The 57671-nt window shown below is 30.8% G+C and carries 64 protein-coding genes (2 of these 64 running past the window's edge); 51 read left to right on the top strand and 13 right to left on the bottom strand.

Going from position 1 to position 57671, the window contains the following annotated elements; translation table 11 throughout:
- The 5 genes from P8F83_RS20125 to P8F83_RS20145 form a co-directional block, all read left to right on the top strand.
- A protein-coding gene (locus P8F83_RS20125; RefSeq protein WP_326512412.1) for an ABC transporter ATP-binding protein crosses the window boundary here: on the top strand, window positions 1-801 show its 3' portion. Its footprint begins 108 nt before the window's first position; only the last 801 of its 909 coding nucleotides appear in the window; its start codon lies beyond the left edge, outside the window; it ends in the stop codon at window positions 799-801.
- Window positions 798-1652 (top strand): ABC transporter permease, encoded by an 855-nt coding sequence (locus tag P8F83_RS20130; protein WP_326512413.1) that lies wholly within the window; start codon window positions 798-800, stop codon window positions 1650-1652. The genes P8F83_RS20125 and P8F83_RS20130 overlap by 4 nt, the downstream gene beginning before the upstream one ends.
- A gap of 43 nt (window positions 1653-1695) precedes the next feature.
- Window positions 1696-3042, top strand: coding sequence for a B12-binding domain-containing radical SAM protein (locus P8F83_RS20135; protein WP_326512414.1), 1347 nt, complete (start codon window positions 1696-1698; stop codon window positions 3040-3042).
- 148 nt (window positions 3043-3190) lie between these two features.
- Window positions 3191-3607 (top strand): hypothetical protein, encoded by a 417-nt coding sequence (locus tag P8F83_RS20140; protein WP_286910936.1) that lies wholly within the window; start codon window positions 3191-3193, stop codon window positions 3605-3607.
- A gap of 2 nt (window positions 3608-3609) precedes the next feature.
- Window positions 3610-4689 (top strand): 3'-5' exonuclease, encoded by a 1080-nt coding sequence (locus tag P8F83_RS20145; protein ID WP_326512415.1) that lies wholly within the window; start codon window positions 3610-3612, stop codon window positions 4687-4689.
- A 235-nt stretch (window positions 4690-4924) separates the two neighbouring features.
- Here the strand turns inward: P8F83_RS20145 and P8F83_RS20150 are convergent, their stop codons facing one another.
- A complete protein-coding gene (locus P8F83_RS20150) occupies window positions 4925-5026 on the bottom strand; it encodes a putative holin-like toxin (RefSeq protein WP_073022188.1) in 102 nt (33 codons plus the stop codon).
- A gap of 263 nt (window positions 5027-5289) precedes the next feature.
- On the opposite strand from P8F83_RS20150, the gene P8F83_RS20155 reads away from it, so the two are divergent.
- Window positions 5290-6108, top strand: a complete 819-nt coding sequence (locus P8F83_RS20155; RefSeq protein ID WP_326512416.1) for a PH domain-containing protein — start codon at window positions 5290-5292, stop codon at window positions 6106-6108.
- A gap of 62 nt (window positions 6109-6170) precedes the next feature.
- Here P8F83_RS20155 and P8F83_RS20160 read toward each other — a convergent pair whose 3' ends face one another.
- From P8F83_RS20160 to P8F83_RS20170, 3 genes are all read right to left on the bottom strand, one after another.
- Complete coding sequence (locus P8F83_RS20160; protein ID WP_326512417.1) at window positions 6171-6728, bottom strand: DUF6143 family protein; 558 nt, start codon at window positions 6726-6728, stop codon at window positions 6171-6173.
- A 190-nt stretch (window positions 6729-6918) separates the two neighbouring features.
- The gene (locus tag P8F83_RS20165; protein WP_181602136.1) at window positions 6919-7131 is read right to left on the bottom strand and encodes a DUF2922 domain-containing protein; all 213 of its coding nucleotides are present in this window, start codon (window positions 7129-7131) and stop codon (window positions 6919-6921) included.
- Between the two features lie 13 nt (window positions 7132-7144).
- On the bottom strand, window positions 7145-7381 hold the full coding sequence (locus tag P8F83_RS20170; RefSeq protein ID WP_181602137.1) for a DUF1659 domain-containing protein: 237 nt from the start codon (window positions 7379-7381) through the stop codon (window positions 7145-7147).
- A 274-nt stretch (window positions 7382-7655) separates the two neighbouring features.
- Between P8F83_RS20170 and P8F83_RS20175 the strand changes: the two genes are divergently transcribed.
- Window positions 7656-8909, top strand: coding sequence for an ATP-binding protein (locus tag P8F83_RS20175; RefSeq protein ID WP_326512418.1), 1254 nt, complete (start codon window positions 7656-7658; stop codon window positions 8907-8909).
- A 57-nt stretch (window positions 8910-8966) separates the two neighbouring features.
- Here the strand turns inward: P8F83_RS20175 and P8F83_RS20180 are convergent, their stop codons facing one another.
- The gene (locus P8F83_RS20180) at window positions 8967-9314 is read right to left on the bottom strand and encodes a winged helix-turn-helix transcriptional regulator (RefSeq protein ID WP_326512419.1); all 348 of its coding nucleotides are present in this window, start codon (window positions 9312-9314) and stop codon (window positions 8967-8969) included.
- A gap of 206 nt (window positions 9315-9520) precedes the next feature.
- Here P8F83_RS20180 and P8F83_RS20185 point away from each other — a divergent pair, with 206 nt between their 5' ends.
- A complete protein-coding gene (locus tag P8F83_RS20185) occupies window positions 9521-10066 on the top strand; it encodes an NAD(P)H-dependent oxidoreductase (protein ID WP_326512420.1) in 546 nt (181 codons plus the stop codon).
- Here the strand turns inward: P8F83_RS20185 and P8F83_RS20190 are convergent.
- Window positions 10030-10980, bottom strand: a complete 951-nt coding sequence (locus P8F83_RS20190) for an alpha/beta fold hydrolase (protein WP_326512421.1) — start codon at window positions 10978-10980, stop codon at window positions 10030-10032. The two genes, P8F83_RS20185 and P8F83_RS20190, sit on opposite strands and share 37 nt — an antisense overlap.
- A 256-nt stretch (window positions 10981-11236) precedes the next feature.
- Between P8F83_RS20190 and P8F83_RS20195 the strand changes: the two genes are divergently transcribed.
- Complete coding sequence (locus P8F83_RS20195; RefSeq protein ID WP_315112086.1) at window positions 11237-11854, top strand: DUF5105 domain-containing protein; 618 nt, start codon at window positions 11237-11239, stop codon at window positions 11852-11854.
- Between the two features lie 78 nt (window positions 11855-11932).
- Here the strand turns inward: P8F83_RS20195 and P8F83_RS20200 are convergent, their stop codons facing one another.
- Complete coding sequence (locus P8F83_RS20200) at window positions 11933-12160, bottom strand: CDGSH iron-sulfur domain-containing protein (RefSeq protein WP_315112089.1); 228 nt, start codon at window positions 12158-12160, stop codon at window positions 11933-11935.
- A 198-nt stretch (window positions 12161-12358) separates the two neighbouring features.
- Here P8F83_RS20200 and P8F83_RS20205 point away from each other — a divergent pair, with 198 nt between their 5' ends.
- From P8F83_RS20205 to P8F83_RS20230, 6 genes are all read left to right on the top strand, one after another.
- Entirely contained in the window at window positions 12359-13165 is an 807-nt protein-coding gene (locus tag P8F83_RS20205) for an MBL fold metallo-hydrolase (protein ID WP_326512422.1), read from the top strand.
- 109 nt (window positions 13166-13274) lie between these two features.
- A complete protein-coding gene (locus P8F83_RS20210; protein WP_021803744.1) occupies window positions 13275-13664 on the top strand; it encodes an ACT domain-containing protein in 390 nt (129 codons plus the stop codon).
- A gap of 135 nt (window positions 13665-13799) precedes the next feature.
- Complete coding sequence (locus tag P8F83_RS20215; protein ID WP_326512423.1) at window positions 13800-14534, top strand: class I SAM-dependent methyltransferase; 735 nt, start codon at window positions 13800-13802, stop codon at window positions 14532-14534.
- Window positions 14535-14666: 132 nt separating this feature from the next.
- Entirely contained in the window at window positions 14667-14873 is a 207-nt protein-coding gene (locus tag P8F83_RS20220) for a helix-turn-helix transcriptional regulator (protein ID WP_315112099.1), read from the top strand.
- 1 nt (window position 14874) lies between these two features.
- Window positions 14875-15327, top strand: a complete 453-nt coding sequence (locus tag P8F83_RS20225) for a hypothetical protein (RefSeq protein WP_326512424.1) — start codon at window positions 14875-14877, stop codon at window positions 15325-15327.
- Window positions 15328-15338: 11 nt separating this feature from the next.
- Complete coding sequence (locus P8F83_RS20230; RefSeq protein WP_315112102.1) at window positions 15339-15557, top strand: hypothetical protein; 219 nt, start codon at window positions 15339-15341, stop codon at window positions 15555-15557.
- Window positions 15558-15608: 51 nt separating this feature from the next.
- On the opposite strand, the gene P8F83_RS20235 is transcribed toward P8F83_RS20230, so the two are convergent.
- On the bottom strand, window positions 15609-17252 hold the full coding sequence (locus P8F83_RS20235; protein WP_326512425.1) for a DHA2 family efflux MFS transporter permease subunit: 1644 nt from the start codon (window positions 17250-17252) through the stop codon (window positions 15609-15611).
- Window positions 17253-17398: 146 nt separating this feature from the next.
- On the opposite strand from P8F83_RS20235, the gene P8F83_RS20240 reads away from it, so the two are divergent.
- A complete protein-coding gene (locus tag P8F83_RS20240; protein ID WP_315112106.1) occupies window positions 17399-18052 on the top strand; it encodes a TetR/AcrR family transcriptional regulator in 654 nt (217 codons plus the stop codon).
- Window positions 18053-18138: 86 nt separating this feature from the next.
- Window positions 18139-18987: an AraC family transcriptional regulator gene (locus P8F83_RS20245; RefSeq protein ID WP_326512426.1), complete on the top strand. Its 849-nt coding sequence runs from the start codon at window positions 18139-18141 to the stop codon at window positions 18985-18987.
- A gap of 40 nt (window positions 18988-19027) precedes the next feature.
- Here the strand turns inward: P8F83_RS20245 and P8F83_RS20250 are convergent, their stop codons facing one another.
- On the bottom strand, window positions 19028-19819 hold the full coding sequence (locus P8F83_RS20250) for a hypothetical protein (RefSeq protein ID WP_326512427.1): 792 nt from the start codon (window positions 19817-19819) through the stop codon (window positions 19028-19030).
- 221 nt (window positions 19820-20040) lie between these two features.
- Here P8F83_RS20250 and P8F83_RS20255 point away from each other — a divergent pair, with 221 nt between their 5' ends.
- The 5 genes from P8F83_RS20255 to P8F83_RS20275 all read left to right on the top strand — a co-directional run bounded on the left by P8F83_RS20255 (window position 20041) and on the right by P8F83_RS20275 (window position 24807).
- Window positions 20041-20463 (top strand): NUDIX domain-containing protein, encoded by a 423-nt coding sequence (locus P8F83_RS20255; RefSeq protein WP_326512428.1) that lies wholly within the window; start codon window positions 20041-20043, stop codon window positions 20461-20463.
- Window positions 20464-20594: 131 nt separating this feature from the next.
- On the top strand, window positions 20595-20912 hold the full coding sequence (locus P8F83_RS20260; protein WP_073022209.1) for a PadR family transcriptional regulator: 318 nt from the start codon (window positions 20595-20597) through the stop codon (window positions 20910-20912).
- Window positions 20909-22222, top strand: coding sequence for a DUF2812 domain-containing protein (locus P8F83_RS20265; RefSeq protein ID WP_326512429.1), 1314 nt, complete (start codon window positions 20909-20911; stop codon window positions 22220-22222). The genes P8F83_RS20260 and P8F83_RS20265 overlap by 4 nt, the downstream gene beginning before the upstream one ends.
- 3 nt (window positions 22223-22225) lie before the next feature.
- Window positions 22226-23539, top strand: coding sequence for a DUF2812 domain-containing protein (locus tag P8F83_RS20270; protein WP_326512430.1), 1314 nt, complete (start codon window positions 22226-22228; stop codon window positions 23537-23539).
- A 2-nt stretch (window positions 23540-23541) separates the two neighbouring features.
- A complete protein-coding gene (locus tag P8F83_RS20275) occupies window positions 23542-24807 on the top strand; it encodes a DUF2812 domain-containing protein (RefSeq protein ID WP_326512431.1) in 1266 nt (421 codons plus the stop codon).
- A gap of 52 nt (window positions 24808-24859) precedes the next feature.
- Here P8F83_RS20275 and P8F83_RS20280 read toward each other — a convergent pair whose 3' ends face one another.
- Entirely contained in the window at window positions 24860-25375 is a 516-nt protein-coding gene (locus P8F83_RS20280; RefSeq protein ID WP_326512432.1) for a nitroreductase family protein, read from the bottom strand.
- Between the two features lie 232 nt (window positions 25376-25607).
- Here P8F83_RS20280 and P8F83_RS20285 point away from each other — a divergent pair, with 232 nt between their 5' ends.
- The 18 genes from P8F83_RS20285 (at window position 25608) to P8F83_RS20370 (ending at window position 40085) form a co-directional block, all read left to right on the top strand.
- Window positions 25608-25988: a DUF2500 domain-containing protein gene (locus P8F83_RS20285; RefSeq protein ID WP_326512433.1), complete on the top strand. Its 381-nt coding sequence runs from the start codon at window positions 25608-25610 to the stop codon at window positions 25986-25988.
- Between the two features lie 24 nt (window positions 25989-26012).
- Window positions 26013-26273 carry a Rossmann-fold NAD(P)-binding domain-containing protein gene (locus P8F83_RS20290; protein WP_326512434.1) on the top strand — a complete coding sequence of 87 codons (261 nt, stop codon included), beginning with the start codon at window positions 26013-26015 and terminating at the stop codon, window positions 26271-26273.
- A gap of 1 nt (window position 26274) precedes the next feature.
- A complete protein-coding gene (locus P8F83_RS20295; RefSeq protein WP_326512435.1) occupies window positions 26275-26544 on the top strand; it encodes a hypothetical protein in 270 nt (89 codons plus the stop codon).
- Window positions 26545-26921: 377 nt separating this feature from the next.
- On the top strand, window positions 26922-28289 hold the full coding sequence (locus P8F83_RS20300) for an FAD-binding oxidoreductase (protein WP_326514868.1): 1368 nt from the start codon (window positions 26922-26924) through the stop codon (window positions 28287-28289).
- Between the two features lie 276 nt (window positions 28290-28565).
- Entirely contained in the window at window positions 28566-30086 is a 1521-nt protein-coding gene (locus P8F83_RS20305) for an FGGY-family carbohydrate kinase (protein WP_326512436.1), read from the top strand.
- Between the two features lie 111 nt (window positions 30087-30197).
- A complete protein-coding gene (locus tag P8F83_RS20310; protein ID WP_326512437.1) occupies window positions 30198-31238 on the top strand; it encodes a 2-hydroxyacid dehydrogenase in 1041 nt (346 codons plus the stop codon).
- Between the two features lie 23 nt (window positions 31239-31261).
- Window positions 31262-31495 carry an HPr family phosphocarrier protein gene (locus P8F83_RS20315; protein WP_326512438.1) on the top strand — a complete coding sequence of 78 codons (234 nt, stop codon included), beginning with the start codon at window positions 31262-31264 and terminating at the stop codon, window positions 31493-31495.
- A gap of 91 nt (window positions 31496-31586) precedes the next feature.
- Complete coding sequence (locus P8F83_RS20320; RefSeq protein WP_326512439.1) at window positions 31587-32153, top strand: glycerol-3-phosphate responsive antiterminator; 567 nt, start codon at window positions 31587-31589, stop codon at window positions 32151-32153.
- Between the two features lie 113 nt (window positions 32154-32266).
- Window positions 32267-33334 carry a 2-hydroxyacid dehydrogenase gene (locus P8F83_RS20325; protein ID WP_326512440.1) on the top strand — a complete coding sequence of 356 codons (1068 nt, stop codon included), beginning with the start codon at window positions 32267-32269 and terminating at the stop codon, window positions 33332-33334.
- 8 nt (window positions 33335-33342) lie between these two features.
- Window positions 33343-34110: an SDR family NAD(P)-dependent oxidoreductase gene (locus P8F83_RS20330; protein WP_326512441.1), complete on the top strand. Its 768-nt coding sequence runs from the start codon at window positions 33343-33345 to the stop codon at window positions 34108-34110.
- Between the two features lie 35 nt (window positions 34111-34145).
- The gene (locus P8F83_RS20335; RefSeq protein WP_326512442.1) at window positions 34146-35039 is read left to right on the top strand and encodes a class II fructose-bisphosphate aldolase; all 894 of its coding nucleotides are present in this window, start codon (window positions 34146-34148) and stop codon (window positions 35037-35039) included.
- Window positions 35040-35116: 77 nt separating this feature from the next.
- The gene (locus P8F83_RS20340; RefSeq protein WP_326512443.1) at window positions 35117-35560 is read left to right on the top strand and encodes a Lin0368 family putative glycerol transporter subunit; all 444 of its coding nucleotides are present in this window, start codon (window positions 35117-35119) and stop codon (window positions 35558-35560) included.
- 19 nt (window positions 35561-35579) lie between these two features.
- Window positions 35580-35924, top strand: coding sequence for a Lin0368 family putative glycerol transporter subunit (locus tag P8F83_RS20345; RefSeq protein ID WP_326512444.1), 345 nt, complete (start codon window positions 35580-35582; stop codon window positions 35922-35924).
- A 181-nt stretch (window positions 35925-36105) separates the two neighbouring features.
- Window positions 36106-37476, top strand: a complete 1371-nt coding sequence (locus P8F83_RS20350) for a glycoside hydrolase family 1 protein (protein WP_326512445.1) — start codon at window positions 36106-36108, stop codon at window positions 37474-37476.
- Between the two features lie 33 nt (window positions 37477-37509).
- On the top strand, window positions 37510-37812 hold the full coding sequence (locus tag P8F83_RS20355) for a Dabb family protein (protein WP_021803720.1): 303 nt from the start codon (window positions 37510-37512) through the stop codon (window positions 37810-37812).
- 66 nt (window positions 37813-37878) lie between these two features.
- Complete coding sequence (locus P8F83_RS20360) at window positions 37879-38442, top strand: NUDIX hydrolase (RefSeq protein WP_326512446.1); 564 nt, start codon at window positions 37879-37881, stop codon at window positions 38440-38442.
- A 319-nt stretch (window positions 38443-38761) separates the two neighbouring features.
- Window positions 38762-39559: a M55 family metallopeptidase gene (locus P8F83_RS20365; protein ID WP_326512447.1), complete on the top strand. Its 798-nt coding sequence runs from the start codon at window positions 38762-38764 to the stop codon at window positions 39557-39559.
- Window positions 39560-39698: 139 nt separating this feature from the next.
- Entirely contained in the window at window positions 39699-40085 is a 387-nt protein-coding gene (locus tag P8F83_RS20370; protein ID WP_326512448.1) for a VOC family protein, read from the top strand.
- 45 nt (window positions 40086-40130) lie between these two features.
- On the opposite strand, the gene P8F83_RS20375 is transcribed toward P8F83_RS20370, so the two are convergent.
- Complete coding sequence (locus P8F83_RS20375) at window positions 40131-40778, bottom strand: YczE/YyaS/YitT family protein (protein ID WP_315112160.1); 648 nt, start codon at window positions 40776-40778, stop codon at window positions 40131-40133.
- Window positions 40779-41093: 315 nt separating this feature from the next.
- On the opposite strand from P8F83_RS20375, the gene P8F83_RS20380 reads away from it, so the two are divergent.
- From P8F83_RS20380 to P8F83_RS20390, 3 genes are all read left to right on the top strand, one after another.
- Window positions 41094-41888 (top strand): YdcF family protein, encoded by a 795-nt coding sequence (locus P8F83_RS20380; RefSeq protein ID WP_326512449.1) that lies wholly within the window; start codon window positions 41094-41096, stop codon window positions 41886-41888.
- A gap of 35 nt (window positions 41889-41923) precedes the next feature.
- Complete coding sequence (locus tag P8F83_RS20385; RefSeq protein ID WP_326512450.1) at window positions 41924-42427, top strand: AAA family ATPase; 504 nt, start codon at window positions 41924-41926, stop codon at window positions 42425-42427.
- A gap of 277 nt (window positions 42428-42704) precedes the next feature.
- Window positions 42705-44486, top strand: a complete 1782-nt coding sequence (locus tag P8F83_RS20390; protein ID WP_326512451.1) for a DEAD/DEAH box helicase — start codon at window positions 42705-42707, stop codon at window positions 44484-44486.
- Between the two features lie 34 nt (window positions 44487-44520).
- Here P8F83_RS20390 and adhE read toward each other — a convergent pair whose 3' ends face one another.
- Both adhE and P8F83_RS20400 read right to left on the bottom strand, forming a co-directional pair.
- On the bottom strand, window positions 44521-47154 hold the full coding sequence (gene adhE, locus P8F83_RS20395; RefSeq protein WP_326512452.1) for a bifunctional acetaldehyde-CoA/alcohol dehydrogenase: 2634 nt from the start codon (window positions 47152-47154) through the stop codon (window positions 44521-44523).
- A gap of 275 nt (window positions 47155-47429) precedes the next feature.
- The gene (locus P8F83_RS20400) at window positions 47430-48179 is read right to left on the bottom strand and encodes a DeoR/GlpR family DNA-binding transcription regulator (protein WP_034856372.1); all 750 of its coding nucleotides are present in this window, start codon (window positions 48177-48179) and stop codon (window positions 47430-47432) included.
- Window positions 48180-48527: 348 nt separating this feature from the next.
- Between P8F83_RS20400 and P8F83_RS20405 the strand changes: the two genes are divergently transcribed.
- The 8 genes from P8F83_RS20405 to P8F83_RS20440 all read left to right on the top strand — a co-directional run.
- On the top strand, window positions 48528-49349 hold the full coding sequence (locus P8F83_RS20405; RefSeq protein WP_326512453.1) for a transketolase: 822 nt from the start codon (window positions 48528-48530) through the stop codon (window positions 49347-49349).
- The gene (locus P8F83_RS20410; RefSeq protein ID WP_238906802.1) at window positions 49349-50266 is read left to right on the top strand and encodes a transketolase family protein; all 918 of its coding nucleotides are present in this window, start codon (window positions 49349-49351) and stop codon (window positions 50264-50266) included. Before P8F83_RS20405 ends, P8F83_RS20410 begins: the two co-directional genes overlap by 1 nt.
- A gap of 27 nt (window positions 50267-50293) precedes the next feature.
- A complete protein-coding gene (locus tag P8F83_RS20415) occupies window positions 50294-51814 on the top strand; it encodes a phosphohexomutase domain-containing protein (protein ID WP_326512454.1) in 1521 nt (506 codons plus the stop codon).
- 210 nt (window positions 51815-52024) lie between these two features.
- Window positions 52025-54934 (top strand): sigma 54-interacting transcriptional regulator, encoded by a 2910-nt coding sequence (locus P8F83_RS20420; protein WP_326512455.1) that lies wholly within the window; start codon window positions 52025-52027, stop codon window positions 54932-54934.
- Between the two features lie 19 nt (window positions 54935-54953).
- Window positions 54954-55403 (top strand): PTS sugar transporter subunit IIA, encoded by a 450-nt coding sequence (locus P8F83_RS20425; protein WP_181602184.1) that lies wholly within the window; start codon window positions 54954-54956, stop codon window positions 55401-55403.
- Between the two features lie 34 nt (window positions 55404-55437).
- Window positions 55438-55743 (top strand): PTS sugar transporter subunit IIB, encoded by a 306-nt coding sequence (locus P8F83_RS20430; RefSeq protein WP_021803685.1) that lies wholly within the window; start codon window positions 55438-55440, stop codon window positions 55741-55743.
- A 20-nt stretch (window positions 55744-55763) separates the two neighbouring features.
- The gene (locus P8F83_RS20435) at window positions 55764-57182 is read left to right on the top strand and encodes a PTS galactitol transporter subunit IIC (RefSeq protein ID WP_326512456.1); all 1419 of its coding nucleotides are present in this window, start codon (window positions 55764-55766) and stop codon (window positions 57180-57182) included.
- 392 nt (window positions 57183-57574) lie between these two features.
- Window positions 57575-57671: the 5' portion of a ferredoxin gene (locus tag P8F83_RS20440; RefSeq protein WP_181602186.1), read on the top strand. It continues 92 nt past the right edge of the window; 97 of the gene's 189 nt are visible here — the first part of the coding sequence; it begins with the start codon at window positions 57575-57577; its stop codon lies beyond the right edge, outside the window.

Consider the following 57671-nt stretch of genomic DNA (forward strand, 5'->3'; position numbering starts at 1 on the left):
AATGGGGCAGGAAAAAGTACATTTATAAAAATGATGGTAGGTTTATTATTTCCAACCAGTGGAAAAGCATTTGTATTGGGTAAGCCTGTTGGAGATATCGATGTAAGAAAGAAAATAGGATATCTGCCTGAAAACTTTAAATATCAGGATTGGATGACAGGTGAAGACCTTCTAAACTTCCATGCTTCCTTATATAAGTTGGACAAAAAAAGTGCTGTATCAAAGATAGAAGAAGTTCTTGATATTGTCAAACTTAAAGGGCATGAGAGTTATCGTGTAGGCACCTATAGCAAGGGCATGCAGCAACGTATTGGATTAGCATGTGCTCTTTTAACAGATCCAGATCTGCTTTTTTTAGATGAACCTACTTCAGCACTTGACCCTGTGGGTAGAAAAGAGGTAAGGGAAATAATGACTACCTTGAAGTCTAAGGGGAAAACAGTATTACTTAACAGTCATCTTCTAAGTGAGGTTGAAGCTGTGTGTGATAGTGCGGCTATAATTAAAAGGGGCAGTATAATTAAGTACGGAAAAATGGATGACATACTTGAAAGCAAGTTAATTCTTGAGATACAAGCAGAAAATTTAAGTAATGAAATTTTAAGTAAGCTTAAAGAGTTTGATAGTTCGCTTACACAATCAAACAACAAGCTAAATATGCAAATTAAGAGCAAAACTGACATAAATTGCATAGCATCTATAATAGTTAATGGAGGAGGAAGACTATTCGAACTGTCACCAAAGAAAGTTTCACTTGAAAATGTGTTCTTAAACTTGATAGAAGGGGGTGAGCAAAGGTGATTGCAATAGCAGCAGCATCCTTTAAGGAGGCTTTAAGGAAAAAAATATTAATACTTGTTGCAGCACTTACTCTTGTTTACCTTACATTATTTGGGGTAATCACTCATTTTGCAGTAGATGACCTTGCAAGAGCTGGAACTTTAAATACAATAAATGCTCTTGATGTAGCTTCAAATATAATATCATTTTTAGGGTTTTATTTTTCAAGTATGCTTGTGGCATTTCTCACAATTATGGCATCTATAGGTTCAATTTCTTCAGAAATTGAAAGTGGTGTAATACATTCTATAATAACACGTCCAATTAAACGATCTAGTTATGTAATTGGAAAATATCTTGGACTTGGAGCCCTATCAGTGATATATTCAGTTTTTCTCTTTATATCAATAATTACAATATGTACAATATTTAAGCTTCCCATAGTAAATAGCCTTGAACCACTAAATATAATAAAAGGTCTTTTATTTTTTACTTTGGAACCAATAGCTATTCTTGCTCTTTCTATTTTAGGAAGTGCTTCATTTAAAACACTAAGCAATGGAATATTTGTTATTTCAATATATATTTTAGGACTTATAGGTGGAGTAATGGAACAGGTAGGTTCCATGCTCTCAAATCAAAGTCTTATAAATCTAGGGATTATTTCTAGCTTGATTTCACCCTTCGATATAATATACAGGCAGATGATTTCGTCCATATTTAGAAATATTGGTATTACAGGTCCTTTTATGGGCTCAGGAGGGATAACAAGTACAGCTCCAAGTATATGGATGATTGTCTACATACTTATCTATATTCCTGGTTTAGTTAGCTTAGCAGTAAGAAAATTCAGCTTAAAGGACATTTCATGATGCTTATAAAATAAGTTAGTAATTAAATTATGTGAGGTAATATATGAAGATAAAGTTAATTCAACCTGCAATGCGCCAAAGACCTATGGATACAAAATTAAAAACAAGAATGTCTCCCTCATTAGCTTTATTAACAATAGCTAATCTTACTCCAAAAAAGCATGAAGTTATTATTGAAAATGAGAACATTGAGAGTATAAATTTTGATGAGGCTGTAGATTTGGTAGCCATAACTGTTACTGTAGATGTTATGAATAGAGCTGTGGAAATATCCAAAGAATTTCAAAAGCGTGGAGTAACAGTAGTAGCAGGTGGGATACATATTACCGCAGATCCAGAAAGTGCTAGTAGGAGGTTTGATGTAATATGTGTTGGAATGGCTGAGAGAGTTTGGGGAAAAATTCTTAAAGATAAAGAAAATAACTCCCTAAAAAAGATATACTCTGATATGCACAATATAGAAGGAAGTGAAATAGTATCACCAAAGTATGAGATTATTGATACTAATAAATACTTATACACCAACATAATTAGTACAAGTAGAGGTTGCCCCTTCGAATGTGATTTTTGTTATAATAGCTGCAAAAGTGGACTTAGAACATATATAAATAGACCAGTAGAGGATGTAATTAAGGATATAAAAGCTTTAAAAACAAAGCATATAATGTTTATTGATGATAACTTTATAGGAAATCCACCATGGACAAGAAGGCTGTTAGTGGAAATTAAACCTCTTAAATTAAAGTGGAATGCTGCTGTTACCTCTAATATAGGGAATATGCCAGAACTATTAGATGAGATGAAGGAAGCTGGGTGTGAAAGTCTATTTATAGGTTTTGAAAGCATAAACAGCAAATCGATAGCAAGTGTTCACAAAATACAAAACAGTGTAAAAAGATATGAAAAACTTGTGGAGGAAGTTCATAAAAGAGGAATAATGATAAATGCAAGTTTTGTATTTGGATTAGATGAAGATGATGCCTCTGTATTTAAAGACACCTTAGAATGGATAGTTAAAAACAAGATAGAAACAGTAACCTCACATATCCTTACCCCCTATCCTGGAACAAAACTATATGAATCATTATTAAAAGAAAATAGAATTGTAGACTTTAACCTATCAAATTATAATACCTCACATGTGGTATATAAACCTAAGAACATAACACCAGAAGAACTATATAATGGTTACTTATGGATCTATAAAGAAATATATACCTTCAAAAATATAATAAAAAGACTCCCAAAATCTAAAAAACAATGGATTCCATTTTTAGCATTTAACTTATTTTATAGGAAGTTTGGAAAATTTACAGAACTACTTTGCAACATAGCTTCATTTAAAAATATAGGAAGATTTTTTAGATTGGTGGCTTATCGTATAAATTGAATATTTATAGTTAAAAATAGTAGCTTTAGTGTTAGAAATTAAAGCTACTATTTTTTTATTTTTATACAAGGGTTAATATGCTATTTTGATTAATATGGAAAAATAGTATAATATTAATATATGTAATGTTATGTGGGGAGTGGGATGAATGCTAGAGGCAATAGAGCAACAAATAATAAACAGTATAAATAATAAATGGACTAAAGATAAGGACAAGAGAAGAGATATAGATATAGATAAGGTATCAGAGAATTTTAGAATTATCTGCTCAAGTAGGGCTACGACAATAAATATAATAGAAAGTCTAAAAATATCTGAGAATAAAGAGAGTAAGATTCAAGAACTGAAAGAAAATATGTCTAAAATATATAATTGGATAACTGAAGAAAGTATTAACAGTCTAATAGTAAAATATAATACCTCATTAAAAGATAAGAAAAAAGAAGCAGAATATAAAGCAGAATTACTTCAAATACAAGATTATTTAGAAGAATTACAGAAAACTATAATTAATAGAACAGTGGACAAGTTATTTTTATTTCATAAAATTATAGGAGGAGAATAATATTGATAAATCCAACAAGAGAATGGAGAGCGTTTGATTCAGAAAAAGAAAAAATGGAAAAGCTAAAAGAATGGAAGCTTATTTCACCTAAAGCTATGGAAATAAAGAAATTCTACTATAAAGGAGCCTATACTAAAGAGGCTGTAGAATGTGATGTAGCAGGATATGTAGATGGTAATGAAATTATATTATACATAAATGGAGAATTGCATAGTATTCATCCTGACTATTTTTTAGATATGCAGAAAAAAGAGAAATTTATAATTTTAGATATTGAAACACCAATGAGTTTTAAATCGGAAGATGGGATAAGGGAAGTGGCTGTAATTGCGGTTGAAGATTTTAGAGTAGTTGATAGCCTTCACCTTGCAATTATAAATGATGAAGAAAAATATAAGCAAGGATATGGAGCGGGATTAGAAGCAATTGAAAAAGATGAAGTATCAAAAGAAAATTTCAAAAATTTCATATCAAAGCATAAATGCCCTATAATTGCACATAACGCTAGTTTTGATAGAAGATTCCTAAGATATTGGAATTGGGTAGATGATAAACAAGAATTTTATTGTAGTAGAGATAATATAAAATCTAAGGAAACCTTGGAGAGTTATAAGCTCGAATATCTACTAAATCACTATGGTATAAAGCAAGAGCAATCTCATAATGCAATGCAGGATGTTTTGGATTTATTAGAAATATTAAAAATAGTTAAGATTGAAAAGTGGATATCGTTAGGAGAATACAGAGAAGATAAAAAAGAAAAAAGAGTAAGGAATTATGAAAATGATAGTAAAAAGAGAGAAGAAGACAGAAAAAAATTAGAGTATGCTAAAGATAATATTATAGAGAATATATTTAACAATAAAAGAATAGTTTTTACTGGAGACATGAAAGAAGATAGGGCCGAGATGAGATCTATTGCAATTAGATATGGAGCTATAAGTATAGATAGTGTTAGTAAGAAAACTGATATGCTTGTGGTAGGTGAAAATGCAGGAAGTAAGTTAACTAAGGCTCAAGAATTTGGAATTGATATAATAAATGAAGCTGACTTTTGGAATATAATAAATAAGAAACAATAGATGTAATATACTTGATAAAAATTTATTTGTTTATTTTTTATTAAAATTTGATATAATATAAATAAGATACTAAATTTTTAATTTAGTTAATTGAATTTACGCTTATAGGCGTAAATGAGAGATAAAAAAGTAGAGTGCGCTAACACTCTACTATATACAACTATAGTTGCTCAGGCAACTGGTATCACTTATTTTTGTGTAAAAATAGTAGCTTTCCAATTGCGATGTGGGGCTACTATTTTTTTGAGATTTTTTCTATAAGTAACACTATAAATGTTAATAGTGCTAATAAGAACATACCTGCTGTAAATAGTAACATTAAATCATCGTTACTCATAAGTATCACCCCCTTCCATAAAAGAGGTAGAGTGATACCAGTAGCCCACATTCAACTATGAAATTGTACTTTAGAATTATACCATAATTATGTAGAAAATATATAGAGGAATAAAGTGGGAAATATAAAATGTTTATATAGGTAAAAATTTTGTTATGTATAAGAAAATCAATATTATTAGATGGAAGTATCAGTAAATAGAAAAATAAGCATAGTTGTGATAAGATTATATAAATAAATTATACTGATATAGGAGTAAAGTAATGGATTTTAATAATGAAATGAATTTAAGGTTTAAAGCTATGATGCAAAAGCCATGGACGTTACTTAGAGATAGGATAATTTATAATAAAAGAGAAATATTGCTTACAGAAATACAGGCAGTGGATGTATTTTCTAGACCTACTTTTGCCACAAATGGATTGATACAAATTACTGTAAGAGGTAAAATTATAAATTTAGTATATTCTAATAAGTACAAAAAAGAAGGCGAAATAGCTACGGAATATCTAAAAGAGAATTATGGAGACAAAAATAGAAAAGTAAATAAGAAAAGTGCCGCTGATATTCAAAAAGAAATAGAAAGCTTGCCATATAAGGATGATTGGGGAACTAAAAAAGAAATAATGGAGTTACCAAATGTACTTAATAAAGATGAACATATTAAAGCCATAACCAGTGGTTTTACTGAAGGTAATACATGGATTATAGTGTGTACTGATAGACGTGTATTAATGCTGGATAAAGGTATGCTTTATGGATTAAGATTAATAGATATTCCATTAGATAAAATTAATAGTATATCCCATTATAAAGGATTAGGACTTGGTAAAATAGCTATTACAGATGGAGCTGTTACAAGAGCTATACAGAATGTACCAAATGTAACTGTAAGCTTTTTTGCTGATACAGTTAATAAAGAAGTGCAAATATATAAGGAACTGAAAACTTCACATAGGGGGAACGCAGTAAACTCTACATCTCCGGCAGATGAATTAATAAAATATAAGCAGTTGCTGGATATGGGAGCATTAACCCAAGAAGAATTTGATAAAAAGAAAAAAGAGCTACTAAATTTATAGAAGCTAAAACAAATCCCTATACAGTAGTTAAAAATCTACCATATAGGGATCCTTTGTTTATTTTAGCATATTTCTTCTTCCCAACAACCAAATGCAACTACAACTTTGCTATGATTTAAATTAGTTGACTTTATGATTAACGAATAGTTTCCACCTGGAGCTATAATAAATTTTCCGTCTTCTTCAGCAACTAATGTTTCGTTAGGTTGTACAATTCTTTTATAAACATTAATTCCTTTTTTAGGAGTAACTATATCAGAATCTGAAGATAGAATGTTAACCCTATTTTTAGGAAGAGGTTTTAGTGCAGTATTGGTTGGAGAAACATTATATGATTTATCTAAATTCTCAGGAAGACTAGCGTTAAGCCATATTTCGGCAGTTAAATGTTCATCAGAAAAATTAGAAATAGTAAATACATTTACGAATAATATGACATCAGAATTACGAGGATTTACTAAACCTGACCAAGCGTCTGCCCCCTTACATACACGTAAAGGTTCAGTCTGACCTACAAAGTACTTTCCTTCTATAGATTTAGATAAAGAAACTGGAATACTAACCACTTCACGTGTTTTCATAGCCCTACTTAATAAATAATTAGTTTTATCTTCTGACATAAATATATCTCCTTAATTCTTTTTGGAAATTAAATATAGAATATAATATGATTTAAGTCGAAGATTGTTACAAAATTAGTTTGGAAAATGTAATTTGTCGAAAGTACAGTTCCATAGATAATAATAAAAACAAATCCCTATACAGTAGATTTCTTAGGTCTAATGTATAGGGATCATTTATTTTATAAGACTAGACTATTTCACGTGAGTTTGTTTCAGTAACTTTAGCTTTAGATGGACTTAATAATAATCCATTTTTAGTAAGAAAGATATTATTAGTTATAATAACATCCATCAATGCCGTAACTTGCTCATTAGTTAATCCATCTTTAACACCTTGTATAGTTAAAGTTGCCTTGCTGCCATTTGATGTCACGAAGGTTAGGGTTAAAGATCTCTCCATAACTTACACCTCCTTATTCTTCATCTGGAGTTTTTTCAATGCTTATAATCTTGTTAAGCAAAAATTCTCCAGTTTCTGTTTCTAAAATCTCTGAAATTGCTTCTGCCACGTTGTAAATATTTTCATAGGGAGCATCTAGTCTTATACCGGAGAACGTTCTTTTCTTGAAAATTGCCTCCCCTTTGCCATTTACACCATTTTGTATCTCGATTATTAGGGATAATGACTTCAGGGTATCAGTTATTTCCATTAGCGTAGCCTCCTTATTTTTTTATATACAATATATTATGAATTAAGTCGATTACTGCTACAAAAATAATTAATAAAATAGAATTTGTCGGTTTTATAGAGAATTTCACAGCAATTTAAAGCATTAATAAAATCAATTGCGCAATTGCGCAAAACATCAAAACATCAAAACATCAAAAGCGCAAATGCGCAAATGCGCAATTACGCAAAAAGTTAGAAATTATTTTGGAGGTGGAGCATAAAATATATAAAAGAGTTTGAGGGGTAAGGTGTTTATGAGTAAGAAGAAAAAAGGACTTAAGACACAAATAGATGTTAATGATAGTAGCGATATTTTAAGTGAGGCACTTTGGTATGATACTGATGAGGTTGAGGGAAGAGTAATAGAAGAATTTTATTTTGAAGAACAACCTAAAGAAGAAGTAAGGAACACAGAAGAGAGCAAAGTATCTATAAGTGAAACAATACTAGGAAGTGAAGATAAAATCATAAACAGTACTAATTTAGATAAACAAGTTGAGGATCATAGTGTAACTAAAAATATAAGACTTAGAAAGTCCACTGTAAATATGGCTCAAGAGATGAGGATGCTCCATCCCCATGACAATATTAGAATTAGCAGAATAATAGATGATTCTATAAGGCATTATTATAAGTTTATAAAGGATCAAGGAGGATTTGTTGTAGAAAAGGTTGAGTTAAATGCTTCTAGAAGTGCAGGTTTAGCTAAAGCTACTAGAGATATTATCTATGAAGAAAATTATGTCATTCCCTTTGATGACAAGGTAAATATTAATGGAGGAATTGAAGAGCTCAGTGGGGATTTAATTAAAGAATATTTTAGAGCATCAGAAAGTGCGCTTTATTGGGAAGTTAGTAAGTTTTCATTAGAAGTTTTAGCGAAAAAGCTTGGGATAGTTCAGAATTCTAAAGTTAAAAATGTAGGTTTACTTATGTTTAGTAATTCTCCTCAAAAGTTTTTTCCTATGTGTCAGATTGAAGTAATAGATTTTACAAAGAAATCTTTTGAAGCAGATTTTACGGAGAAGATTTTTACAGGGTCAATATATACTCAGTTAATAGGTGCTTTAGTATACATTAGCAATTCGGTTATAAAAGAGAAATTTATAAAAGTTAATGATAAGTCTGAAGCGGTAAGAATGTTTAGTTACCCTTATGAGGCCATTAAAGAAGCTTTGGTTAATAGCGTTTATCACAGAGATTATTTAGGGAACGAGCCTATTGAGGTCAGAATATATAAAGATGAAATAATAATAATTAATTATCCAGGTGCAGACAAGTCCATAAAGCTTGAGGATATTAATGTGGGAAGAGTTTTTGCAAGAAGATATAGAAATAGAAAAATAGGTGAGTTTTTAAAAGCTATGAAATTAGCACAAGGAAAAGCTACAGGTTTATCTAAAATTATTGATGTTATGAAAAAGAATTATTCACCAAGGCCTGTTTTTGAGATGGATGATGAGAGAAGCTACTTTTTGGTTAGGTTAGCTATAAATAGTTATTTTTAGCCTAATTATTTGGTTAGCTCCTCCGTAAAATATTTTTATATATAAATTTTGTTGTAATTATTTTTCTAATAGATTTATATCCTCTCCTTGGAGTTTTCTAAGTCTAATATTCTCTCTTCCCCAGGTACACATTACATCTATAATTTCATTAGCGGTTTTTCCATATTCAGTAACATAGTATTCAACTTTTGGTGGCATTTGATGATAATTTATTCTTCCCACAATTCCATCTCTTTCTAGTTCACGAAGTTGTTGTATTAGTACTTTTTGAGAGATATCTGGAATAAGACGTTCTAACTCACTGGTTCTTTTAGCACCAGACATAAGTAGACACACAATTAAAGCTTTCCACTTACCACCAAGGATTTCTAGAGTTGCTTCAATTCCTAAATTATATTGTTTCAAAATATCACCTCCAATTTTATTATAGTTTATCAGATTATATTATGGTAATACACACTTCAAAGTAAGTATCTTACTGACTTTATTGTGTGTATTTACAATATATATTTTTAGGACAATAATAATTATAAAGCTAATTTCAAGTGCTGTAAAATAAGCATTGAAAGGATTTAAGATAATTAGATGTGATAGAAAGGATTGGTGATTTTATGAAAACTCTTATAATATTAGCTCACCCTGACATTGATAATTCAAAAGTAAATAAAAGGTGGAAAGAGGAATTAGAGAAATATCCAAATGATATTATAGTTCACGAGCTTTACAAAGAATATCCAGATTGGAATATTGACGTTGAAAGGGAACAACAACTGCTTGAAGCACATAATCATATAATTCTACAGTGTCCTTTATATTGGTATAGCTATCCGCCTTTATTGAAAAAGTGGTTTGATGATGTTTTTACCTATGGTTGGGCATATGGTTCAAAAGGAAATAAATTAAAAGATAAGAAGTTTGGAATTGCTTTATCAATAGGAGATAAAAAAGAAAATTATTTACCTACAAGTTCAGTTTCTTTTACAGTTGATGAAGTGATTACACCATTTAAGGCTAGTATGAAGCATGTTGGGGCTATAACATTACCTTATTTTGCTGTCTTTGGAGCTTCATTTCAGGTAACCAGTGAAGAAATAGATCAAAGTGCAAAAGACTATATTAATTATTTAGAAAGCTTCTCTGTAAATTCTTTTATATAGCTTATCACTTCATCAGAATTTGACCAATGAATATAATGTTGTGAGTCCTTAAGTGTTATATGACGGCTATCTGTTGACCAAGATGAAAGCTCTTCTTGCACCTTTGTCCACTCTTCTCCACTATCAGAGGATAATACAAGTATTGGGACATTGATAGTAGAACCATAATTGAGAACTGTTTTTGCATTTTCATTTATATATTTTAAATTGCCTAAGTTTATTGAAGACCCTGTATATTTATAGTACATTGACTTATCAACTTCTTTTAAGTTTTCTGGAAGGTTTTTATTTCTTATATTTTCACCATACAGTGGAAGAAGTAAAGAGAAATTACCTAAAAGCCTGTTGATTCCTAAAACACGAAGAAGGGATGTCCCTCTATTAAAAGCTATAGAGGATATTTCAGAAGAGGTGCTATAAAATTCAGGGCTTCCCCCATCTAAAAACACTATTCCAGCAACTTTTTCTTTATATCTTTGAGCAAAGTTAATTGCTTCTAGTGAGCCTAAAGAATGACATACTAATATTAGGGGTTTATTTTCTTTGCTTAAAGAATTCACTATAGTGGATAATTCATAAGTCAAATTATCTATATCCCTACTAGCCTTTGTTTTAGAACTCCAACCATATCCAGAATGGTCAAAAGAGATTGTTTTTGAGTATTTAGCTAAAGTGTCTTGTAAATAATAAAAATCTGTATAAGCAGAAGGTGTGCCTGAGCCTGTAATAAAAACTAAAGTGCTATCACCATCACCCTTAACATAACAATGAGCATCATAATTACCAGTGTTAACATATGTTCCAGGAGCTTGATATTTATTATTTTCATACTTTTGCATGACTCCTTGCCAAACAATACCTATAAAAAGTACGAATATTATAATAGCTCTCTTTGATTTTAGTATCTTTTTCATATATTCTCCCATAATTAACTTGATTTTATTGTTTAAATTATACCATATTGTGTATAGAGGCAATAAAAATAAAAAAGTAGAATATTTAAGATATAAATAGTACATTTTTATGATTTTTTATACAAAATATTACATGGAATATTAAAGAAAATATGTAAACAATCGATATAAGAAATATGATGGTTAAAAAAGTCATAAATCACAGTTTATAAAATACAATTATAAATGTGATAAAAGTTATAAGGGGGAAAAATTAATGAAAAGTTTAAAAAAATTGAGTATTATATTAGCAATTATGATGTTCTCTATTGTCATGGTTTCATGCTCAAAACCTAAAACAACTCCAGTGGAAGGTACACAAATACTATTAGACATGATATTTAAGGATGATAAATCCAATATAAGTAAGATAGGTATGAGTGATGCCGATTATAAGGAATTCAGAGATGAGTTAGAAAAAGGATATGTACAGGCATTTGCTCAAGACCCAACTGGAAATACGATTTCTGCGGAAGATCAAGAGAAACTTAAGAACTCTATCTTTACAGGGCTAGCTAAAATGGAATATGAAGTAAGCGAAATATCACAAGATAAAGATACTGCAAAAGTTGAGGTTAAAATAAAAGGTTTCGATTTAGATAAAATAATTAATGATGGTACTGGTAAAATCACTGAAGCGGTTTTTGCTAATCCATCTATATCAGAAGCAGAGTTAATGAAGTTATCAACAGATATAGTTAGCGAGGGATTTGCAAACGGAGTGTTTATTGAACAACCTAAATCACTTACACTAGATTTAAATTTAGAAAATAATATGTGGGTTCCAAGTGATACGGGGATTTACAATTTCATGGCTGAAGCTGTAAGCAATTAGTTAAATCACTAAATTTGAGCATAAAATAATTGAGGTCACAATTGAGGATTAGTTTTTTCAATTGTGACCTTAATTATTTTATTTTTTAGCTCTTGCTTCATTTTTAAATACACCTTTATGGGCACCAGAACAAAATGGAGGATTTGTTGTTAAGCCACATCTACATAAATAACATCTTCCCTCTGGCCATACACCTTGAGGTTTTTCCATAACATTTCCTTCACCATCGAGTATTTCTACATCACCTAAATCCCCTGTAATAAGTAATGGAGCATTGTCTATAGCTTGAATTTTAATTTTACCCATATTGCTACCTTCTTTCTAAAATTTTTAATATCTTAGTGTAGTATATGTACATAACTAAGTTTTATTATAAATTTATACTTTAAAGATAGAATGTTAAAAAATTCTTTAGTAGCTTCTACTAAATATAATCTCATTGATTTAATGCTTAAATTTAGATTATAATCATCAATATATTGGGATGATTAAAAGGAGAGAGATATGAAGCTAAAAGTGTTAGTGGATAATAACACATATATTGATCAATATTATTGTGGAGAACCAGCGGTATCATATTACATTGAAGACGAAGGTAGTAGATTATTATTTGATTTAGGATATTCAGAGTTATTTATCAAAAACTCTAAGGCACTAGGTATAGATTTAAGTGATTTGGACCATATAGTAATTTCCCATGGACATGATGACCATACTGGTGGATTAAAACATTATTTTGAAGAAAATAATAAAGATAAAATAACTATTACAGCACATCCAGATGCTTTTAATGAAAAATCTTTAGGCAATATTAAAATCTGTTCACCCATTTTAAAGGAAGACTTAAAAGAAAAGTGTAATCTGAACTTATCAAAGGAACCAGTTAAGCTTAGTGAAAATATAACTTTCTTAGGAGAGATACCACAAATGAATTCCTTTGAATCTAGAAAGTTAATCGGGAAACAGGTAGTTGATAACGAATTAATTGATGATTATGTGGTTGATGATAGTGCAATTGTTTATAAAAATAAGAAGGGAATATTTATAATTACAGGATGTTCCCATAGTGGAATATGTAATATTATTGAGTATGCCAAAAAAGTCTGTAAAGATGATAGAGTTCTAGGGGTAATAGGCGGGTTCCATCTATTTAAGGTGGATGAGCAAGTTAGAAATACAATTGATTACTTAAATGAGAATAATATTAATGAATTATATCCTTGTCATTGTACTTCTTTTGAGGTTAGAGCAGAAATGTATAAGAGTTTGAAAGTGAAGGAAGTAGGTGTAGGGTTAGAATTAATTTGGTGAAAAAAAGAAATAGATTAGAGTTACATCCTTCTATTTAAATATTTTCTTCAAAACAGTATAATATATAATTATAGAAATAAAGTATATTTAAATGAGAAAGGATAAGAAGATGAATAAGAAAATACTAACGATGGAGTTATTAGATGGGATATACGGAGTATGTAGATTAGATAAAAATGAGTTAATTCCTAATTGGGCACAAAACGGGGATTTTTTTTCTATAACAAGAACAGCTGATGAGTTATCAATAGTTTGTAGTGAAGAATTCATTCCTTCTGATGTAAAGTGTGAAGGGGATTGGAGAATTCTTAAAATCAAGGGTCCGTTAGTTTTTTCTTTAGTAGGAATACTGGCATCTATCAGTACAATTTTGGCTCAAAAGGGCATAACTATATTTGCAATTTCTACTTATGATACAGATTATATCCTTGTTAAAAATAAAGATATAGATAATACTGTAGAAGCCCTTGTTAATGAAAGATATGAAGTTATTTGTTAGTTATACCATACTCAAAAGCTGAAGTGTTAAATTGCTTTAGCTTTTTATTTTTATAAAACAATACAGAACCATTCTATATACTTGAGCTAAATTATATTAAAGAAATATAATATTATTGTATAGGAGGTGATATTGATGAAGGAAAATAAGTATGATGATAATAACTTTTTTAATAAATATAAGGATATGGATCGTTCAAAGAAAGGGCTTGAAGGTGCTGGAGAATGGCATGAGCTGAAGAAGATGTTGCCTGACTTTGAGGGAAAAAGGGTTTTAGATTTAGGATGTGGCTTTGGATGGCACTGTAGATATGCAATTGATAATGGAGCAAAATTAGCTGTTGGTGTTGATATTTCACAGAGGATGTTAGATGAAGCTAAGAACAAAACTAATGATAGTAAAGTACAGTATATTTGTATGCCGATAGAAGATATAGATTTTCAAGATAATTCTTTCGATGTAGTTATAAGTTCTTTAGCTTTACATTATATTGAATCCTTCGAGGAGATTTTAGCTAAAATAGATAAATATATTCCAAGTGGTGGAGAGTTTATATTTTCCGTAGAACATCCTATATTTACTGCAAGTGGTGAACAGGATTGGCATTATGATGATGAAGGCAACGCTATTCACTGGCCAGTGGATAGGTATTTTTATGAAGGTTCACGTAGGGCAAAGTTTTTAGGGGAAGAAGTAATAAAGTATCATAAGACTTTAACAACCTATATTAATTGTCTCATTAATTCAGGTTTTGAAATAACAGGAGTTACTGAACCAAAGCCAGAGGAGAAGATGCTTGAAAGAGTTCCTGGAATGCTAGAGGAATTGCGTAGGCCTATGATGTTAATTATATCTTCAAGGAAAAAATAATTAAGTGAAACAGTACTGATTAATTCAGTACTGTTTTTATTTTTTTTAAATTTTTTGCAAAGTATACTTTACAAATAATGCAAAGTATACTATACTAAAAATGTAAAGTGTGCTTTGCAAGGAGGAACGTATATGAAAACTAGAATTCAAGAATTAAGAAAAAAGCACAAGATGTCACAGGAAGAACTGGCATTGGCGGTTGGGGTAACTAGGCAGACTATTACTTCATTAGAACGTGAGAAGTATACAGCTTCTTTGGTTTTAGCTTATAAAATAGCTCAAATATTTGGATTGACAATAGAAGAAGTATTTGATTTTACAGATGTGGAGGATTTATAAAATGGATAAGTTTAGAAGTGTTTTAAAGAAAAGAATAATTTATATGGGTGGATTTAATGGCGTAGCTATTTGTTTCATAGTTTTATCTGCGGTATATAGAAATATGGTTGCTGGTGGTAATTCTAATGTTGGAGATTTTATTAGCGGATTCCAGCTAGGGGGAGCTCTAGGAGCTGAGGCTGTTATGTTAGTTGCTATAGGCAAGTATGTAAAGGCACTAAGAAGTGAAACAGAATTAAGAAAAGTATATATTGAAGAAAATGATGAAAGACAAAAGTTAATTAGAGATAAAATCGGAGGCGGAGTTATTAATGTATCTTTAGGTGTAATTGCTACAGCTACTATTATTTCAGGATTTTTTAGTCAAGTAGTATTTATGACTTTAGCCGCAGTTTTAATTTTTATAACACTTACAAAGGGAGCTTTTAAGCTTTATTATAGAACTAAATTTTAGGAGGGTTTTTTATGAAAGAAATTAAGTCTAATAAATGTTTATTTTTTGCTAGTATAGGATCTTTAATGTACTTTTTAGGAGGAGATTTTCTAAATACTCATGAGTTTGTGAAAGGGCTTTGTGTAGGGCTTTCAATTGTACTATATTCAGTTGGGCTTTATAGTATAAATCATGATATTAATAAGCTTAAGGATGGGAAGAGAAATTTATTAAAAAAGATTGTTAGATAAGGACGTTAAGAGAAATAAAGCTTGAAGTAAGTGAACTTCAAGCTTTATTTTTTATATAGAAGGCTTAATTTTCTTTTTGTTAAAAGGTACTGCTATAAGCCCTAAAAGTGCAATTAATGAGGTTATTAAAAATGATTTATTGTATACTTTATTACTTTCATCATTTTTTATTATGGTTGCTTCATCTAAAATTTTATATATCTCATTTGCTTGAACACTAAACTTTTTTTGAATTATTATTTTCGTTGTATCTGACGCGGAAGCAAGTAGTGGTTGCTCCTGTGCCAAAATCAATTCATCGACAGCTTCTTTTGAAAAAGATCTGTTTTCAGTAGAACTTGATGATGATATTTTGCTAGTAATTATATCTTTAACTTGCTCCTCTAATATTTGATTACTATTAATATTATCAATAATTCTTAATTTTGCATTATCAATGGCTTGGGTACTATAATGGTTGCTTAAGGTTGATACTAAAGCTATAGCTATGCAGGCAGTAAGTTGTCTGAAACTGTTTAATATACCAGAGGCAATTCCATTTTTATTTTCTGAGATTTCTTCAAAGGCACTTTGATATAGAGGAGTAGTAGCCCCTAGACCAATTCCTACTAAGATAAATGAGCTATAAATTATATTCAAATTATTTGAGCTGTTCATGAAAAAGAACATAAAGTCTCCTAGAGAAACTAATAATATAGCAAGCGTAGAAGTTACCCTAGCTCCAAATTTCATTGCTATAAGCCCAAAAACAGGTGACATAAAAAAGGAAATACCACTTATGATTCCAATAATAGCGCCTGATTTTAGAACACTATAACCTAACTGATTTTCTAAATAGAAATTCATAAGGTAGGAAATAGGCATATAAGCAAAAAATACAACTCCTATTATTATAACTGATGAAGTAAAGCTTTTTGTCTTAAAAAGTTTAAACTCTATCATAGGATTTTTAGATTTAAGTTCGTATAAAACAAATGCAATTAGAGAAACTACAGAAGTAATTATTAAAGTCATTATTTTTGAGCTAGTCCAGCCATAATCATTTCCTTTTACCAAAAAGAATGTTAGTGCGCCTATTCCATAACTTATGAGAAGTGAGCCGATAATGTCTATACTCTTTTCTATTGTTTTATCATAGGATTCCTTAAGATATAATATTCCAAACAATAAGGAAATAATAATAAATGGTATATTTACGTAGAATATTGATTTAAATCCTAAAAATTCATTTAAAATGCCACCTAATATTGGACCGGAGGCAGCAGAAATAGAAATTATCATACCTACTATAACAGCTAATTTTGACATTGCATCTTTACCAAAAATCTCTATACCTAGAGGAATTGCTAAAGGAGTCAAGATGGCTGCCCCTATGCCTTGAATAATTCTAAAAATTATTATCATAGAAAGTGAAGTTGATAGACCGCATAACATTGAAGATACACCAAAAACTAAAAGACCAATTACAAATAGTTTTTTTCGTCCAAAGATATCTGCAAGTTTAGAGAAGTTTATTAAAAGTGCAGAGAAAGGAATTAAGTAAGCTGTGCTAACCCAAGAGATTCCTGTAATATCTGTGTTAAAGTATTCAGCCATAGAGGGCAAGGACACATTTACTATAGTTGCATCCAATACTGTTAGAAAGCATGCAATTGCTAGTGATATAAATGCTAAGGTTTTTTCTTTTTTATTCATAATTATATCCTCCTAAATATGAAATAGAGTTCATATTCATATAATATATCTTTGGAAATAGAAAGTCAATATATGAAACAGATTTCATATTCACTTTAATTTGACTTTTTATTAGCTATCTTTTACTATTAAGTTAGGTGATGAATATGGAGAAAAAAACTAGAATACCAACGCAAAAAAGGGCATTAGAAAAGTACAATAAAATAATAGATGCTGCTTATAAGCTTTTTAATGAAAAAGGTTATTATAATACAACTACAGCAGATATATCAAAGGAAGCAGGAGTAGCAACTGGTTCCGTTTATGCTTATTTTAATGATAAAAAGGAAATTTATATTAAGGTTATTGAAAAAATTAATGATAATTTTAATTATCCAACGCGTACATTTTGGCAAGAAAATACAGATAAAGGATTTGATAATCCAGAAACGGTAAAAGATTTATTTAAATTATTTATAAAGATGGTGATGGATTATCATGATTTTTCTAAAATCTTTCACGATGAGATGAATGCGTTAGCTCTTTTAGATGAGGACATAGCTAAAGTTGTTAATGATCAACTTGATAATAGAGTAATTAGGACACGAGAGGTGTTTGAAGCTTTATCAATACCAACTAAAAGTAAAGAAGATGAAGAAATATTTATATACTATGTATTATTATTGATAGACGATGTATGTCATAAAATTCTTTATGGGGATGATGTAATAAATGTGGATTTATACATTGATAAATGTGTAAGCATGATATATACGTTGTTTGAAAGTTCTATAGATTATAAAAGAATAGAAAAACCTTAATATTCTTAAACCTACATATTGGTGCAAGGAATATCGGACTCACAGTATATATTTCCTTTATGATGAATATGAAGGGGGAGATGGATTTGGATTGGATTGAGAGAATGAATGCTGCTTTAGAATATATAGAAGAAAATATTCAAGGCGAGATTATTTATTCAGAAATTGCAAAAAGGGCCTATTGTTCTGAATATCATTTTTCTAGAATGTTTTCGGCAATTAGTGGAATAGCTTTATCAGAATACATAAGGCGTAGAAGATTGACTCTTGCTGCCTTTGAAATTCAAAAAACTGATATACGTATACTAGATATAGCTGTTAAATATGGATATGAATCTGGGGACTCATTTTCAAGAGCATTTCAAAAAACTCATGGTATAAAACCTTCAGAGGCACGTAATTCAGGAGCTCAATTAAAAGCCTTTCCAAAAATCTCTTTTCAAATATCTATAAAGGGAGATAAGGAAATGGAGTATAGGATTGAGAATATTGATTTCGAGATTAGAATAGTTGGGAAGAAAGAGTTAGTAAAGACCAATAGAGCTTTTAAGACCATACCTACTCTTTGGAGCAAATCAAAAAAAGAAGGTTTTACTCAAAGATTAATTGATATGTCATGGGAGAATCCTAAATGTAAAATGGAAGGTCTACTTGGAGTTTGTGGAAAAGAAGCTGCCATTATGGATGATGAATTTGAGTATTTTATGGGAGTAAGATATACGGAAGATAAACAAGAAGACTTAGAAGAATTGATAATTCCATCAAGTACTTGGGCAGTTTTCCCTAATATTGTGGAAGCATGGAAGAGATTATATTCAGAATGGATTCCTACGTCAGGTTATGAACTTGGAAATCTTCCATGTATAGAATGTTATTATGGAGCTGGTCATAAACCAAGACATGAACTTTGGGTACCAGTTATAGCTAAAAAATGAGGTCATGCTTTATAAAGGCATGACCTTAAGTTTTTATAGATTATTTGTTTTTAATTATGATTTTGAATTCATCTAGATTTATTTTGTATTCTGTAAGCATTTCTATAACTGTGTCTCTAAAAGAATTTTGAGGAGATTTTTTCTCAAGCGGTTGGATGTTTTTTACGATTTTATTACTATTTTTATTTGATCTGTATTGTTTTGTTAGGATTGCTGCAGTTTTTACAAGTAAGTCGTCCCAGTCTTCAACTAAAACATTGTGATTGTGAAGTGTAAATCCTTTAGGATCTTTTAGTGAAAAGTCTTTATATATTTCTATTTGTTCTTCTGTGGTAGCTTGAGAGGGAGAAGTTTCTTTAGAAGTATTTACTGATTCTTCTTTAATTGCATTAGTTATGCTTGCTGCTTTAGAAACTTCAGTAGGAGCTTCTTTTCTCATGTTGCTTTCATATTCATCTTGCATCCAACTAACATAGTTGTTTATGTTTTGAACAACGTCGTAGATAGCTATTGAAGTATCTCTATGCTCCTGGCTTGTTGTAAATTCTCTGTTCTTTTTGATTATTTCGCTTGACCTATCTTCAATGTAATTTATAGTATCTTCTAAAATATCAGCTAAATTGTTAAGACCATTTTGAATCTCTATAGACATAGTTGGAAAATTCTCTATTAGGTATTTAACAGTATCTCCTTCAAATAAGGATAGATTTCTTTTTTGAGATAAACTTTTTTTCTGAGAAAAGCTTGGCTCAATTTCTTTAACTTCTACTTTAGGTTCTGGCATAATAGGCACCTCTTTTTCTTTAATTTCATTTCTTTTTAAAAATCCCATTAATTAATAACCTCCTGTTTTGTAAATTAAATATTTGTATACTACTTTATCAGTAGTATAAGTTTGTACATATACATGAGTACTCACAAAGTGGTCTATTTATTTCTTAAATATAAAAAAACTTTAGAAGAAATCAGTTTGTCTATACTTATAATTGTATTTGTAATACTACTGCAATACAATAGCAATATGTGAAAAATGTGGAATTTTGGAGGGTAAAAATGATTAAGAAGGTATTGGCATTTTGTGTAAGGGAAAAAGAGAATAAATATGAGATTTTAGTGTTAAGTAAGATAAATGGAAAAGGAACTGAGGTTCCAGGCGGATCTGTAGAAGAGGGGGAATCTTTAGAGGAGTCTGTGAAAAGAGAATTGTTTGAAGAAACAGGAATAGATGTTATAAAAGATATACATCATATTTTAACTATTCCATTTCATGCAAAATGGAGAGGAGAGTGGCAAGAAAGAAATATATTTAAAGTAGAGCTTAAAGATAATATAAAAGATGAGTGGGTACATGAAATTTCAGATGGTGTAGAGGATAAAGGTAAAAAAGCTAAAATTTATTGGCTGGATAGTGAGTTAGCTAAAAAAGAATTGTTGTGGGGGCAAGGAACTTTTATTGAAGGGATTTTGAAGAATTAGTAGTATTAAGAAGAAGTATCAGAATGTTGGTATTTCTTTTTTTTTGGAAAATTATATAAATTTATTGCAAATATCGAGTATCGATAATATAATATTATTATCGATACTCGATATTAAAGAGGTGATAAGAAATGGCAAGAGAACAGCTTCAGACTCTAACTGAACCAATGTATTATATATTGATGGCTTTACTTAAAGAAAGATGTGGGGTAGACATCATGGAAGCTGTATTAGAAATATCTAATGGTCGTGTAAAGGTTGGACCAGGAACTTTATATGCTCTTCTTGGAAAGTTTGAAAAGGAAAATATAATAATGGAGACAGAAGTTCAAGGTAGAAAAAGAAGTTATATAATCACAGATAAAGGCAAGGAGATACTTGTAGAAGAATATAAAAGATTAGTTACTATGGTGAATGATGGGTTATCAAATATGGAGGGAGAACTATGAGAAATAAAAAAACTGTTTTTTTTCTTTATGAACCATATGAATGTTCTGCATTAGAAGAATACTTTGAAGCTATGGCTGAATCAGGATGGTTAATTAAATCTATAAATAGACCATTTCTAAAATTTGAAAGAATAGAACCTAAGAAATTAAAGTTTTCAGTTGATATATTAAATAAAATTTCATCTTATGATCCAGAGGACAGTGAGGATGCATTAGATTATAGAGAATACTGTGAAGCCGCTGGTTGGAAATATATATGTCAGGATAAGAAGATTCAAGTGTTTTATACTGAGGACTATAATAAAGCTATAGACATTCAGACAGATGAGGGGGAGAAGTTTAAATCGGTGGTTAAGGCATCAATGGGGAATGTGTTTTCATATATTCTTACTGTTGCTTTATGGGTTTTGCTTATTTGGATTAGTTTAAGGCGAGGCGATATAAGTTATGATATAACCTCAAATGTAATGATTGCAACTTTAGCGGCAGTGTGTATTGGAATAGTAATATATGTTAGTAAGATAATGAGTTTTATAATATGGTTTTTTAAGGCAAGGAAACAAGTAAAAGATAATAAATCTATGCCCTATAATAACTATAAACAAGTAAAAGTAAAAAATAGTTTATCAATTTTTTATTTATTGATTTGGATTGGATTATATTGTTTTTTCTTAATTCGTGATGAAAGTAACTATGAAAAAGGGAATAGTGTATTAGTAATCTTAATGATATCAGCAGTTATAATATCTGTATTTATAGCTAGATACATTAGAAAGAAAAGATACTCAAGGGAAACGAACATCACTTTGACTATAAGCGGAGCAGTTGTAGCTATATTTGTATTGTTGATATTTACAGGGATATCAATTTCAATAGATACTTTAAGTGAAGATAATAGAAATGAAATAGCAAAAACCAAGAGTGAACTTACAATTAGTGATTTCGGATATAAGGAAAATGAGAGTGATTTTTATGGGGATTATCAGAAGAGCATACTTGCAGAACGAATATATTACTCAAATCGTGATGAAAACAATAGTTTAAGTTATACAGTTTTAAATAGTAAGTATCCTTGGATTGTTGAGTTACAAGAAAATAGGATAACAGAGTGGGTTAGTAGATTTGAAGAAGATTTGAAGATAAGAAATACTAGCCTTCCAAGTAATAATAGGGTCTATTCTGATGAGGAAAATGAAGCGTATATATTTGTAACAAAAAATAGAGTGGTTGATATGCATATAAATCTTTCAGGAATTGATAAAGACGAGTTTTTAGATATAGTATATGAGAAGTTATTAAAGGAGAATTAGGGTATGAGAAACAAAAAGACGGTTTATTTTCTTTATGAGCCTTATGAGTGTTCAGCACTAGAAGAATATTTTGAGGCTATGGCTGAATCAGGGTGGCTAATTAAATCTATAAATAGACCATTTTTAAAATTTGAAAAAATAGAACCTAAGAAACTAAAATTTTCAGTTGATATATTAAATAAAATATCAAAATATGATCCTGATGATAGTGAGGATGCATTAGACTACAGGGAATACTGTGAAGCCGCTGGTTGGAAATATATATGTCAAGATAAGAAGATCCAAGTGTTTTATACTGAAGATTATAACTCGACTATAGACATCCAAACAGACGAGAGGGAGAAGTTTAAATCAGTGGTTAAAGCTTCATTAGGAAATATGATTTTATATCTTTTTCTTGTGTTAACATGGGGATTTAATATTAAAACGCTAGTCTATGGAGACATCAGTTATGCGCTAACATCTAATTTTTTTATATTTTCATTACCGTTAATATTTAGCCTTATATTAATATACTCTTCTAAGCCAGTTAACTTTCTTATATGGGTTTTAAAATCAAGAAAAAGATTAAGAGAAAATAAATCTATAAAATATAATAATTACAAGCAAGTAAGGTTAAAAAATATATTGATATCTTCAATTACTATGATTTATACTGGGCTATTTGCAGTATTTATACTTAGTGATGATAATGCCACTAGAAGTGGTAGAATAATATTTTTAATACTAATTTTTAGTGTAATTATAGGTCCTATATTTATTACTAGATATATTAGAAAGAAGAGATATTCTAGACAAACTAATATTACTTTAGCTGTAGGTGGGGGATTTGCAGGTATATTTATCTTTTTAGTACTTACTGGAGTATTACTTACATTTGGTACCATAGATTATGGTGATAGAAATAAGGTTCCAAAGGAGAAAATAGAACTTACAGTTAGGGATTTAGGATATGATAACAATGATGATGATATGTCTGTTGATTACCGTAGAAGCCTGATCGCTGAAAAGATATATTGTTTTAATTCTGTGGATGAAGATAAATATATAAGCTATACTCTATTAAAAAGTAAGTACCCATTTTTAATAGAGCTTCAAGAAAAAAGTTTGGTAAAACATATTGGTAAGATTAAGGATGATCTAGAGTTGGTGGACACTAATATTCCCAAAGATATTAAAGTGTATACCTATAGAAATGAAGAGGAATATATATTTGTGTCAAAAAATAGAGCTATACAAGTGCATATTAAAATTAAGAATATAGATAAGGATAAATTTATAGATGTAATATATGAGAAGTTATTAAAGGAGAATTAGGGATGAAGGAGATAAAGACAAGGTATTTTACTTTTGAGCCTTATGAATGTTTAGCTGTAGAAGAATACCTAGAAATGATGGCAAAACAAGGATGGTTATTAGATACAATAAACAGACCATTTTTTAGATTTAAAAAAATAGAGCCTCAAAACTTAAGATTTTATGTAGATATACCTAATGTGAGGGAAGATAGACTAGAAGATTATATAGAGTATTGTAGAGCCGCTGGGTGGAGATATTTAGATAAACTAGATAGCAATTTTATATTTTATGCAGAGGATAATGATAAGACAATAGATATTCATACAGACCAAAATGAAAAGTTTAGGGTGGTTTCTAAAATGTCCTTATCAAATATTGTTCTAAAAATAATACTAATATTGATGTGTGCTTATTGGGTTTATACGTGTTTATTTGTGATGGATGATTTTTTAGCTTCTAATTCATCTATAATAACCTTTTTAGCAATAACCGTTGGAGGAATTAGTAGTACTATTAAAGTAGCTAACTTTTTCATATGGAGAGTAAAAGCAAAAAGAAGTTTAAGCAAAAATGAATTTATGCCTTACAATAATTATAAACAGCTAAAAAGGAAAAATATATTTTCTAACCTAGGATCTTTTGGCATGATTACTTTAACTATTTTAGCTCTTATTAATGAAAATATACACAATACAAAAGCCTTATCTATATTTTTTGTATCACTAGTAGTATTTGGGATATTTATGGGAGGTATTATATACCTTTTTAACTCTAAAAAATATTATAAGTATTCTAATGGAATATTGATTTTAAGATATTCAGTAGCATTTGTTTATATTATGGGAGCAATAATTTCTTTAAGTTTTTTTTCCACCGTTGATAAATTCACGGTAGTAGAACAAGTTAAAATGAGCATTGAGGATTTTGGATATAAACAAGAGAAAGATCCATTTAACGTTTATGATAAAAGTATAATAGCTGAGAGAGTAGATTATAGTTATTATGGGGATGAAAATAGTTTTAGTTATACATCCTTTAAAAGTAAATCTTTCGTAGTAATTAAGTTTCAAGAGGTAACACTTTTAAGAAGACTGAAAGGCTATGGAAGTGATTTAAAATTAGAGGAAACTAAACTTCCTGAAAACATTAGAGTTTATAGCGATGAGGAGAAAAAATCATATGTTGTGGTGTCAGAGGATAGAGTAATAGATACAAGAAATAGGATGGACAACATTAATGAAGATGAATTTCTAGATAAGATTTATGAAAAGTTAATATTAGAATAAAGATAAAAAGCTCTTGCAAGATTAATTAAAGTTGCAAGAGCTTTTAATTAATTTAGTTATTTTTATTTCCCCAAGTCTCAAAGTGGATATTGTCCTCATTAAACCTGTCAGTTGTAGCTCTATTTTCATCAGGATACCCTATAGAAATAACAGCCAAAGGAGTAATAGTTTCTGGAAGATTAAAAATTTTCTTTAAGCCTTTAACTCTACCTTCTTCTGGATAAATTCCAAGCCAAACTCCACCAAGACCAATTTCCTCAGATCTTAAAAGTATGTTTTCTGTAGCAGCCGAACAATCTTGAACCCAATATCCAGGGAACTTTTCTTTATCCTTATTACCACATACTATTATTGCAACAGAAGCTGTTTTTAGAGGAGTAGAATATTTACTAATATTCATAATTTCCTCAAAGGTATCTTTATTTCTAACTACTATGAAATCCCAAGGTTGAGCATTACCGGCAGAAGGAGCAGCCATAGCAGCTTTTAATAAATCTTTAACTTGGTCGTCACTTACCTGTTCATTAGTATATTTTCTAATACTTTTTCTGTTATAAATTATACTCATGGATAAATCTCCTTTTTAAATAGATTATTTATTTTATGTTATCATATGGGGATATTTAGCTCAAATATGATTATTGGTACTTTTTATTTCGTTAGAACTAGTTTTGATAGATAGAGACAAATTTATTCCTATAGCAATATGGTTAAAAGGAATTTAATGCAACCACTACGTGGTATGCTACAGGATTAAGGTGTATAATTTAGTTAATATATATAGTTTTGGGGAGGTAAATATGATGAATGGATTTGGAATGTTTAATTTAATGTCATTTATATTTCCGTTATTCTTTTTAGTGTTTTTTGGGCTACTTATTTTTAGCGTTGTTAGAGGTGTTAAGAAATGGAGTTATAATAATAAACAACCTATAATTCCAGTTCAAGCAACGATAGTGTCAAAGAGGATGTCAGTAAGTCATCATGATCATCATGATGCAAATACTAATATGAATTCAACTTCTACTTCAACTACCTATTATATTACTTTTGAGTTTTCTAATGGAGAGAGAGTTGAGTTTGTAGTTTCAGGTTATGATTATGGAATGATGGTTGAAGGGGATAAAGGAACATTAACTTTTCAAGGGACTAGGTTTAAAGGTTTTGTTAGGGAATTTTAGACGTAGAAGTATAAGGAGGATTTTATGAAACTATTAGTTTTAGGGGGAAGCGAGTTTGTTAGCCAAGCGTTGGTTAAACATCTTATATCTAAAGGATATAGTGTTGATATACTTACAAGAGGTATAAAAAAATTAAGTTACGATGGTTATAACAAGCACATTAAGTGTGATAGAAAAGATGCACTACTATTCGGTAGAAGCGGTTCTCAGCTTCAGTCTAATCCTTTTTTGTGTAATAAACTAATGAATTTAATGCAGCTACTGCGTAGCATGCTACAGAAATAAGGTGTATATCAATATTTGTGGAGAAGTAATAGGAGAATCACCTATAATTAAAGAGGTAAATAGTTCAAAATCTATACAGCAGGTTAGAACCTATTTTCCATTTAGAAATACAAACTATACTTTAAGTATAGACAAGTTAAAGGCAAGTGGATTACACATACCTAAAACAGGTCTAAAAGAAGGACTTAAGAGAACATATAGATGGTATAAAGAAAATGAGATTAAATTGGAAGATAAAAAGATGATTAATGTTGATAATTTATTAGAATAAATTTTATTGAAAAAGTTCTACTTCTCTAAGAGATGGGGAGCTTTTTTGTTCTTTAGGAATTTATATTATTTCAAAGTTGTGGATAACTTAAATTAGATATGAATATATGAAGGCTACATGAAGCTCCTAAAGAATAAAAAACAAGAAAATTGAGCGCCTGCCAGTTTTTCCTCACATGCGTTTGGAAAGGCAGATGCGCAAAAAAAGTCGACGGCTCATAATCGCCTTGGCGACTTTTTTGTTTTAGGTAGAATACTAACTGGTATCAAAAGTAAGCCTAGGAATTAATTTTATGCACTTAAATTGAGTGCAATGTGATAATATATATACATATAAAAAATAACTTGTACACATAAAACAATTTAGAAGGTGAAAAAATTATTGATATAAATTATGAAGGATTAACAGGAAAAGTTGTAACTAATAAGAGTACTTCTTATGATGAGGATAGACAAGCTTGGAATAGGGCAATAGAAAAGTATCCACTAGTAATTGTTTATTGTTACGAGAAGGAGGATGTTATAAATGCAGTAAGATGGGCGAGAGAAAAGTCCCTAGATATAAGAATAAGATCAGGGGCACATCATTATGAAGGGTATTCAACTGGGGATGGTGTAGTAGTTATTGACGTCAGCAAAATGCAAGAGATAAGTATAGATGAAGAAAATAAGCTTGTAAAAATAGCTGGTGGCGTTAGAAATAGAGAGATATATGAAGCATTAGGAGAGAAAGAATATCCTTTTCCAGGGGGAGGATGTCCTACAGTTGGAGTTACTGGTTTAGTTTTAGGTGGAGGCTGGGGATATTCTAGCAGACTTTTTGGATTAGCTTCTGATAGTTTAATTGAACTAGAGATGGTTGATTATAAGGGAGATTTAATAATTGCAAATGAAGCTATAAATGAAGATTTATTTTGGGCTTGCAAGGGTGGAGGTGGCGGAAATTTTGGAATAGTTGTCAGCATGACCTTTGCACTTTCAGAAAAAAGAAAGATGACCACCCTAATAAATATAGAGTATTTACATATAACAAAAGAAGAAAATATAAAGATTATTGAGGTTTTGCAAAACTCATTTAAAACTTGGGGAAGAAATATCAATATAAAAACAGCCATATATAACTCTAAAGAAAAAGGAAGAGGAGTAAAAATCACAGGATTGATGCATGGAAGTCTAGAAGAGGCAAACATAGCATTAAAGGATTTTAAAAATATTTCAGATAAAGCTATTTTTAAGTTAGAATATATGCCTTTATTAGAAGCCAATAGAGTAATACAAGATAGTCATCCTGATTTTGAAAAATACAAGTCTACAGGAAGATTTGTTTATAAAGATTACAGCAGAGAAGAGATCGAAAAAATCATAGAAACTGTTGAGAATGTAGCAGAAGGTTCAACTTATGCGGCTATTTCCTTTTATGGGTTAGGTGGAGCTGTAGAAGATAAAGATAAACAAAGTACAGCATTTTATTATAGAGATTCAAAGTTTATAATGGGAATTCAATCTGTTTGGGAAGAAGATAAGTATTCTGAGGAAAATAAGAGTTGGATCATAGATAGGTTTGAATTCATAAAAACTATAACTCAAGGTTCATACATAAACTTTCCTTTTGGGGAACTTGAAGATTATGAAACAGAGTATTATGGAGAGAATAAGTACAAGCTTAGAGAAGTAAAGGCGAAATATGATCCCTATAATATATTTACTTTTAAGCAGGGAATCCAAATAGATAAAAGTATACATTGAGTTGTATAAAAATAAGGGTTAACACCAACTTTTAGGGTTGGTGTTTTTTTGAATAAATTAATATTGACAAGCTTTTTGAAAACATATACAATTTAAATATAAAGTTCATGAACTAAGAAATTAAATTTTCTTTTAAAACAAAATAAAAAGTTGAATGGTGATATGAATTCAACTAAAGGTCTTTAAATTTATTTAACGACCTCTAGTTGGGTTCTTTTTTTATACCATTTTACAAAACTCTTATTTAATTAATTATATATTTAAGGGGGAAAAACAATGTCTAAATATCTTATGGGAATAGATGCGGGATGTACGTCTACTAAAGCTGTAATTTTTGATGAGTTTGGGAATGAAATCACATCCTCTTCCACTTTGAGTACAAGAGTAAAGCCTAGAGGAAAAGGATTTGAAGAATTTGATGTGGATGCTCTTTGGAGATCAACATCTAAGTGTATTAAGGAAGCCGTAGAAAAAGCTAAAATAGATCCAAAGGATATTACAGGTATAGGAGTATGTTCTTTTGGAAATGGAATAGTGGTTTTAGATAAAGAAGGAAATGCAGCTGCACCAGGAGCTTTTTCACATGATTATAGAGCAAATGACATTATTGATATGTATAAGAAAAAAGGTAGTTATGATAAAATCAATGAAATTATAAAAGGAACTTTGTTTGCAGGAGAACCAGGTCCACTTCTTTGCTGGTTTAAAAAATATGAACCAGAAGTGTATAACAAAATTGGAGCAGTTTTAATGTTTAAGGATCTTATAATGTATAGATTAACAGATGTGTTTGCTACTGATGCAAATGTATTTGGAGGTTCTAGCATGATGGATCTTGGAAAATTAGAGTATTCTAAAGAACTTCTTGATCTTTATGAGATTCCAGAGATGTATGATAAGCTTCCTAAACTTGCAATAGAATCTTCGGAGATTGTAGGAAGGGTTACAAAAGAAGCTTCACAGTTAACAGGTCTTGCAGAAGGTACTCCAGTAGTTGGAGGAATGATGGATATACTTGCTTGTTTAGTAGGAGCTGGAGCTACAGCTCCAGGAGTAATAACAGCTATTGCTGGAACTTGGTGTATTAATGAAACACATTCAGAAAATATAATCCCAGGGGCATCAGCAAATATGCCATTTCTAACTAGAGGTAAATATTTAAATTGTTCATTTACAGGTGCTTCAGGAGTTAATTATGAATGGTTTAATAGAGCATTAGGAGGAACAGCAACATTAGAAGCAAATAATAGAGGAGTGTCTCCTTATAAGGTTTTAGATGAACTAATAGACTTAGTTCCAGTTGGTAAAACTCAAGTTATTTACCATCCTTTTGTAGCACAGCCAAGTGTTCATGAAAATGCACGTGCAAATTTCTTTAATATAGATCAAAATACCTCTTATGCAGAGATAGCTTACTCAATAGTAGAGGGAGTTGCTTTTATGCACAGGCAACATATAAACTTTCTAAAAAATTCAGGTTGTGAAGCAAAAGTCATCCGCTTAACAGGAGGCGTAGCAAGGAGTAAGGTTTGGGCACGCGTATTTGCAGATGTACTTGAACTTCCTATAGAAGTTGTTGATTGTGAAGAGGTAGGAGCTCTTGGAGTAGCTATAACTGCTGGAGTAGGAGCAGGATTATACGATAGCTATGAAGATGCATTTAAAAAAGCAGTAAGAATTCGAAAACCTTTTATGCCTAATATAGATACGTTTGATATATACGGAAAAAGATTTAGGGAATGGGAAAGATTAATTGAAATAATGAAAATATATTGGAATGAAAAATCAGATATCTAAACATACGGACAAGCTTATATAGAATTTATATATAAATAAATGAAACAGTGATTTTTAACCGAGGATATAAGTTAAAAGTTAAATTATAATAAAAAAAGGAGAATGATTAGGATGAAAAAAACAAAAATTTTACTTGTAGCTGATGGAGGAATAACTCCAGATTTAATGAAGAAGATGTATGAACTTGAAAAGTATAATGCTGAAGTTACAATGATAGAAGACAAAGATATGTATGCAATGGGACCTATAACAGATCGAATGCTTCAAATAGAGTTAGGGGGAATTGATGCAGCTCCAACATATAAACCTTTATTAGATGAATGTAAAGATAAAGATATTATAGTAGTACATGTAGCTTCAATAAATAAAGAAGTGATTGATGCATGTGAAAATCTTAAGGTGGCAGCAGTTTTAAGAGGCGGCTATGAAAATGCAGATGTAGAAGAACTAACCAAAAGAGGTATTAAGCTTATAAATGCTCCATGGAGAAGTGCACATGCAGTTGCTGATTTTACAGTTGGGATGATGATTGCTGAAAATAAAAATATAGCGCGTGCTCATAAGTTAATATATGAGGGAAAGTGGTGTAAAAAGTTTGCTAATCAAGAATATATACATGATATGAGAACAAGAACTGTAGGTATAATAGGATTCGGATATATTGGGCGTAAAGTAATAGATAGATTAAAAGGCTTTGAATGCAATGTAATAGTTCATGACCCATTTATGGATAAAAAAGTTATAGAGGAAGCTGGACTTAAAGCGGTAACATTAGAAGAACTATTAACACAATCAGATTTTATTTCAATGCATATTCGTTTATCAGAAAAAACTAATAAGTTCATTGGGGAAAAGGAATTTGCTCAAATGAAACAAACAGCATATTTTATAAATACAGCTCGTGCAGGAATTGTTGATACTGATGCGTTAATACATGCTTTAGAAACAAAGTCTATAGGAGGTGCCGCAATAGACGTATTTGATGAAGAGCCTTTACCAAAAGATAGTCCGCTCCTTAAACTAGATAACATTACACTTACTTCACACTTAGCAGGAACCTCATGCGATACTATGCGTAATTCCGTAGAAATTGGATTTGATGACCTTAAAAATTACTTGCAAGGATTACCAATGCAAAATGTGCGTAACTAATTTATATATTTGGAGGTGTATATATGGTAACTAAAAAAATACTTCTTAAGTCTGTTGATGATATAAAAAACTTTGTAGATAAAGCTTCTTTAGTAGAGTATGAGATTGATTTGATTTCTGGAAGATATACAGTTAATGCAAAATCAATTATGGGAGTATTTAGCCTTGACTTAACTGGTACAGTAACAATTAATATTTATGAGGATTCTTGTGAAGATTTTTTAAAGAAGATAGAAAAATTCATAGTAAATGATTAAAAAATAGGATGGAATACACTTTGGAAAATGTTGACAAAACTTATGTTAAAGGATACCATTATAGTAATTAAACAGATTACGGAGAATCTTAATGAATGAGAAAAACAATGAATTTTCAATAATCCCATCAATTAGAATGATCAAAGATTTATCTTATGCATTAACTCTTAAAAATGAATATATATTATTGAGTGAAGCTCATATTGGTAATTTGAAGTCTCTTGTAGATACCTGTCATAAAGCAAACAAGAAAGCTATAGTTAATGTAGAGCTTATAGGTGGATTAAACTTAGATAAAACTGGTATACATCTTTTAAAAAAATTGTATCAGGTGGATATGGTTATTTGCTCTAGTACAGCAAAATTAAATATGATGAAATCTATAGGCTTAAAGACAATTCAAAGAATTACTTTAATGGACTCAAAGTCCTTTGATACATCTTCAAAAGCTATAGTAGATTCTAAATGTGATTTAATAGAGTTAAGACCAGGCGTATATGGAATAAAGTATATTGATAGACTTAAAAAAATTAAAAATGTTCCTATGATTTTAGGGGGATTTGTAGAAGATGAACTATTAGTAAATGAAGCAAGAAAAACAGGATTTATAGGAGTTACTACAAGTTGTAAAGATTTATGGCATATAAAAACAAAATAAATTAGTTGAATGGTGTATTGGAATTCGGCTAAAGACTACTAATTAAAATTTAGTAGCCTTTAGTCGATTTTTTTCTTTATGAAGTATCTAAGTAACTGAAAGGAGTAGTTTTAATGAAAGTAGTAGGAATAGGAGATTTATTAATTCCCAAGGAATATATAGAGGAGGGCTTCAAAAGATTTAAGGATTACGGGACACAATTACAGGTAGTAGAGTGGAGCTTAAATAGTTATGAGGAATTACAAAATATAAACCTTTTGGTAGAAACAAAGGGATGCGAGGTTTATGAAGTGCCCGAATATATTGTTGATTCGGTTAAAGATGCAGATATTATTATTACTCAGTTTTGTCCAATAACTAAAGAAGTCATAGATAATTGTAAGAATTTGAAAGCTATTGGAGTTTTAAGAGGTGGCTATGAAAATGTAAATTTAGACTATGCAGGTAAAAAAGGTATACCAGTATTTAATACACCAGGAAGAAATTCCAATGCGGTTGCAGATTTTACTGTAGGACTATTAATTTCAGAATGTAGAAACATTGCTAAAAGTCATAGAAATTTAAAAAATGGAGAATGGATTAGAGACTATTCTAATGCAGAGTACGTTCCAGATTTAGCAGATAAAACAGTGGGTATAGTGGGATTTGGAGAGATTGGAAGAAAGGTTGCTAAAAGACTGGAAGGCTTTGATATGAAAGTTGTAGTATATGATCCATTTCTTAAAGATGATTCTGAAGTAAATAAAGTTTCTTTAGAGGAGTTAATGAAAACATCTGATTTTGTAACCTTACATGCAAGATTAACTAAGGAAACAGAAAAACTCATAAATAAAGATTTGTTGGGGTTAATGAAGCCTACTGCGTATTTAATTAACTCGGCAAGGTCTGGACTAGTAGATGAAGAGGCTTTATATGAAGCTTTGAAAAATAAAGAAATTGCTGGATCGGCTTTAGATGTTTTTGACAAAGAGCCTCCAGGAAAAGAATACCCTTTAGTAACTTTAGAAAATGTTACAATAACTCCTCATTTAGCAGGTGGAACTAAAGATGCATTTACAAGTTCTCCAAAGATTTTAGGTGAAGAAATGATAAAACTTTTATCGGGTGAAAAGCCAAGAGGAACTGTTAATGAAAAAGTCTATGAAGAAAGTAAAGAAAATTTCATAATAAATAAAATCTGAGGTGGACTATGTATTTAAATTTAAGAGGAAAAGTAGCTATTGTAACAGGTGGCGGAGGTGGACTTGGAAGAGCAATCTGTAAAGAGTTGGCAAGAGAAGGCGTAAAGGTGGTATTAAGCTATAGGTCAAATGAGAAAGAAATAAGTTCATTTGTAGACGAATTAAATGAAAAGTATACAGGAAAGGTAGTGGCAGTAAAGGGAGACTTAATAGATGAAGAAAGCATAGATAATCTATTTAATGCCGCTATAGAAGAGTTTAGCTGTGTAGATATTCTTGTAAACAATGCAGGGGTATGGCCTACAGCTTATGTTAAGGATATGGAAGTAGAAGATTTCCAAAGAACAATGATTATTAACCTTCAAGTTCCATTTATATTAAGCAAGAAGATGGTTAATCATTTAATTGATCGAGAAAGTAAAGGGAAAATAATAAATATAGTTTCACAGGCAGCCTTCCACGGGTCTACAACTGGACATGCACATTATGCTGCATCTAAAGGAGGATTAGTTACTTTTACTGTGTCTTTGGCAAGAGAAGTAGCTAAATATGGAATAAATGTAACCGCTGTAGCTCCAGGAATAATGAGAACTAAAATGAATGAACAGCAGTTAAATAACAAAGAGGATGAAGATTATTATATGAAAAGAATTCCTCTTGGGAGAATTTCTGAACCCGAGGAAGTAGCTTATACCGTAGTATTTTTAGCCTCTAATAGAGCGGATTATATTACAGGTGCGACTATTGATGTTACTGGCGGTATGTTAATGAGATAAAAGTTAAAGATTATAAAAATATAGGAGGAATAGATATGGCATTAGTAAATTTAAAATCTATACTAGAGGACGCAAGAAAGAGAAAATATGCAGTTGGAGCGTTTGATGTAAGTAATAATGATATGGCTATGGCAGTTATAGAGGCAGCAGAAGAGCTAAACTCTCCTGTGATTTTAATGGGATTAAAGGTTGACTTAGAGGGTGACAAGCTAGAATATTGGACAAAATCTTTAATAGCTATGGCAAAAAGAGCAACTGTCCCTGTTTGTTTACATTTAGATCATGCAACAGATGTTGATTTTATTAAAAACTGTATAAATAGTGGATTTACATCAGTTATGTTCGATGGCTCGGTGCTGCCTATAGAGGATAATATAAGAATAACTAGAGAAGTTGTAGAATATGCACATAAGTTTAATGTATCAGTAGAAGCAGAACTTGGTCATGTTGGAGATGGAATAGTAGGAAATTCTGAAACTGGGATTAAGAAGGAAAAATCAGATGAGTATGACAATCCAGACGACTTCCTAACTAATCCAGAAGAAATGGAATATTTCATTAAAAGTACAGGAGTAGATGCATTAGCAGTTGCAATAGGAACGGCTCATGGAGTTTATGTACGCGAACCTAAACTGCATTTTGATAGGTTAGATACTCTAAATAAGTTATCTACTGTTCCAATGGTAATGCATGGAGGTTCAGGAACTCCAGATGAAGCTATTAAAACATCAATTGAGCTTGGAATATGTAAGATAAACATATTCTCAGAAATGCTTACTGCATTTTTCACTAAATTAAAAGAGGAATTAAATCAAAAAGAACATATGGCTATATGGCCATGTACAGCATACGAAAACCCTTTAAAAGCTATGAAAGAAGTTGTTAAAGAGAAGATGTTATTGCTAGGTTCTAAAGATAAGGGAAAATAAATTTAAAATAAATGAAGCTGTCGTACAATTTATTCTTGTACGATAGCTCTATTAAATATTATATAGGGAGGGCATTTATGAAATTTTTAAGAGGTGTAATAGGATATGGTTTGGCAGGGTTATTCGTAGCTCTTGTATGGGGAGATTTTGTTAAGGATTATGGAATAGCTGGTGGAGTAGCTGCATGTGTATTAATAATAAGTCCATTGTGGTATATAAACCATTACTTGCAGTTAGTTAAATTTGATGATGATTCAGCCTTTATAGACATGGGACTTGGGGTAGCAACATGTGCATTTTTAAAACAGGCATTTATAGAAAAATCTCCAGAGTCTATAGTAAATGGTATTCCAACATTAGTTTGTGTAATAATAGGGTCAGTTGCAGGTGGGCTTGTAGCTGCTAAAATTGAAAAGGATTTCTTAAAGGGAAAAAAAGAAGATTTAGATATAGTTAGTATAGAAGAAAATAATGTGGTTGAATTTAATCTTGATAAAGAAACTATACAGGAAGAATTATAATGGTATGGAGGAAGATATTATGAATATGTCAATGGCTATACACACTATGGTAGGTGCTTTTGTATTTCCGTTTTTTATTAGAATTGCTTGGGGAAAGATGGTTGAGGACTTTGGAGCTATAGGAGGATGGCTTGCAGTAACTTTTGTTGTTGCATTAACCTGGAGTATGAATCATGGAGTAACAACACCATTAATTCATCAATCTGGTGCTTGGGTTGATCAAGGATTTGCAGCTGGTTTTGGTCTATTAGCAGCAACAACAGCACTAGGAGGAAAGTTTAAAAAAGCCTTGCCTAATATGATGGCAGCTATCGTAGGAGGCGCTTTAGCAGCTCTTATAGTATCATTTGTATTTGCACCTTAGAATTTAGAATAATTAATATAGGAACAGCATGTAATTTTAATAATAAATTATGTGCTGTTTTTGCGTTATAGTCAAAAATATTTTCAAATTATGAAACACTAAGTTTTATTATAGTGATATTTAAAGCATAATGGTAAAATTTATATTAAGGGTAATAATATATTCAAAGGAGATGAAGGGAATGACAAAAGAAACAAAGAATATAATTCCAGAGAACTTTATGTGGGGAGGAGCAGTTACATCTTTTCAGAGTGAAGGAGCTTGGAATGAAGGTGGAAAAGGAGTATCTATAGTAGATACCAGAGAGATTAAGGAAGGCTTTTCTGATTGGAAAGTAGCAGTTGATTTTTACCACAAATATAAAGAAGATATAGCACTTTTTAAGGAATTAGGTATAAATACTTATCGTACCAGCATTTCTTGGAGCAGAATATTTCCAGAGGGTGAAGGGGACGTTAACGAAGAAGGAATAGAATTTTATAATAAAATATTTGATGAGTTGCTGGCAAATGGAATACAACCTGTTATAACTTTATACCATTTTGATATTCCACAAGCTTTAGCAGATAAATATAATGGTTTTGCATCAAGGAAAGTTGTAGATTTGTTTGAAAACTACGCTAGAACAGTATTTGAAAGATTTAAAGATAAGGTTAAATATTGGATTACTTTTAATGAGCAAAACCTAGTTCTTATGCATTTACAAGCATGGGGAGCTACTCCTAAAGAAGGAGATAACATAGAAGAGTTTTCTTTTCAAGTGTGTCATAATGTTTTTATAGCTCATGCAAAAGCAACTAAAGCGCTTCATGAAATTATACCAGATGGTAAAATGGGTGGAATGGTTACTTACATGACCATGTATCCAAATAGCTGCAAACCAGAAGATGCATTAGCTACATTAAAGGCTAAGGAATTATTTAATGATTTATACTTTGATGTTTTTGCAAATGGAGAATATCCATCTTACGTAACTAGTAATTTAAAAAAGAAAAATATAATGCCTGTATTTGAAGCTGGTGATGAAGAACTATTAAAAGAAAATACTGTTGATTATTTAACTTTTAGCTATTATCAAAGCCAGACTGTTAAGTTTGTTGGAGAAAGCCCAGAAGAGGTAATGAAGGGCATGGTACCAAATCCAAATCTAAAAGCAAATGAATGGGGATGGACCATAGATCCTATAGGGATTAGAGTGGCATTAAAAGAAATATATGCACGCTATAGAATGCCTATATTTATCACTGAAAATGGAATTGGCGTTAGAGAAGAATTAAATGAAAACAACACTGTAGAAGATGATTATAGAATAGATTATTTAAAGGCTCATATTGAACAAATGAAACTTGCAATGGAAGAGGGAGTAGAAGTTATAGGATATCTAATGTGGGGATGTACAGATATACTAAGCTCTCAAGGAGAAATGAAAAAGAGATATGGGGTTATTTTTGTAAACCGTGATGAAACAGATTTAAAAGACTTAAAAAGGTATAAGAAAAAGAGCTTTAACTGGTTTAAGAAAGTAATAGAAAGTAATGGAGAAATTCTATAGTTCTGCTAAAATAATAGGTAGAGGTGATGTAAAATGATAAAACATATAGTAACTTGGAAATTAAAAGAGGAAGCTGAAGGAAACACTAAAGTAGAAAATGCTAAAAAGATAAAAGAGATTCTTGAAGCTTTAGATGGAAAGATAGAGACACTAAAGGCTATTGAAGTTGGAATTAATTTTAATGATAGTACGCAAGCTTATGATGTAGTTTTATACTCTGAGTTTGATACTGTAGAAGGACTAAACATTTATCAAAATCATCCAGAACACGTTAAAGCTGGTACCTTTATAAAGGCAGTTGTAACTGATAGAATAGTTGTAGATTATGAAGTATAATTAATTATAAGAGCACTATAGTTTAAAAGCTAAAGTGCTCTTTAATTTACACACAAGGAGAAGGTTATGAGATTTATTGAGGATATAAAAAACTATAAACCCTACAATGAACAAGAAGAGAAAGATAAAAAATTAATAGAATATCATATAGATAGCTTTAAGGACATTCTTACGAGAGAAAATGAATTAGCGCACTTAACAAGTTCAGCTTTTATATTAAATAAAGATAAAAGTAAAGTTCTTATGATTTATCATAATATTTATGATTCATGGGCATGGACAGGTGGTCATGCAGATGGCGAAGAAGACTTGTTAGCTGTAGCGCTAAAAGAAGCAAAAGAAGAGACTGGAATTAAAAAGGTAACACCTATAACTTCAGATATATTTTCTCTAGAAATTTTACCTGTAGCAGGTCATTATAAGAGAGGAAAGTATGTATCTGCGCATCTTCATTTATCAGTGACCTACTTACTAGAAGCAGATGAAAATGAAGAGCTTATTATAAAACCTGATGAAAACAGTGGAGTAAAATGGATTCCTATAGATGAAGTGGCTAAGGTATCTAATGAACCTCATATGAGAGTGATTTATGAGAAGATAATTTCTAAGATAAGGGGTGTTTATAAGTAGCAAGAAAATAGCAAGTAGCTTTATGATAAGTTACTTGCTATTTTTTTATCTAATAAGTTTAAAGATTATAAAAAAGCTATTTCTAAGTATTGTACAGATAGTAGTTAATAAGCTATTAAAGAAGTTTAAAGTCCTTAAAAGAATTTGATGGATCTGAGGAGAAGGAAATGAATCTAATGAGACTTGTGAAGAAGTCTCTACAGGGCAGACGTGTAGGTAATTATCTATGCAGTTAAGATGAATGAAATAATAAGAGGACTAGGATTATTTAATTGTGGTAAAATATAGGTAAATTTAAGAGATTTAGTAGGAGGGAAGTATGAAGATATATATTAGTGCAGATATTGAAGGGATAACAGGGGTTACTAGTTGGAGTGAAACGGAGAAAGGGCATGGAGATTTTTCAGTTTTCGGAGTTCAGATGACTAAAGAAGTTAAGGCGGCTTGTGAGGGAGCTTATGAAGCTGGAGCTAGTGACATATATGTAAAAGATGCTCATGATAGTGCAAGAAATATTGATATTAATGAGTTACCTGAGTATGTGAAGCTTCAAAGTGGATGGGCAGGAGATCCTATGTGTATGGTAAGTGGGTTGGACGAAAGTTTTGATGGAGTTATTTTTATAGGATATCATTCAAGAGCAGGTAGTGGAACTAGTCCGCTTGCACATACTTTAGATACAGGCATGTCTTATATAAAAATAAATGGAGCTTATGCTAGTGAGTTTTTGATTAATGCCTATGCAGCAGCTCTTCATAATGTACCAGTGGTGTTTGTAAGTGGAGATAAAGGTCTTATAGATGAAGTTAAACAAACAAATGGAAGTATTAAGATTCTAGCAGTTAAAGAAGGCGTAGGACAATGCACTATAAATATTCATCCAAATAAAGCTATAAAAGATATTAAAACTTTAGTTAAGGAAGCCTTAGTGACAGATTATAGTCTATGCAAAATTACTTTGCCAAAAACTTTTAATATAGAACTAGCTTATGAAAGGCATGAAAAAGCATATAGAAATTCTTTTTATCCTGGGGCAAAACTGATTGAACCAAGGGTTATTTCTTATACTACAGATAACTATTATGAAGTTTTAAGATTGTTTCATTTCTTAACTTAGGAGAAGTATATGAATATCAATATACCCAAAGAAAGTAAGGAATAAATTAATAAAATACTTGATTTGTGTAAGAGTAAGTTAAAAGAAAATTTAGCTTATTCTAATTAGAATATAATGAAAAATATTGAGGAGAAAAAATATGTATAAAGAAGCTATGTTTATAATCTATGTTAAAGATCAAGAAAAATCTAAAAAGTTTTATGAGTCACTTTTAAAATTAAGTATTAGACTGCATGTACCTGGAATGACAGAATTTCAAGTTTCAGAAACAACTGTATTAGGTTTAATGCCAGAGGAAGGTATCGCAAGAATTCTTGGGAGTAAGATAACTCATCCAAAGGAGAGTAATGGTGCATCTAGGTGTGAGCTTTATTTATATGTAGATAGTCCAGATGAATATTTGGATAGGTTAGTGGAGCTAGGTGGTAAAGAGGTAAGTAAAGGGGAAATAAGAAACTGGGGAGACTATGTATCTTATGGATTAGATTTAGATGGACATGTTGTTGCATTTGCTAAAAGAGATTAAATAATAAAAGGATAAATAGACATAACTATTTATCCTTTTATAATTTTAAGAATTTGCAAATGATTTTGCGGTATCAAATAAACTGTCATGTTTAACAGCTTTTACATTAAAGCGTAGTAGTTTAAAAGTATATTGAATAATAAAACCTATTCCAAACACAGATATTATTGTTCCAATACCAACTTTAGCTCCAAGTAACCATCCTATTATTAAGGCAGTCCCTTCAATTCCCCCTCGGATTACCCCTATAGAAACATTGGGAAGGCGCTTGCTAAGAGCAATCATAAGAGAATCTCTTGGACCTGAACCAAGCCCTTGTCCTATATAAAAGTAACTTCCAAAAGAAATAACTATTTGTCCAACTAAAAGCATTATTAAACCAAAGAAAAAGTTGTCCATAACAGGAATGATTTTTAAACCTAATAAAATATCTGACATTGCCCCGATTAAAACAGTATTTAGGATTGTTCCTAAACCTATCTTTTCTTTAAGTAATACAATAAATATAAGAATACCCACTCCAGTAAGTATCACAACATTTCCATAAGTAATTCCTGTAATATTAGATACCCCCACACTAAAAGCATCCCAAGGAGCAAGTCCAATATTAGCTTGAATTGTTAGCACTACACCTAAAGCAAATAAAAAAAGTCCCCAAATAAGCTTTAGGGTTCTCAAAGATAATTGTTTCATTTTAAAATACCCCCTTGTATTGATTACAATGATTTTAAGTGATTAAGCTAAGATTGTCAAATTTCACTTGAAATTAGTCTATTTAAGTAGGCTACTACTCTTAGATAGACCTTCTAAGCCAAATTAAATTATTATGTTTAATAACCATATAAATGGTTATCTGGAAAACCAGAAATACAGAAATCTGGATATCCAGATATCCAGTTAAATGGGGGAAATATTTCATTAGATTCATTTTAAGTATTAAATTATCGGTATCAAAAAATATATGGTAAAATATTAACAAATACTAATATATCTGGAGGTAAGAAAGCTATGATTAAGAAAATCACCAAAGAGATTGTTGATTCTTTTAATGAGATAATAATGTATTTAGCTAAAAGAGATATTAAAGAGATTTCAAAAGAAGAATTACTTAAAAAATGTAATATAGATAAAGTGGATTTGCTAATAATATTGGGAAGCGCTATTCCCTATATAGCTGAAGAGGGTGGCAGAGCTTACAAAAATAATTTAGCAAAAGAGATTATGATAGTAGGGGGAATCGGACACTCAACTATATATTTAGAAGAAAATATACTTAATAATTTAAAATATGAAGGTATAGAAGTAAAAAATAGAGCAGAAGCAGATATTCTAAAAGATGTTTTAGTTAAGAATCAGGGTATAAAAGAGGAAGACATAATTATTGAAAATAAATCTACTAATTGTGGATCTAACGCCCATGAAGCCTTTAATGTTATAAAAGAATTAAACAAAAAGCCAAAAACAATTTTAATTCTTCAAGATCCAACCATGCAGTTAAGAACAGATGAATGTTTTAAGAAGGAATGGAAGGATAAACAAGTGGAATTTATTAATTATTCCTGCTTTGTACCATTAATCAAAGAAGAGAATGGAGAAATGAAGTTTATAGATAATGATATTTATGGGCTTTGGGATATGCACAGATTCATTTCTTTAATTATGGGAGAAATACCTAGACTTAAAGATGATGAAAATGGATATGGACCTAGGGGAAAAGGATTTATAGGTCACATGGATATTCCTAAAGAAGTTTTGGAGGCTTATGAAGTTTTACTTCCTTATTATAGTGAGTATTTGAGATAAAGATTTAATATTATATAAAATAAGGGGTTATGTAAATGAAAAAGAAGCTAATAATCATAAATGGAACTATGGGTGTTGGAAAGAGTACTATTTCAAAAGCTTTATATAAAAGTCTTGATAATTCTGTTTGGCTTGATGGGGATTGGTGTTGGATGATGAACCCTTTTGTAGTCAATGATGAAAATAAAAAGATGGTTGAAGATAACATAGTTTATCTTTTGAGTAATTTTTTAAGGAATTCATCTTTAGAACATATTGTTTTTAACTGGGTGATTCATGAAGAGAGTATTTTTGAGCTATTACTGAACAGACTTAAAGATTTTGATTTTGAGTTGTATAAGATAACTCTTATATGTTCAGAGGAAGTTTTGAGAAATAGGATTATTGAGGATTTTAAGAATGGAAGAGGAGACAGAAATTTAGAGAATAGCCTTAAAAGGCTTGAGCTTTATAGAAATATGGATACTATAAAGATAGATACAAGTAATAAGAAGATAGATGAAACTATAGAGGAGATTATAAATATTATAAATCCCTAATTATTTGAGAGTATTTGAGGATACTCTCATTTTTCTTGCATAGGAAGAAAGTGCTTTCCTATGCAAGAAAATAGGAATTGAGCGCCTGCCAGTTTTCTTCACATGCGTTCAGAAAGGCAGATGCGCAAAAAAAATCGACGGCTCATAATCGCCTTGACGATTTTTTATTTCAATAATGTTATAATAAATTATCGAATTTGGTTTTAAGGTATGTATTTTATAAATAAACTTATAATATAGGAAGGGATAATCTCATTTGACGTTAGGGGGCTTGGGCGTGAAAAAGAGTAAGGACAGGGAATTTAAAAAGCTTAAAGAACAGATTAGTAACATTGAAACTATTGCGAGAAATTCCAAAAATAATGCTTTGTGGGAGCAGGAGGCCTCTTTAAGAAAGAAAATAAAGATTTTAAAAGGTATGCAGGATAAAGGGTTTAAGGGTTTTAAGGATGTATATTATAGGTATATAGATTTATTTAAGTATGTGTCTGAGAGAATAATAGAAGATTATAATAGAAAAAATGGAACTGAATTTAGTTTTAATAAAATAATTAAGGATGACTATGAGGGATTTATGAAATCTGGGGTGCTGAGTATTTTACTTACCAGGCATATACCCAAGGTATTGGAAGAAGACTTTAACAGAACTTTTCCTAAGAATCCAAAAGATGAATATAGAGAAACTAGAAAATATAAGAGAAAATTTTATCTTCATTTAGGAGAAACCAATACAGGAAAAACCTATAATGCTATGGAGGCTTTAAAGAAGGCTAATAAGGGTATTTATTTATCTCCCCTGAGAATCTTAGCCCTTGAAAACTATGAAAAGTTAAATAAGCAAGGGGTTCCTTGCGATCTTGTAACAGGTGAGGAAGAGGATTTAGTTGAAAATTCTAGACATGTAAGCTGTACTATAGAAAAGCTTAATATAGATGAGGAATATGACGTAGGTATAATTGATGAGATTCAAATGATTAAAGATGACTTTAGAGGTTTTGCGTGGACTCGTGCAGTTTTAGGACTTAAGGCCAGAGAAGTTCATGTATGTGGGGCTTTTAATGCTAAAAATATACTAGTAAAAATTATTGAGGACTGCGGAGAAGATTATGAAATAATAGAATATGTAAGAGAGATGCCTTTAATAGTTGAAGATAAAGCTTTTAAACTTAAAAATACATCAGCCGGTGATGGGCTAGTTGTTTTTTCTAAGAAAAAGGTGCTGGAGTTAGCTAGTTATTTTGCCGAAAAGGGCATAAAAGCTAGTCTTATATATGGTGATTTACCTCCAGAGGTAAGAAGAAAGCAGTATGAGGAATTTGTAACTGGTGAAAACAGTATTTTAATAACAACTGATGCTATTGGTATGGGTGTTAATCTTCCATTGAAAAGAATTGTGTTTATGGATACTAGGAAGTTTGATGGTAATGAGGTTAGAAGTTTAACATCTCAAGAAATTAAGCAAATAGCAGGAAGAGCGGGTAGAAAAGGTATTTATGATAGAGGGTATGTAGCTGCTTATGGAGAGAGTGGAGAGTTTATAAGATATAACTTAGAGACTAAGGATGAGAATATTTATGAAGCTGTTTTAGGTCCTAGTGAAGGGATTGTAAATATAAGAAATATCCCACTTAAAGATAAGCTTGCCCTTTGGAGTACAAGAGAAGTTGAGGGTAGTTTATACAGAAAGATGGATGTAAGTGAGTATATAATAAAACTTGAAAATATAAAGACCTATAGATTATCTCAAGAAATAGAGTGGAAACTTATGAAGATTCCTTTTGATATTAGTGAAAGAGAACTTATGATAACTTATTTGAGTTATATAGATGAAATATTTATATCTAATAAAAAGGAAATAAGTAAACCTAGATATTTTATGAATGATTTAAAGGAGTTAGAGCTGTATTATCAGAGGATAAATATATATTATTCTTTTGGTAAGAATTTTGGGCTGGAAATAGATATTGATTGGATTAAAAAAGAGAGAGTAAAAATAGGAGAGAAAATAAATAGACTTTTAAAGAATATAAGGGAAGAAGCCGAAGATTTAAAATCCTAGGCTTCTTCTATTATTGAGTGTAGAAAAGGCTTATTTATGCAAGTTTAGGGTATTTTGAAAATATACTTTTACTTTTTTTAGCTTCCTCTAAATCAAATGAGTTTATATACATTTCTTTGATTTCGCTTATAAGAGGATATCTTGGATTAGCTCCTGTGCATTGATCATCAAAAGCTTGCTCACACATATCATCAAGGTTTCTATAGAAATTTTCTTTTGATATTCCATATTCTTTTATGCTCATAGGAATATTTATTTTCTTTTTAAGTTCATTTATAGCTTTTATTAATAAATCTACTTTTTCATCCTCAGTATTTCCACCAAGGTTTAGATAATCAGCTATCCTTGCATACCTCATTTTTATATTAGGATATTTATATTGAGGGAATCCTGCTTGTTTTTTAGGATCATCTGCTGCATTAAATTTTATAACTTCATTTATTAGTAAGGCATTAGCTACTCCATGAGGAATATGGTGTTCTGCTCCTAGTTTGTGAGCCATTGAGTGACATACTCCTAAGAAACAGTTTGCAAAAGCCATTCCTGCCATAGTTGAAGCATGGGCCATTTTTTCTCTAGCTTTAATATTTGTTGTTCCTTCCTCGTAAGCAAGAGGTAGGTATTTAAATATAAGTCTTATAGATTCCATTGCTAACCCATTAGTATATTCAGAAGCTTGAATAGATGTGTAGGCTTCTAATCCATGGGTTAATGCATCTATTCCTGAAGCGCTGGTTAATCCTTTTGGCATATTCATCATCAATTCTGCATCTACTATAGCCATATCAGGTGTTAACTCATAATCTGCAAGTGGATATTTTATACCTGATTTTTCATCAGTAATAACTGCAAAAGGTGTAACCTCAGAGCCTGTACCAGCAGAGGTTGCTATAGCTACCATCATTGCCTTAGTACCTAATTTAGGGAATGGACATATTCTTTTTCTTATATCCATGAATCTCATAGCAACATCTTCGAATTGAATCTCAGGGTGTTCATATAAAACTCTCATTATTTTTGCTGCATCCATAGGAGATCCTCCCCCTAGGGCTATAATTACATCAGGATTATAGCTTAACATTTCATTTGCACCTTTAAGGGCAGTAGATAGAGTAGGATCAGGTTCAACTTCAGTAAATATTCTAAAGTCTACTCCTATTTCACTAAGAACATCTGTAACTCTATTTGTATATCCTAGATCATTTAATATTCTATCTGTTACTATAAAAGCTTTCTTTTTACCTAAGTCCTTTAGTTCTCTTATAGCAAATGGTAAAGAACCATATTTAAAATAGGTTTTTTGTGGTACTTTAAACCAAAGCATATTTTCTCTCCTCTCAGCTACGTTTTTTATATTTAATAAATGTTTTGGTCCAATGTTATCTGAAACTGAGTTTCCACCCCATGGACCACAGCCAAGTGTAAGTGAAGGTGTTAATCTAAAGTTAAACACATCCCCCATAGCTCCATGAGTAGCTGGAACATTTATTAAAGTTCTAACAGTTTTCATATTTAAAGTGAATTTATCTAATTTTTCTTTTTGTGTTAAGGTATCTATATAAAGGGTTGAGGTATGTCCTAAACCACCTTGTTCAATTAATCTTGAAGCTTTTTCTATAGCTTCATCAAAAGTTTTAACTCTATACATTGTTAGTACAGGAGATAACTTTTCATGGGCTAAAGGTTCAGAGAATTCTACAGATTGTGCCTCTGCAACTAAAACTCTTGTATTATCTGGCACGGTAATTCCAGCAAGTTCAGCTATTTTTAAAGCAGATTGTCCTACTATATCTGGATTTATATTACCTTTAACTAATAGTATCTTTTTTAGTTTTTCTGCTTCGAAGAATCTTAATACATAAGCTCCTCTTTCTTCAAATTCCTTCTTTACTTCATCATAAATTGAGTCTAAAACTAATACTGATTGCTCTGAAGCACATATTACGCCGTTGTCAAAGGATTTGGATAAAATTATTGAGCTTACTGCCATTTTTATATGAGCAGTTTCATCTATTATGGCAGGGGTGTTACCAGCACCTACACCTATGGCAGGTTTACCAGAAGAGTAAGCAGCCTTAACCATAGCAGGGCCACCAGTTGCTAAGATGATATCAGCTTCTTTCATAACAATTTGAGAAAGTTCGATACTAGGTTCATCTATCCATCCAATTATACCTTCTGGGGCTCCAGCTTCAACTGCTGCTTTTAAAACTATTTTTGCAGCTTCAATAGTAGCATTTTTTGCTCTCGGATGAGGAGAGAATATAATTCCGTTTCTTGTTTTTAAAGATATTAAAGCTTTAAATATAGCTGTTGATGTAGGATTAGTGGTAGGAATAATAGCAGCTACAACTCCTATAGGAGAAGCTATTCTTTTAAAACCAGCAGATTCATCATGTTCTAAAACACCACAAGTTTTCTCATCTTTATATTTATTGTAAATATACTCAGCTGCAAAATGATTCTTCATAACCTTATCTTCTAAAACACCCATACCACTTTCTTCTACAGCCATTTTAGCTAATTTAATTCTTGCATTATTTGCAGCTATGGCAGCGTTTCTGAATATTTTATCTACTTGTTCTTGGGTATATGAGGAAAATATCTTTTGAGCTTTTCTTATTTCTTCTAGTTTAACCATTAAATCTTCACTATTAGTAACTTTCATACAAATCCCTTCCTTTAATCCAAATTGTTAATTATTTAACATCTATGTTAATAATATAACAAGAATTGAATTAAATCAAGGTTATTTTCAGAAAATTTTAAATTTATAGTTTAATTAAAGTTTAGCTATATAAGCGAAGTAGTTGATGAAAATGTTTAAATAAGGTGGGAAATTTTATGAGAAAAATAGCAAATTCATAAATAATTGATATTAAAATTGATAATTATTTAACATAAAGTAGATAAGAAAAAAAGTGAGATTTCTCTCACTTTTTCCTAATCTATGACGGTTATATTTTGTCTGCTATAAAGATTTTTGATTTCAGAACTAATAGAGTCAGTTATTAAATAACTCAAATCCTGAGGTGGGCAAACAACTTGATTTGAAACTGTTCCTAGTTTATCTGAAGTAACAAGTGCTATTATTTCAGAGGAAATTGACACCATTTTTCTTTTGGTCAAACATTCAGAAAGGGTAGGGCAACTTACCCCTATTTGAGAGTCTATATTGTATATACCCATAATATAGATATCAACTCTCATGGTAGATAACGCCTCAACCGTATCTATTCCAACGTTTATCATTGATTTTTTGTTCAATGTGCCACCAAGCATAATAACTTCTATTTGTTTGTGATTAGCTAAAGCTACAGCTATCGGTGGACTGTTGGTTATCACTGTTGCTTTTAGATTGATAGGTAGCTGTTTGGTTAAACATAAATTTGTAGTTCCACCATCAATCAATAAAACTTGATCATCCTTTATAAAGGGTAAAGCTTTTTGGGCTAAACTCATCTTTATATCACTGAAGACTTTTTCTCTAATAGAAAAATCCTCAAGTGGAGGACCTAGTCTAAGAGCACCACTATGAACTCTTCTAATTAATCCTTTATTATCAAGATCTTTTAAATCTCTTCTTATGGTATCTTCCGAAACAGATAATCTATGACTTAAATCACTTGCAATAACCTTTTGCTCAGAGTTTATAATTTTTAAAATTTCCTGTTGACGTTCTTCTTTTAACATAATCACCGTTCCAATCTGCTGAATAGATATACTATAAAGAATATGATAACATATATTTTACAATTATTAAATAAAATATAAACAATTAAATATAAGAAAAAAAACGCAAATAAAAGTAAAAAATATGCGTTAATATACTTTACTTAGCGTGAAAAATAGATTAGAATATAAATGAAGAAGCACAAAACCGCTATAACGGGCAAAAGTAAGAAAATAGCTTCAACAATTGTTGCATGTATTCAGTACATCAGCATTCTTAAAAGAAATCGTATAAAATTTATAAAATCTTTGGCAACAACATGCCAATAAAAAATAAGATTTAAGATAAGATTTAAGGAGGAAAAAAAGTTGAATACAGAAAAACTAAAAGATATAGCAAAAGCTATAAGAGTAGACATCATTGAAATGTTAACAGCATCAAAATCAGGACATCCAGGTGGATCATTATCTATCGCAGATATATTAACAGTATTATATTTCGAGGAAATGAACATAAAGGTAGAAGATCCTAGATGGGAAGACAGAGATAGATTTGTTTTATCAAAAGGACATGCAGCACCAGGATTATATGCAGCTTTAGCAGAAAGAGGATATTTCTCAAAAGAAGAACTTAAATCTTTAAGAAAATTTGAATCAATACTTCAAGGACACCCAGACATGAAGAAAACTCCAGGAGTAGATATGTCAACAGGATCACTTGGACAAGGATTATCAGCAGCTAATGGAATAGCTTTAGCAGGAAAATTAAACAAAAAAGACTATAGAGTATATACAATAATCGGAGACGGAGAACTTCAAGAAGGACAAATCTGGGAAGCTGCAATGAGTACATCTCATTACAAATTAGATAATGTAGTAGCTTTCATAGATCATAATGGACTTCAAATAGATGGATCAAACGAAGAAGTTATGAACGTAAATCCAGTAGATGCGAAGTTTGAAGCTTTCGGATGGAATGTTTTAGTTATAGATGGACATAATTTAGAAGAAATAAAAGAAGCTTTAGTTAAAGCAAAAGAAGTTAAAGGAAAACCAACAGCAATAATAGCTAAGACAGTTAAAGGAAAAGGCGTTTCCTTCATGGAAAATAAAGCTTCATGGCATGGAACTGCACCAAATGAAGAACAAAAAGTACAAGCTTTAAGTGAGTTACAAGGAGGAGAAAAATAATGAATATAGCAACTAGAGAAGCTTACGGAGAAGCATTAAAAGAATTAGCATCAAATGAGAACGTAGTAGTATTAGATGCAGACCTTGCAAAAGCAACTAAGAGTGGAGAATTCAAGAATGTTGCACCAGATAGATTCTTTGATATGGGAATAGCAGAAGGTGACATGATTGGAACAGCAGCAGGATTAGCTACATGTGGAAAAATACCATTTGCAACTACTTTTGCTATGTTTGCAGCAGGAAGAGCATTTGAGCAAATCAGAAACTCAGTAGCTTATCCAAAATTAAATGTTAAAATAGCTGTAACTCATGCGGGTATAACAGTAGGAGAAGATGGTGGAAGTCATCAAGCTATAGAAGATATATCTTTAATGAGAAGTATACCAAATATGGTAGTAATAAATCCAGCTGATGCGGTAGAAGCTAAAAAAGCAGTATTTGCGGCAGTAGATTATTATGGACCAGTTTATATAAGATTCGGAAGAGCAGCTACACCTGTAATCCATGATGAAAACTATGAATTCAAAATAGGAAAAGGTGAAGTTTTAAGAGAAGGAAAAGACGTACTTATAGTAGCAACAGGAATAATGGTAGCTAAAGCTTTAGAAGCAGCAGAAACATTAAGCAAAGAAAACATAGAAGCAACTGTTGTAAATATACCAACTATAAAACCATTAGATAATGAACTTATAGTAAACCTAGCTAAAACTATAGGTAAAGTAGTTACAGCTGAAGAACACAGCATAATAGGTGGATTAGGTTCAGCAGTAGCAGAAGTATTAGCTGAAGAAGCTCCAGCTAAACTTAAGAGAATAGGAGTTAAAGACGTATTTGGTCAATCAGGAACTCCAGATGTTCTATTAGCACATTATGGATTAACTGCAAAAGATATAGTTGAAGCAGCTAAATCACTTTAATAGTTATTACTAAGGGGGGAAATAACCATGAGCACAAGTTTATATAATGTAGTAGATGATAATACAAAACTTACATTAAAAAAGCTGAAAAATGGTACGGATATAAGGGGAATAGCTATAGAAACTGAAGAGTACAAAGAAACCCTAAGCCCCGAAATTGTGAAATTACTTGGAGTTGGTTTTGCAAAGTTTTTAAAAAATAAGTCAAATAATAAAGATAATATAAAAGTGGCATTAGGTATGGACTCGAGATTATCAGGTCCTAGTTTAAAATCAGCTTTGACTGAGTCTCTAACTAAAGTTGGAGTAAATGTAGATGATTGTGGAATTACTACCACACCATCTATGTTTATGACTACGGTTTTAGAAGAGTATAAATGTGATGGATCAATAATGATAACAGCTAGCCACCTTCCATATTATTATAATGGTCTTAAATTTTTCACTCCACTTGGAGGATGTGAGAAAGAAGATATTGATGAAATAATAAATTTGGCTTTAGAAGATAATGAAGATTATATAGTGGTATCACAAGGAACTGTTTCAGAAATAGATTTAGTAAAAGACTATTCTAAATTACTAGTTGATAAAGTAAGAATTGCTGTAGGAACTGAAAAACCATTGGCAGGAAGCAAAATAATAGTGGATGCAGGAAATGGAGCAGGTGGATTCTTTGCAGATAAGGTATTAAAGGAACTTGGGGCAGACATTGAAGGTAGTCAGTTTTTAGACCCAGATGGAACTTTCCCTAACCATATACCTAACCCAGAAAACAAAGAAGCTATGGAATCTATAAAAAATGCAGTACTTAATTCAAAAGCAGATTTAGGAATAATATTTGACACCGATGTAGATAGATCAGCAATAGTTGCTAAAACAGGAGAAGAGATAAATAAAAATGCTCTTATAGCATTAATATCTTCTATAGTTTTAAAAGAAAATGAGGGGGCAACTATAGTTACAGATTCTATTACCTCAACAGGATTAGCAGAGTTTATAACTAACTTAGGTGGAGTTCATCATAGATTTAAAAGAGGATATAAAAATGTCATAAACGAAGCTAAAAGGCTTAATGAAGAAGGCATAGTATCTCCTTTAGCAATAGAAACTTCAGGGCATGCAGCTTTAAAGGAAAACTATTTTCTAGATGATGGAGCTTACCTTATAGTAAAAATCCTTATAGAAATGTCCAAATTGAAAAAAGAGGGCAAGGATATAGATTCCCTAATAAAAGACTTAAAGCATCCTTTAGAAACTGAAGAAAAAAGGATAAAAATTAAGTGTGAAGATTTTAGACCTTACGGACAGTCTGTTATAGAAGATTTAAAAGAAAGTGTTTCTACTATAGAAGGCTGGAGTATTGAACCTAAAAACTATGAAGGAATAAAAATAAATTGTCTAAAAGAACAAGGCTGGTTCCTACTTAGATTATCTCTTCATGAGCCTTTACTTGCTTTAAATATAGAAAGTGACTTAACTGGCGGAGCAAAAGATATTTATAGTAAGTTAGCTAAGCTTTTGGAGAAATACAAGGAATTAGCATTATAAAGAAATACACAAATAAGGTTAGAGAGTAAAATCTCTGACCTTATTTTTTTGCCTCAAAATTGAGAACTTTCTCATTTAAATAAATCTAACTTTAGTATAAAATTTTAAGAAAATGTATACAGAAAACGTAAGTCTATTTTTGAAAATGTATACAGTTTAATTTCTTTTGGCTTAGAAAGGAGGGTTAGGAGATAAATTACAATTAGAAATATGTTTGGCACAGCACTTGCTAAATATATAAACGTAGGAGGATTTAGTATGAATTTAAAAGACAAGTTTATAAACCTAATAAAAAATGAAAACAAAAAAGATCCTTATACTGATGCTAAGCTTGCAAAGATGTTAGCTACATCAAGAGAAAATATCACCGCATTAAGAAAAGAACTTAATATAGGAAACTCTCGAGAAAGAAGAAAACCTTATCTTGAAAATAAAGTAGAAGAAATTCTAAAGAAGGATCCTAAGATAAATGTAAGTAAAATAACTAGGAAACTTTTAGAAGATGGTTTTGATATATCGAGGCATGTAGTTGAAGAGTTATTGCAAGAAAACGGTGAAAATATTGAAAAGATAATTGATGGAGATGAATACTCAGATCCTTTTGAACTTTTGATAGGTTATAACGGAAGTTTAAAAAAATGTATTTATCAAGCTAAGTCAGCAATACTATATCCACCTTTTGGACTTCCTACATTAATTACAGGTGAGAGTGGTGTTGGTAAAACACAATTTGCAGAGAGTATGTACAAGTTTGCTAAGAATTACAGAGAAGGTTCAGAAGACATGCCTTTTATAATATTCAACTGTGCAGACTATGGGGACAATCCTCAATTATTATTATCCTTATTATATGGATACAAAAAAGGAGCTTTTACAGGAGCGGATTCAGATAGTGAGGGATTAGTAGAACAAGCAAATAACGGGATACTTTTTTTAGATGAAATTCATAGACTTCCCCCGAAAGGACAAGAAATACTTTTCTCAATATTAGATAGGGGTACATTTAGAAGGCTTGGGGAGACAGGTGTTGAAAGAAAAGTAAATATTATGTTCATAGGTGCTACTACCGAAAACATAGAATCTCAGCTTCTTCTAACATTTAGAAGAAGAATACCTATGATAATTTCTATACCTTCATTAAAAGAAAGATTTTTTGTAGAGAAAATTAATCTAATATATCAGTTTTTTCAAGAAGAGTGCGACAGAATCAATTACAAGATTTATATAGAGGCAAGAGTAATTGAAATATTGACACTAAAAAAGTTTAACGGAAATATAGGCCAGTTGAAAAGCATAATAAAGGTTATTTGCGCCAGAGCATTTATGAAACACATAAATAGAAGTGAGGACATAATCAATATAGGCTATGATGAAGTTTTAGAATCAAACATAGTTGATAATGGTCTTATGCTAGAAGATGTAAATGTAATGGAAGTTAGAAAGTACAGCAAGGATATGATACTCATTCCCTTGTCTGGAAATAAGATAGAGGTTTTAAAAAATAGTAAAAATGATGATGTGTTTTTAGAAGATTTTTATTCTCAAATTGAAAAGAAATACCATGAACTATTAAATCTAGATATGGAAGCAGAAGAGTGTGAAGAGATACTTTGGACCTTTATAGTAAATAAGTTTAAAGATCTAGAATTTGATGGGGATAAGGATAAATTAGTTACCTTAAATGATTTAGTAAATCTCATTGATGGCGATATAGTTAACTTAGTTAAAGAGCTAAGAGGGAGTTTGATTAAAAATATTGACTCATCTAATGAAAACGTATTTCTTTATTTAGCTATACATCTTGAAGAAGCTGTTAAAAGGATAATGCTTAAACAGCAGATAATTAACATTAACTTAGCTAAGATAAAGGACGAACTCTTTGAAGAATATAGATCAGCATTATGTTTTGCAGAAAAATTAGAAAAGAAGAAAAACATAAAAATACCAGAAGATGAAGTTGGATTCATTGCTATGTATATAAAGGCAGCTACTGAAAAGAAACCAAATGAAAGTAGAGTAGGGGTAATAGTTCTTTCCCATGGACAGATTGCTACAGAGATAGTGAAGGTAACAAAACAACTATTAAATGTTAAATTTCCAGTAGCAATAGATATGCCCTTAAGCGAAAATCCATCTGTAATTTATGAAAAGGCACTAGCAGTTTCTAAAATAGTTGATGAAGGAAAAGGAATAATATTTTTAGTTGATATGGGTTCATTAGTTAAGGTTGGAGGGATGATTTCAGACAAGCTTGGAATAAAAACTAGGACAATAGACAGAGTAGATTTACTAAGTGTTATAGAAGCCGCTAGAAAGGCATCTTTACACGATAGTGATTTAGATGAAATTTATTTCAGTCTAACTAGATCTAGAGTAAGTTATCCTAACTTAGTTGTAGAGGAAACCTCAAAACCTAAAGCAATAGTTACACTTTGTTTAACTGGTGAAGGAACAGCTTCATTTATAAAAGAATCTTACTTGAAAAATTATCCCAATCTCAATATATTTCAACTAGGTGTTATGGATGAAAAGCTAAGAGAAAAAATCAAAGAAATTGGAATGAATTATAAGATTATAGCAATAGTAGGAACCATAAATCCAGAGATTGAAGGAATAAACTTTATACCTTATGATCCACTATTAATAAATAACGGATCAAGAGAACTGGAATTTATATTAAATAAAAGCAAGCTTAATAGTAGCTCAATATATGATGATGATTTAATTCTATTTGAACCAGACATCAAAAACTCTAAGGAGTTAATTGAAATAATGTGCTCCTTACTTATAAATAAAGGATATGTAAATAAAGGTTTTATGAATTCTGTACTAAAAAGAGAAGAAATAGTTCCAACCTTCTTTAAAGGGGGAGTAGCTATGCCTCATGGAGATACGTCAGAAGTAAAAAGATCTTCTATGGTTTTCGTAAAACTCAAAAGACCTATAAGCTGGGGATTTGGTAATGTTCAAATAGTATGTCTACCAACCCTTAGAGTTAATGATAAAAGTCTTGTAAAAAGTATGCTAAAGCCATTCTTAAAACAAGAGTTTATAGAAGAATTAAAGGCTACTAAAAGCATTAAAGAGTTTAAAGATAAAATTTACTATATATTAAATTAATTAAAGGAGTGAAAATATCATGTTAGATTTAGATTTAATCGAACTAAAATTAAAAGCAAAGTCGTCACAAGAGGTCATAGAAAAGTTAGGAAATCTTATGTTGTCAAAAGGATATGTACTAGATAGTTATGTAGATGCAGTTCTTACTAGGGAGGAAACACTTCCTACTGGGTTACCTATAGATGGGTTTAGCGTAGCTATACCACATACAGATTCAGGTCACGTAAATGAGTCAACAATAGCAATTGCTACATTAGAGGAACCGGTAGAGTTTAATATGATGATTGACCCTACACAAAAAACAAAAGTGCAATTAGTATTTTTACTTGCAGTAAAAAATCCTAATGCACAGGTTCAGTTACTAAAAACATTAATGTCAGTTTTCCAAAATAAAGAATTGCTGATGAATCTTCAAAAAGCTTCATCAAAAGAAGAAGTAAATGAGCTATTACGCTGCTTGGCAGTCTAATATAAAAATAATATGAAAAGGGGTAGAATGTAAAATGAAAAAATTCAGTGTTTTATCAGTATGTGGATCAGGAACAGTTACTTCATCAATGATAGCTGAAAAGCTAAAAGATGAACTTGAAGAAAGAGGTATATATATTACAACTAAGGAAGCTAGACCAACAGAAGCTTATAATTTAGTATCGGGAGGAGGTTTTGATTTTATAACTCATACAAGTCCACTTCCAGAAGCAGATTATGGTATTCCTACTATTAATGCTGTAGGATTCTTAACTGGATTTGGAGAAGAAGAATTCCTTGATGAAGTTATGGCTGTTATTGAAAAATTAAGTAAAAAGTAGAATAAAGGGGAGGAGTCAAGATGTTTTTTCAAACACTAAAACAAATTTTTGATACATTTGGAGCACCAATATTTGTTCCTATAATGATTTTTGTTATAGCAAAAATCTTAAAAGTAAAAACTAAAAAAGCTTTCTTTTCAGCTTTATATGCAGGGGTAGGACTTGAAGGGTTCACGTTATTATTAAATTCATTTACACCAATCATATCACCAATTGTTCAAAAGATGGTAGATACTACAGGAATTCAATTACCTGCATTCGATGTAGGTTGGCAAGCAACAGCTTTAGTTGCATTCTCAACTGAACCAGGAATGATATTTTTAGCAGTAGGTTTAATAGTACAGACTCTATTATTCGTTCTTAAAGTTACAAATGTATTCCAACCTTCAGATCTTTGGAATAATTACTCTTATATAGTATGGGGTTCAATGGTATTTGTAGTTACTAAAAACATGTTCTTAGCGTTAGCTTGTATGATTTTATTAAACATGTACAGCTTATTAATTGCAGAGCTTATGGCAAAAAGATGGTCAAGTTATTATCAATATCCAAACTGTACAATAATAGCTATGCATAATATAGAGGCAGCAGTATTTACAGCAGCTTTTGATCCAATACTTAATGCAATAGGATTTAATAAAATAAAGTTAAATCCACAAATACTACAAAAGAAACTAGGTTTCTTCGGAGAACCAATTTCTTTAGGACTATTATTAGGTATGTTTATAGGTGCACTAGGAAACTTAACATCACTTAACACTTTAGCAGCTTGGGGAGAAATAACTAAAATGGGTATTGCAACAAGTGCAATCATGGCTATATTCCCTAAGATAGCAGGACTTTTTGCTCAAGCATTCCTTCCAATAACTGAAGCTGCTAGAAAGAGTCTTAAAAAAGGATCTAACTCTACACGTGAATTCTACCTAGGTGTTAATGATGCTACAGGATATGGTGAACCAGCTACATTAATCAGCGGAGTTATATTAATTCCAATCATGGTAGTAGTAGCAATGGTTTTACCAGGAAACAAGGTATTACCAGTTGTAGATTTACTAGCATTGCCTTACATGGTACAAGGTATAGTTGCATTAACAAATGGTAACATGGCTAAAACAATAGTTAACGGAATCATTTGGTTTGGACTTGGACTATTAATGTGTACTTACACAGCACCATTATTTACTGAAATAGCTACAGGGGTAGGAATCGCACTACCTGCAGGAGCGTTAATGATAACAAGCTTTAACATTTTAGGAAAACCACTTATGGGATTAGTATTCTTTGCATTCTTAAGTCAAAATCCTATATTTATTGGTTTAGCAGTAGCTGTATACGTAGTATTACTAATACTATTCAGAAAGAACAAAGATGTAATCTATGATTACTTAGAAAGACAAGCTGCAAAAAATAACCCAGAACCAATAGCTGAAGCAGTTTAATATTTAAAATAGAAATGTGGTGATGGCTTAGTAAAGTCTCACTACATTTTTATTTTGGAAATTATACACCGTCATGCTTTAGAATCTCCTATGATTTTCATGAAACTCATTTATTGTAATATTACTTTTAAAGAATGAAAAACTGCATACTTAATTATTTAATTATCACCGTACTTATGGTAGTACGGTGATAATTAAGTAATTAGATAATTAAGTAATTAAATTCCCTCTGCTATTCCATATAGAGATGTAGAGCTGTATACCAATAAATAATTGTATAGAGGTAACATCAGTTACAGAAATGAGCTATACAAAGTGATACACTTTAATTAATCACTTATAGAAATTAATGGTAATCAAGAGTGAATAATTATTTTAAGGAGGAGCTTTTTATGAAAGGATTTGTTGATAAGGATGCTTGCATAGGTTGCGGATTATGCGCAGCTGTATGTCCAGAAGTATTTGAAATGGACGATGAAGGAAAAGCGC

It is taken from the genome of Clostridium intestinale, assembly GCF_035905475.1.
In the GTDB taxonomy this organism is placed as follows: Bacteria; Bacillota; Clostridia; order Clostridiales; family Clostridiaceae; genus Clostridium_T; species Clostridium_T intestinale.

What these genes read in the sequence shown, in the direction of transcription:
- P8F83_RS20330 (WP_326512441.1), top strand. Translation starts at nt 33,343, where the DNA reads ATGTATTTAAATTTAAGAGGAAAAGTAGCTATTGTAACAGGTGGCGGA.
- P8F83_RS20385 (WP_326512450.1), top strand. Translation starts at nt 41,924, where the DNA reads ATGAAAAAGAAGCTAATAATCATAAATGGAACTATGGGTGTTGGAAAG.
- P8F83_RS20410 (WP_238906802.1), top strand. Translation starts at nt 49,349, where the DNA reads ATGAATATAGCAACTAGAGAAGCTTACGGAGAAGCATTAAAAGAATTA.
- P8F83_RS20155 (WP_326512416.1), top strand. Translation starts at nt 5,290, where the DNA reads ATGGATTTTAATAATGAAATGAATTTAAGGTTTAAAGCTATGATGCAA.
- P8F83_RS20255 (WP_326512428.1), top strand. Translation starts at nt 20,041, where the DNA reads ATGATTAAGAAGGTATTGGCATTTTGTGTAAGGGAAAAAGAGAATAAA.
- P8F83_RS20140 (WP_286910936.1), top strand. Translation starts at nt 3,191, where the DNA reads ATGCTAGAGGCAATAGAGCAACAAATAATAAACAGTATAAATAATAAA.
- P8F83_RS20160 (WP_326512417.1), bottom strand. Translation starts at nt 6,728, where the DNA reads ATGTCAGAAGATAAAACTAATTATTTATTAAGTAGGGCTATGAAAACA.
- P8F83_RS20430 (WP_021803685.1), top strand. Translation starts at nt 55,438, where the DNA reads ATGAAAAAATTCAGTGTTTTATCAGTATGTGGATCAGGAACAGTTACT.
- P8F83_RS20340 (WP_326512443.1), top strand. Translation starts at nt 35,117, where the DNA reads ATGAAATTTTTAAGAGGTGTAATAGGATATGGTTTGGCAGGGTTATTC.
- P8F83_RS20200 (WP_315112089.1), bottom strand. Translation starts at nt 12,160, where the DNA reads ATGGGTAAAATTAAAATTCAAGCTATAGACAATGCTCCATTACTTATT.
- P8F83_RS20375 (WP_315112160.1), bottom strand. Translation starts at nt 40,778, where the DNA reads ATGAAACAATTATCTTTGAGAACCCTAAAGCTTATTTGGGGACTTTTT.
- P8F83_RS20270 (WP_326512430.1), top strand. Translation starts at nt 22,226, where the DNA reads ATGAGAAACAAAAAGACGGTTTATTTTCTTTATGAGCCTTATGAGTGT.
- P8F83_RS20365 (WP_326512447.1), top strand. Translation starts at nt 38,762, where the DNA reads ATGAAGATATATATTAGTGCAGATATTGAAGGGATAACAGGGGTTACT.
- P8F83_RS20215 (WP_326512423.1), top strand. Translation starts at nt 13,800, where the DNA reads ATGAAGGAAAATAAGTATGATGATAATAACTTTTTTAATAAATATAAG.
- P8F83_RS20345 (WP_326512444.1), top strand. Translation starts at nt 35,580, where the DNA reads ATGAATATGTCAATGGCTATACACACTATGGTAGGTGCTTTTGTATTT.
- P8F83_RS20415 (WP_326512454.1), top strand. Translation starts at nt 50,294, where the DNA reads ATGAGCACAAGTTTATATAATGTAGTAGATGATAATACAAAACTTACA.
- P8F83_RS20425 (WP_181602184.1), top strand. Translation starts at nt 54,954, where the DNA reads ATGTTAGATTTAGATTTAATCGAACTAAAATTAAAAGCAAAGTCGTCA.
- P8F83_RS20165 (WP_181602136.1), bottom strand. Translation starts at nt 7,131, where the DNA reads ATGGAGAGATCTTTAACCCTAACCTTCGTGACATCAAATGGCAGCAAG.
- P8F83_RS20135 (WP_326512414.1), top strand. Translation starts at nt 1,696, where the DNA reads ATGAAGATAAAGTTAATTCAACCTGCAATGCGCCAAAGACCTATGGAT.
- P8F83_RS20310 (WP_326512437.1), top strand. Translation starts at nt 30,198, where the DNA reads ATGAAAAAAACAAAAATTTTACTTGTAGCTGATGGAGGAATAACTCCA.
- P8F83_RS20325 (WP_326512440.1), top strand. Translation starts at nt 32,267, where the DNA reads ATGAAAGTAGTAGGAATAGGAGATTTATTAATTCCCAAGGAATATATA.
- P8F83_RS20370 (WP_326512448.1), top strand. Translation starts at nt 39,699, where the DNA reads ATGTATAAAGAAGCTATGTTTATAATCTATGTTAAAGATCAAGAAAAA.
- P8F83_RS20195 (WP_315112086.1), top strand. Translation starts at nt 11,237, where the DNA reads ATGAAAAGTTTAAAAAAATTGAGTATTATATTAGCAATTATGATGTTC.
- P8F83_RS20150 (WP_073022188.1), bottom strand. Translation starts at nt 5,026, where the DNA reads ATGAGTAACGATGATTTAATGTTACTATTTACAGCAGGTATGTTCTTA.
- P8F83_RS20400 (WP_034856372.1), bottom strand. Translation starts at nt 48,179, where the DNA reads ATGTTAAAAGAAGAACGTCAACAGGAAATTTTAAAAATTATAAACTCT.
- P8F83_RS20290 (WP_326512434.1), top strand. Translation starts at nt 26,013, where the DNA reads ATGAAACTATTAGTTTTAGGGGGAAGCGAGTTTGTTAGCCAAGCGTTG.
- P8F83_RS20240 (WP_315112106.1), top strand. Translation starts at nt 17,399, where the DNA reads ATGGAGAAAAAAACTAGAATACCAACGCAAAAAAGGGCATTAGAAAAG.
- P8F83_RS20355 (WP_021803720.1), top strand. Translation starts at nt 37,510, where the DNA reads ATGATAAAACATATAGTAACTTGGAAATTAAAAGAGGAAGCTGAAGGA.
- P8F83_RS20335 (WP_326512442.1), top strand. Translation starts at nt 34,146, where the DNA reads ATGGCATTAGTAAATTTAAAATCTATACTAGAGGACGCAAGAAAGAGA.
- P8F83_RS20230 (WP_315112102.1), top strand. Translation starts at nt 15,339, where the DNA reads ATGAAAGAAATTAAGTCTAATAAATGTTTATTTTTTGCTAGTATAGGA.
- P8F83_RS20380 (WP_326512449.1), top strand. Translation starts at nt 41,094, where the DNA reads ATGATTAAGAAAATCACCAAAGAGATTGTTGATTCTTTTAATGAGATA.
- P8F83_RS20265 (WP_326512429.1), top strand. Translation starts at nt 20,909, where the DNA reads ATGAGAAATAAAAAAACTGTTTTTTTTCTTTATGAACCATATGAATGT.
- P8F83_RS20260 (WP_073022209.1), top strand. Translation starts at nt 20,595, where the DNA reads ATGGCAAGAGAACAGCTTCAGACTCTAACTGAACCAATGTATTATATA.
- P8F83_RS20275 (WP_326512431.1), top strand. Translation starts at nt 23,542, where the DNA reads ATGAAGGAGATAAAGACAAGGTATTTTACTTTTGAGCCTTATGAATGT.
- P8F83_RS20250 (WP_326512427.1), bottom strand. Translation starts at nt 19,819, where the DNA reads ATGGGATTTTTAAAAAGAAATGAAATTAAAGAAAAAGAGGTGCCTATT.
- P8F83_RS20315 (WP_326512438.1), top strand. Translation starts at nt 31,262, where the DNA reads ATGGTAACTAAAAAAATACTTCTTAAGTCTGTTGATGATATAAAAAAC.
- P8F83_RS20235 (WP_326512425.1), bottom strand. Translation starts at nt 17,252, where the DNA reads ATGAATAAAAAAGAAAAAACCTTAGCATTTATATCACTAGCAATTGCA.
- P8F83_RS20360 (WP_326512446.1), top strand. Translation starts at nt 37,879, where the DNA reads ATGAGATTTATTGAGGATATAAAAAACTATAAACCCTACAATGAACAA.
- P8F83_RS20170 (WP_181602137.1), bottom strand. Translation starts at nt 7,381, where the DNA reads ATGGAAATAACTGATACCCTGAAGTCATTATCCCTAATAATCGAGATA.
- P8F83_RS20285 (WP_326512433.1), top strand. Translation starts at nt 25,608, where the DNA reads ATGATGAATGGATTTGGAATGTTTAATTTAATGTCATTTATATTTCCG.
- P8F83_RS20210 (WP_021803744.1), top strand. Translation starts at nt 13,275, where the DNA reads ATGAATAAGAAAATACTAACGATGGAGTTATTAGATGGGATATACGGA.
- P8F83_RS20350 (WP_326512445.1), top strand. Translation starts at nt 36,106, where the DNA reads ATGACAAAAGAAACAAAGAATATAATTCCAGAGAACTTTATGTGGGGA.
- P8F83_RS20175 (WP_326512418.1), top strand. Translation starts at nt 7,656, where the DNA reads ATGAGTAAGAAGAAAAAAGGACTTAAGACACAAATAGATGTTAATGAT.
- P8F83_RS20190 (WP_326512421.1), bottom strand. Translation starts at nt 10,980, where the DNA reads ATGAAAAAGATACTAAAATCAAAGAGAGCTATTATAATATTCGTACTT.
- P8F83_RS20280 (WP_326512432.1), bottom strand. Translation starts at nt 25,375, where the DNA reads ATGAGTATAATTTATAACAGAAAAAGTATTAGAAAATATACTAATGAA.
- P8F83_RS20225 (WP_326512424.1), top strand. Translation starts at nt 14,875, where the DNA reads ATGGATAAGTTTAGAAGTGTTTTAAAGAAAAGAATAATTTATATGGGT.
- P8F83_RS20435 (WP_326512456.1), top strand. Translation starts at nt 55,764, where the DNA reads ATGTTTTTTCAAACACTAAAACAAATTTTTGATACATTTGGAGCACCA.
- P8F83_RS20205 (WP_326512422.1), top strand. Translation starts at nt 12,359, where the DNA reads ATGAAGCTAAAAGTGTTAGTGGATAATAACACATATATTGATCAATAT.
- adhE (WP_326512452.1), bottom strand. Translation starts at nt 47,154, where the DNA reads ATGAAAGTTACTAATAGTGAAGATTTAATGGTTAAACTAGAAGAAATA.
- P8F83_RS20185 (WP_326512420.1), top strand. Translation starts at nt 9,521, where the DNA reads ATGAAAACTCTTATAATATTAGCTCACCCTGACATTGATAATTCAAAA.
- P8F83_RS20220 (WP_315112099.1), top strand. Translation starts at nt 14,667, where the DNA reads ATGAAAACTAGAATTCAAGAATTAAGAAAAAAGCACAAGATGTCACAG.
- P8F83_RS20420 (WP_326512455.1), top strand. Translation starts at nt 52,025, where the DNA reads ATGTTTGGCACAGCACTTGCTAAATATATAAACGTAGGAGGATTTAGT.
- P8F83_RS20305 (WP_326512436.1), top strand. Translation starts at nt 28,566, where the DNA reads ATGTCTAAATATCTTATGGGAATAGATGCGGGATGTACGTCTACTAAA.
- P8F83_RS20320 (WP_326512439.1), top strand. Translation starts at nt 31,587, where the DNA reads ATGAATGAGAAAAACAATGAATTTTCAATAATCCCATCAATTAGAATG.